Below are 57,671 nucleotides of genomic sequence, written 5' to 3' on the forward strand. Positions count from 1 at the left end.
GGCGGCGTCCAGCAGACTGTCGGGCAGATTGGCCTGGAAGTGCAGGAAGGCGAGGTAGACGCCGAACGGGTAGAAGGACAGCGGCAGGATCACCGACCAGACCGTGCCCGCGAGGTTCAGCGCCGACATCTCCAGGTAGAGGGGCAGGACCAGCGCGGCCGGCGGCAGGATCATCGTCACGATCGACAGCGTGAGCAGGGCCCGTCGTCCCGCGAAGTCGTGCTTGGCGAGCACATAGCCCGCGGGCACGCACAGCAGCAGGGCGAGGGTGACGCTCGCCGCCGCGTAGATGACGGAGTTGCCGATCCACAGGGTGATCTCTCCGTCGTTGTACGACATCAGGTGCGACCAGGCGTCGCCGACCCGGCCGAGGGAGCCGAAACCGAGCGGTGAGCCGGTCGTCAGGTCGTCGGCCGTGCGGGTGGGCGCGAGCAGCAGCCAGAGCAGGGGCAGTCCGAAGAAGGCGGCGGCACCGAGCAGAAAGAGGGCACGTGCCCCGCGGGACAGAGCGGTCATCGCCTCACTCACCTGGTGTCCGTGGCGTACATACGGGTGCGGGTGATCACGACCCACGCGGCCAGCAGCCCGACCGCGAGCATGGCCAGCGACAGCGCGGCGGCCTTGCCGAAGTCGCCGTCCTGGGTGGCGTAGACGTAGGCGAGCTGGTTGACCGACCAGGTGGGGCTGATCTGGCCGGGCGCGCCCGTGGACAGCACGGTGGGCTCGACGAAGACCTGACTGCCGGAGGCGAAGCTGGAGATCAGCACGAAGGCGACGTACGTACGGACCATCGGCAGCTTGACGTGCCACATGGTCCGCCAGGCCGAGGCGCCGTCGACCCGCGCCGCCTCCAGGACGTCTTTCGGGAGCGCGGTGAGCGCCCCGTACAGGACGACGATCCAGCCGCCCGCGTGCACCGCGACACCCATCACGGCGAGGACGGCCACCAGGCTGGAGCCGGAGAGAGCGTCCGTGGCGGTCTTCACGTCCAGCAGCCTCAGCAGCGGTCCGAACGGGCTGCCGTCCGGGCTCACCATGAACAGCCAGAGCAGCGCCGCCGCCGAGCCGGTGACCGCGCCCGGCAGGTAGTAGACGAGCTGCAGCGCGCCGGTCGCCCCGCCCGGTCGTGCGTGCAGGGTGAAGGCGAGCGACAGCACGGTCAGCAGCAGGACCGGCAGCCACAGCAGGAGGTACGTGGTGACGTTCCCGGCCGCTTCCCCGAGCCGGTAGTCGTCGAAGACGGCCGTCCAGTTGCGCAGGCCGGCGAACGAGCCGTCGTGGACGAAGGACGTCCACAGGGCGTAGCCGGCGGGCGCGATGCCGAACACCGCGAGGAACAAGGCGTACGGGCCGACGAGGAGCCACGCGGCGGCGGTGCGCCCCCGGCGCCTCACGCGCCGGGGTGCGGCCGGGGACACGGTCTCCACCGCGGGCGGGCGGGTCGGCGTCAGCGTCCTCATCCGACCGTGTACTCACTGGTCCTGGCCGCCGCGTCCAGCTTGTCCTGCCAACTCGCCAGCGCCTCGCGGAGGTCGCCGCCGGAGTCGGCCGCCTTGCCGACGGTGTCGTTGAAGCTCGCCTGCCAGTCGGCCTCGAAGCGTACGGCGCCGAAGCCGGGGCGCAGGGCGTTCGCCGCGGCCGTCAGGGCGGGCATCGGGTCGGAGGCGTAGTACGGGTCCTTCGCCTTGGCCTCGCCCCACTTCTGGGCCGCCGCCGTGAACGCCGGGTAGGTGGGCTGCTTGGCCTGCAGGGCGACGTCGGTGGTCATCCAGCGCACCAGGTCCACCGCCTCCTCGGTGCGGTCGCCGGCGTGTGCCGAGACGAGGAACGCGCCGCCACCGACCTGTCCCGCGTACGGCTTGGTCTCACCGGGCCAGGTGGGCATGGGGGCCGCGGCCATCCTGCCCTTGGGGATCTTGAAGGCGGGCCCGAACATGAAGTCGCCGAACCAGGCGGGGCCCGGCAGCATCAGGATCTTGTTGTCCTTGCCCAGCTTGGCGAAGGCGGGGTCGGTGGGTACGACGGTGGTCACGGCCTTGGCCCTGGCCATCGGCTGGAGCAGGTCCGCGACCCGGGTGCAGCTCTGCTGGGTGAGGTCGACGCGGACCTCGGTGAGACTCAGCGTGTCCCGGGTGGGGCAGCCGCTGCTGCCGAAGTAGGTCCCGGCGCCGTACTTGCCGTTGATGGCGCCGACGATGGTGCCGGGGTGGTCCTTGGCCGCCTTCAGCCCGGCCCGCTGGTACCCGGCCCAGGTCTTCGGGACCTGGTAGCCGTACTCCTTCATCAGCGAGGCGTCGTACCAGAGCACGGTGGGGGCGATGTCGTTGCGCAGGCAGTACGTCTTCCCGCTGAACGTGCAGGTGTCGAGGGAGCCGGGCGCGAAGCCGTCGCGGACGGACTTCGGGACGAGGTCGTCGAGCGGGGCCGCGTAGCCGAACTTCCCGCTCGCGAGCGTCGCCGCCTCGGCGGGGTTGGTCAGGAAGACGACGTCGGGCCAGCCGCTCTTGGCACGGTTGGCGAGCGAGACCTTGGTGGGGACGTAGCCCGCCTCGGGCGGGATCGTGACGATACGGATCTTCAGGTCCGGGTGTGCCTTCTTGTACTCCTGGGCCGCGGGTGTCCGGGTGTTGTCCACCCAGACCAGCAACTCGCCCTTGCCGTCGCCCGACTGGCCGCTGCTGCCACCGGTCCCTCCGCAGGCGGAGAGCACCAGAGCGGCGACGGCGGCCAGGGAAGTGGCGCGCCATCTCTTCATCGAGACCACCTCTACTCCCGGGAGCTTGGTTGCGATAGTTTTCGCAATTCGCGACCGCCCCGGAAACGTAGGAGATTCATCCGATGACGTCAACGGTTCGGACAGGATCCGGCCCAGGGAGGCGGCGGACTCTGGCCGAAATCGCCGAACAGGCTGGGGTTTCGGTCTCCACCGTCTCCAAGGTGCTGCACGACAGATCCGATGTATCGGCAGAGACGCGGGCGAAGGTGCAGCGCCTGCTCGAACAGCACGGCTATCTGGCGAAACACCGGCCCACGGCCACGGCGGCGCAGCCCGGCGGGCTGATCGACTTCGTCATCAACGAACTGGACAGCCCCTGGGCCGTGGAACTGATCCGCGGTGCGGAGGACGTGCTGCACGACGCGAACATGGGACTGGTCGTCTCGGCCACGCACGGCAGGACCAGGCGGGCCCGGCAGTGGCTGGACTCGCTGGCCACCCGGTCCACACGCGGCGCCATCCTCGTCGTCCCCGAGCTGACGCCGGAACAGCACGAGGAGCTGGGCCGGCTCGGCATCCCGTACGCGCTGGTGGCGCCGATCGACGAGCCCGCGCCCGGCACGCCGTGGGTGGGCGCGACCAACTGGCCCGGTGGGCTGGCCGCCACCCGCCACCTCATCGAGCTGGGCCACCGCCGGATCGCGATCATCAGCGGCCCGGAGCGCCGGCTCACCTCACGGGCCCGGGTCGACGGGTACCGCTCGGCGCTGGCGGAGGCGGGGCTCCCCTTCGACCCGGCGCTGGTGCGCTACGGCGACTTCACGCACAACCCCGCGCACCGGCACGCACTGGAGCTGCTGGCGCTGCCCGAGCGGCCCACCGCGATCTTCGCGGGCAGTGACCACCAGGCGCTGGGCACCTACCGGGCCGCCGCCGAACTCGGGCTGCGGATCCCGGACGACGTGAGCGTGGTCGGGTTCGACGACCTGCCGTTCGCCGACTGGGTGACCCCCCGGCTGACGACCGTCCGCACCCCACTGGCCGACATGACCGCGCTCGCGGCCCGGATGGTGCTGCGGCTGCTGTCCGGGGAGCGGCCGGAGACGACCCGGGTGGAGGTGGCGACGGAGCTGGTGGTGCGGGAGAGCAGTGGACCGCCGAGTCGCGCGCCTGTCATCGGATGAATCTCTGTTTCAGTCAGCCATGTTGACGCATCATTGGTTGCTTTCTACCCTCCCGACTAGCCGTGTCATCGGATCAATGGGACGGGAGATCGGTGATGGGAGTCAGCAGAAGGGGTTTCCTGGGGCGCGTCGCGGCGAGCGCCGCCGGAGCGACGGCCGGACTGGGCGCTGTCGAACCGGCCGCGGCCCAACAGGCCTCCACCACCGGCCCCGTGGCCCTCACCGGCATGCGGACCGATCGTGAGTGGCGGGACTTCCTCGCCGGACAGGACCTCCGCTGGAGGCGACTGCCGCGCGCCTGGTACGAGGGCCCGTTCCTCGGCAACGGACTGCTCGGCTCGCTCGTCTACCGGGAACCCGGCGCGAACGCCCTGCGCTTCACCGTCCACCACAGTGAAGTGCAGGACCACCGGCCGGAGTTCGGCCACAACTGGGGCGCGGCACGCCTCCCGGTGGGCAATCTCCTCCTGCGCCCCGTCGGCGCCATCACGGGTGCCGACCTCCGCCTGGATCTGTGGAACGCCGAGGTCAACGGCACGGTCACCACGGACAAGGGCACCATCGAGCTGCGCGCCCTGGTCCACAACGACCGGACGCTGCTGCTCGTCACCGCGACGGCGAGCGCGGGTGAGCGGGAATTCCGCTGGGAGTTCGTCCCCTCGCCGGCCGTCAGCCCGCGCATCGTCCGGGAGGACCCTCCGGCCGGCCTGAAGCCCAACCCCGATCCGGTGACCACGCGGGAGGCGGACGGCACGGCCGTCGTCGTCCAGTCACTGGTCGCGGGCGGCCAGACCGCCACGGCCTACCGGGAACGCGCGGTCGGCGACGACCGCGTGTACGTCCTGGCCGTCGCCCACTCCCACCCCGGCACCGACGCGGAGGGCCGGGCCAGGACGACCGTGCGCAAGGCGTCCAAGCTGCCCGTCTCCAGCCTGCTGCGCACCCACCGCGACTGGTGGCACCGCTTCTACCGCAAGAGCTTCCTGTCCGTCCCCGACCAGATGCTGCAGAGCTTCTACTGGATCCAGCTCTACAAACTCGCCTCCGCGGCCCGCGAACACGCGCCCGTCATGGCGACCACGGGCCCCTGGCTGGAGCCCACCCCCTGGCCCGCCGTGTGGTGGAACCTCAACGTCCAGCTGGAGTACTGGGCGGTGCACGGCTCCAACCACCTGGAGCTGGACGCCGTCCCGCGCACCCTCGCCGAGAACACCGACACCCTGATCGGCGCCCTGCGCCCCGAGTACCGGTCCGACTCGGCGGGCGTACGACGCGCCACCGACGCCGGCTGCGAGACCAGCGGCACGGTCGCCGTCCCGGGTGTCGGCAGCACCCCGGAGGTCGGCAACCTGCCCTGGGCGCTGCACAACGTGTGGCTGACCTACCGCCACACCATGGACCGGGGCGTCCTCGAAGACGTCCTCTACCCGCTCCTGCGCCGGACCACCACCTACTACCTGCACTTCCTGTACGAGGGCGAGGACGGGCGCCTGCACCTGCCGACGACGTATTCACCCGAGTACGGCAGCGCCCCCGACTGCAACTACGACCTGGCGCTGCTGCGCTGGAGCTGCGCGACCCTCCTGGAGACCGTCGGCCGGCTCGGCGTACGGGACGACCTGGCGCCCAAGTGGCGCGAGGTGCTGGACAAGCTGACCGACTACCCGGTGGACGAGAACGGCTTCATGATCGGAGCCGGGGTCCCCTTCGCCAAGTCCCACCGCCACTACTCGCACATGCTCTCCGTCTACCCCCTCTACCTCGTCAACTGGGAGCAGCCCGAGCACCGCGACCTGATCGAGAAGTCGCTGAACCACTGGATCGGCTTCGAGGGCGCCCTGCGCGGCTACAGCTTCACCGGGGCCGCATCGATCACCGCGCAGATGGGCCGGGGCGACGACTCCCTGACGTATCTGAGGGAGCTGGTCGACCGGTTCGTCCAGCCCAACACCATGTACTACGAGGCCGGTCCCGTCATCGAGACACCCCTGTCCGCCGCGCAGAGCCTCCACGACATGCTGTGCCAGAGCTGGGGCGACACGATCCGCGTCTTCCCGGCCGTCCCCGGCGCCTGGCGCGACGTCACCCTGCACGACTTCCGCACCCAGGGCGCCTTCCTGGTCAGCGCCGTCCGCCGGGGCGGCGCCACCCGCTGGGTCCGGGTGCGCAGCCTCGCCGGGGAGCCGTGCCGGATACGCCACTCCCTGCGCGGGCGGCTCACGGTCACCGGAGTCGGCGGCCCGGCCCCCGCCTGGCGGGATCTGGGCGACGGCGTGATCGAACTGGACCTGCCCCGGGACACGGAGGCGGTGATCCACCCAGCCGGCGCACGCCCCGACCTGCGGATCGCCCCGGTGAAGGTGACCGTGCCCGCCGACCCGTGGGGCCTGCCGGAACCGCCGCAGAGCGGAACCGTCACCCAGGTCGACCTGACGGGCGTCTTCGACAACGACGGCATCACCACCGAGATGTACTACGGCGACGGGGACTTCGACGGCGCCGGCCGCACGTACCCCATGGCCCAGCTCCCGCAGACCGGGGAGACGACGGACAACGGCATCGCCTTCCTCTTCACCAACGGCAGCGAGGGAACCGACAACAACGTCGTGGCGGCCGGGCAGGAGATCACCGTCCCCCAGGGCGCGTACGCGAAGCTGCACGTGCTCGGCGCGGGAGACACGGCGGCCGCGACCGTCCCGGCGGTGGTCCGGTACGCGGACGGAACCAGCGGCACCGCACCGTTCACCCTCACCAACTGGCTCGCGTCCGGCCCGGAGAACGGCGAGAGCGAGGCGGTGACCACCAGCCAGATCCACACCCGGACCGGGCCGGTGGCCACCAAGGCGGCCGTCTTCCACCAGGTGGTCCCACTCGACCCGGGCAAGCAGCTCAGCGCCATCACGCTGACCGCGCCCGAAGGGGCGGCGAGGGCGCATGTGTTCGCTCTCTCGCTGGAGCAGTAGGGAGATCAGCTCCAAGGACCTCACCTGTGTGGCCGTCACCTGCACGGACAGCATCTGGACGAGCAACATGCGGAACTGTGACCTCCGCCATGGTCGGGGAGGGCCGCCGTGCCCTCTCAGGGCCGGGCCGGCGTGTCGGGAAGGCGTACCAGCTGGGCCAGGAGCAGTGCCACGTCGTCCCGTTCTGTCTCCGGTTCGACACGGCTCAGCAGGCCGTCGCAGGCCGCCTCCAACGAGGGGTACGGCTGGGCCAGTTGTGAGCGGAGGCGCTCCAGTCCCTCGCCGATGTCCTCGCCGCGGGCCTCGACGAGGCCGTCGGTGTAGAGGGCGAGCACCGAGCCGTCCGCGACGTCGAACTCCACTTCCTCGAACGTCACGCCGCCGACGCCGAGCGGGGCCCCGGACGGCATGTCGATCAGCCGGACGGTGCGGGCGCCGTCCTCCTCGGGTTCCGGTTCGACGAGCAGTGGCGGCACATGCCCCGCCCGTGCGATGACGCAGCGCCGGAGCGAGGGGTCGTACACGGCGTAGGCGCAGGTGGCGACGAGGGCCTCGTCCGGGTCGTGGCTCAGGTCGGTGGCGATGTCGTCGACGCGCTGCAGGAGCCTGGCCGGCGGGAGGTCGAGGACGGAAAGGGTGCGTACGGCGGTGCGCAGCAGCCCCATCGTGGCGGCGGCGCGCAGCCCGTGGCCGGTGACGTCGCCGATGATCAGGGCCACCCGGCCCCCGGCGAGCCGGGTGACGTCGAACCAGTCGCCGCCGGCCTCGTTGCCCGCGCCGGCGGGGACGTACCGGAACGCGATGCGCACCCCGGGCGGTTCGGGGACGCGCTGGGGCAGCAGGGCGCGCTGCAGCATGAGCGCGCCCTCGCGCTCGCGTGCGTAGAGCCGGGCGTTGTCCAGTGAGGTGCCGGCGCGGTCGGCCAGCCTCATGGCGAAGGCGAGGTCGTCCTCGTCGAACGGCGGGCTGTCGTCGGCCCGGTAGACCATCAGCAGGCCGAGCACGACGCCGCCGGCGCGCAGGGGAAGCAGCATCATCGAGTGCGCGCCCCGGTCCAGGGCGGCCCGGGTCGTCGGATCGCCCGGGCAGGTGGCCGACCGCAACCGCTCCGAGCGGAGGAGTTGGGGGTCGCCGGTGCGCAGGGCCTCGCCGGCGGCCGAGTGCTCCGCGAAGCTCACCGGCTGGCCGGTCCGCAGCACGCGTTCGACCAGGGCGTCGCGCTGTGTGCAGGCGACGCCCAACTGGACCAGGGGGGTGCGCCGGGTGGGCGAGTGGCGGGGGAGCTCGCCCTGGGTGACCACGGATTCGAGCAGGACGACACCGGCGTAGTCGCTGAACGCGGGGACCAGGGTGTCGGCCAGACGCTCGGCGATCCCGGGCATGTCGAGCAGGTCGGCGACGCGCGATCCGAGGTCGTTGAGCAGGGTGAGGCGAGCGCGGACGATCTCGTTCTGCCGGGCGATCCGGCAGCGTTCCGTGACGTCCATGACGGTGCAGCCGATGCCGATCACCCGGTGGTCCGCGTCCTCCAGGCGGCTGCAGGACACGGAGCGGAACCCCTGCCCCTCCGGCCCCGGCAGGGTCATGTCCAGCACGGGCCGACCGGTGACGAGCACCTGCCGCTGCAACTCCACGAGCCTGCGGCCGACGGGCCCGGTGATCACCTCGTCCACGGTACGGCCCAGATGGTTCCGCAGCGGACGGTGGTCGAGCCGGGCGAGTGCCTCGTTGGCCCGGATGCACCTGAGGTCCTTGTCGAAGATGGCGACGCCCAGCGGTGACGACGCGAAGAGCGACTCCAGCGCGGTCGGGCAGAGCTTCCCCGGGCACGGCGGGCTCTCCCCGGCGAGCGACGCGTGGACGAACGCCCCGCCGTCACCGTCGACGAGAAGGGACGCCTGGACGTGCAGGCGGACGGCGTGGCCGTCGCGGTGGAGCAGGGGCAGGGCGCCGAACCAGTTCTCGGAGCCCAGCAGCTTGGCGAGGAGGTCCTCGGGCGCCTCCGCGCCGCTGCCGCCGGTGTCCATGAGACGGTCGAAGCGACGCCCCAGTACGTCCTCGCCCGTCCAGCCCAGCAGGTCCTCGACCGACCGGCTCCACAGAGTGACGTGGCCGGTGCCGTTCAGGACGACGACCATGGCGGTCGATACGGGCACGCGGGGCTCCTGCGCGCCGCGGTGAGGTCGGGGACCGCGCGCAGGTATACCGGAAGCGTGGGGCGGGAAGGTCACCCGTCACCTCCCTGCACCGGGACACGTGAACTCGTATACCTGATTATCAACCCATATGCCGGGTAAGAGTAGAAGATTCAGGTCTGGAGTGCGGTCGAAGCCCTGCCGTCGGCGACCGGCCCGCGACCACATCCTGTTCGCCCTGGCGCACAGGGGCGGTGTGCGTGGCGCCCGGCAGCGTCGGTCACCGCCGTCACTCCGCTCGCCCGGAAGCGCTCGTCCGGGACGCGACCCCGCGCCCTAGGCTGGAAGGCGGCGCTTTCGGACATGAACCGGTTCGTCCGAGGAACACAGTCGCAGGGGCCCTGCGACGAGGTGAGTGACGATGCGTTCGAGCAGTGACACCCCGCGACCGGCGGGCGGAGAAGGGCAGGCCGTCGACCCGGCGGACGCCGTCGCCGCCGTCGACGCGCACGGCCGGGTCACGGCGTGGAACCCGGGCGCCCGGCGGTTGCTCGGCTACGCGCCGGCCGAGATCCTTGGCCGTCCCGCGTCCCGCCTGCTGGCCGCGGGCCCGTCCCCGGCCGCCCTGCGGCGTGCCGCCGCGTCGCAGAGCTGGAGCGGCCGCGTCCCCCTGAGGCACCAGGACGGCCACCGCCTGGACGCGGACCTGCGGGCATGGTCGGCGCCCGCCGCCGGCGGACGGCCGCAGTGGTTCGTCGTCCACTCGCCGTCGCCGACCGCGGGCGCGGACCACGACGCGCGGCTGGTGGAGTGGGCGTTCACACGGTCCCCCCTCACGATGTCGATCTACGACGTCGACGGCCGGATCCTGCGGATGAACGCCGAGACCTGCCGCCTGCTCGGCCTCGACGAGCACCAGGTTCTCGGGCGCCTCGTCGAGGACCTCCACCGTGAGGTCCAGGGGAGGGGAGCGGCCCTCCCCGCGCTGTCCGGGCAGGTGACCGAGACGTTGCGCTCGGTGGCCCGGACGGGCCGGGCGGTCCGCTACGAGGTCTCCGCGCCCACGGCGGCCGGGTCCGGGAAGCCGACCTGGTGGGCGGTCACCCTGTCACCCGTGACGGATCCGGACGGCCGGATCCACGGAGTGTCCACGGCCGGATACGACATCACGGGGCAGTACGAGGCGCGGGAGCGGCTGGCCGTGCTCAACGAGGCCAACGCCCGGATCGGCAGCAGCCTGGACGTGGCGCGGACCGCGGACGAACTCGCCGACATGGCCGTCCCGCGCCTTGCCGACTTCGTCAGCGTCGATCTGCTCGACTCCGTGCTGCACGGCGGAGAACCCCTCTCGGGCCCGGTGGTGGGCACCATCTCCCTGCGCCGGGTCGCCCACCGGTCCGTGACCCGGGGCGCGCCCGAGGCCGTGGTCGAGCTGGGCGCGGTGGACGCCTACCCGGACTTCTCACCCCCTGCCCGCTCGCTGGCCTCCGGCCTGCCCGTGCTGAGCGCGAAGGGAGACGACGACTTCGACCGGTGGACCCGGAGGGACCCCGCAAGGGCCGCCCGGGTACGCGACTACGGGTTCCACTCCGTGATGTCGATCCCGGTGCGGGCCCGCGGCACCACGCTCGGCGTGGCCGTCTTCATCCGCCGGCGCCCGGAGCCCTTCGCGCCGGACGACCTGGTCCTGGCCGGCGAGATGGTGGGCAGGGCGGCCGTCTGCGTCGACAACGCCCGCCGGTACACCCGCGAGCGGGCCACCGTGCTGGGCCTTCAGCGCAGCCTGCTCCCGCGGCAGCTGCCGCAGCAGCCGGCCGTCGAGGTCGCCACGCGCTATCTGCCCGGCAGCACCCAGGCCGGCGTCGGCGGCGACTGGTTCGACGTGATCCCGCTGTCCGGCGCCCGGGTCGCCCTCGTCGTCGGTGACGTCGTCGGGCACGGGATCCAGGCGTCGGCGGCCATGGGACGGCTGCGCATCGCCGTGCGTACCCTCGCCGACGTCGACCTCGCCCCCGATGAGCTGCTCACCCAGCTGGACGACCTGGTCATCCGCCTGGCCGCGGAGAGCGGCGGCACGGTCGGCGACGGCCGGGACGGAGGCGGCGACCGCACGGAGAGGGTCGACACCAACGGGACCGGTCTCACCGGGACCACGGAGGTCCCCGCTGCTGTGGAGGGCCTCGGGAGACCGGAGACCGAGGACACGGCCGCGGACATGGGGGCAACCTGTCTGTACGCGGTGTACGACCCCGTCACCCGGCACTGCACCATCGCCCGGGCGGGCGGTCCCGTTCCCGCTCTCGCCCGGCGGGACGGCACGGTGGAACTGCTCGACGTCCCCGCCGGGCCCCGGCTCGGTGTCGGGGGCCTGCCCTTCGAGGCCACCGAACTGGAACTGCCCGAGGGCAGCCTGCTCGCCCTGTTCACCGACGGCCTGATCAACGCCCGGGCCGGCAACCTCGACGAACTGTGCCATGTTCTGTCCCAGGGCCCCTTGCGGGACTTGGAGGACACCTGCGACACCGTCCTGGAGAGGCTGCTCCCCGCACTGCCCGCGGACGACGTCGCCCTGCTCGTCGCGCGTACGCGCGCCCTCGGCACCGACCGGATCGCCAGCTGGGACCTGTCCCAGGAGCCCTCGGTGGTCGCCGACGCGCGTAAGGCGACCACCGACCAGCTGGCGCACTGGGGGCTGGACGAACTCACGTTCACCACCGAGCTCGTCGTCAGCGAACTGGTCACCAACGCCATCCGGCACGCGGAGGCCCCCATCCGGCTGCGGCTCATCCAGGACCAGTGCCTGATCTGCGAGGTCGCCGACGGGAGCAACTCCGCGCCGCACCCGCGCAGGGCCCGCAGTCTCGACGAGGGCGGCAGGGGCCTGCTGCTCGTCGGCCAGCTCACCGACCGCTGGGGCACCCGTCACACACCCACCGGAAAGATCATCTGGACGGAGCAGTGCCTCCCGGCGGCCTGACCAGTGCCTCCCGGCGGCCTGGATCCGGGTAGTCCACCCCGGCGGTGTCCAGCGGGTTCTGGTCGCCGTACAGCCGACCCGACGCCGACTCCGGCAGTCGCGACGAGCCTCCTGAAGGTTTGTCAGTAAATATCATGCTAGACGTTCCGTGCCGGAGCCGTCCAGCAGGCGCATCGTGGTCAGTGGGAAACCGGCGCCGGTGACCGCCGCCGATGCGTCCAACTGCGCGAGGGCCCGCATGCCGTTGTCCGCGAGCGTGAGGAACGCTCCGATGTCCTCGGCCGAGTCGGGGTGTGCCTCGTACACGGCGACGTCGCACCCGGCCTTGTGCAGGGCCAGCGCCGCTGCCGTACCGGCCGTCCCGCCTCCGACGACGATGATCCGCGCCACTCACTGACTCCCCCCGGGTACCGCGCGGGCCCGGTCGGCCGCGCGGATGTCCAGGTGAACGTACCGGCCTCGGTGGGGAGTTCCGCACCCGCGCGGCACGCCTGACGCGACCCCGGTCACCCCGAGGCCGGTCCTGTCGCCGGGCTCGTCCTCGGCGGACAGGGAGGCGTCGTACGTGCCCGGGCGCGGTTCGAGGACGCGGCTGATGAGGAAGCCGCCGCGCAGGCCGAGGACCAGACTGGTTGCGCGGTGAAGCGGTAGTTGACGAGCAGGTGCAGGTCGAGGCCATCGGCGGCGGGCAGGACGGCGGCCGCCTGCCGCGAGATGGAGGAGACCAGCCGGGTGCTGTCCGGCGTGCGCGAGGTCCGCTCTCGATCACGACGGCCCGCGCTGCGGGTCGACGCCCTCGGGTCCCGGTACCACGAAGGCCACCGGGAACTCGCCGAGCACCTCGTGCGGCCTGCCGACCACCACCGCGTCGGTCACACCGGGACAGTGGAGCAGGGCTTGTTCGACCTCCGCGGGGTGGATGTTCTCGCCACCGCGGATGATCAGTTCACTGACCCGGCCGGTGAGGACGAGATGATCGTGCCCGAGCGGCGGCCGAGGTCCCCGGTGCGGTACCAGCCGTCCTTCAGCGCGGCGTCCGTCGCCTCGGGCCGGCCGTGGTATCCGGCCATGAGGCTCGGCCCGCGCACCCAGATCTCACCCTCGTCGCCGTCCGCGACATCGTTGCCGGAGCCCGGGTCGACGACCCGCACCTCCATGCCCGGGACCGGCGGACCGCAGGAACCGTCGATCCTCGGACCCTCGGGCCGGTTCACCGCGATCATGCCGCAGGTCTCGGTGCTGCCGTACGCGTCGAGCAGGGGCGCTCCCAGCGCCTCCTCCACGGCCAGGCGAAGAGCCGGAGTGCTCGGCGCGCCCGCCACGACACAGATCCGCAGTCCGCCCGCCCCGGCCAACGGTGGCGCCGGGGGGGCGCCGGCCGACGCCAGCAGCCGGTGGCAGGTCGCGGGCACCCCCGCGAGGACCGTGTAGGGGCCGCCGAGGGCCGGGTATGGTTCGCGCGGTTCCCCCAACAGGCCGCCGGGCGGGAGGAGTTCGCCGGTGATCCGGGCGCTCGCGCCGACGGCGGTGACGCCCAGGACCGCGAGGGAGGGACCGAAGCTGTGGAACAGCGGCAGCGGCCAGAGGCCGGTCGTCCGGGGAGAGGCCGAAGAGGGGGGCGTAGCAGGCCGCCACCGACCACAGGGCGGCGCGCTGGGTGGACAACACACCCTTGGGGCGGTGGGTGGTTCCGGAGGTGTAGAGCATCCAGGCCGGCTCGTCGAGCCCGAGGTCGTCCCGGGGCGGTTCGCCGGGCTAGGCCGACTCGACCGCACTCCGCAGGAGGGCCGTGCCGGCGGGGGCGTCCACGGGGACCGGGTCCGTCTCGGTGAGCAGGACGCGGGGGAGGCCGGGCCGGGAACCGAGGGAGCGCAGCCGGGCGAGGTGCGCGGGATCGGTGACGACGAGCGAGGCGCCGCTGTCCTGGAGGAAGTGGGCGAGCTCGACGTCGGAGGACCGCGGATTGAGAGGCACCCCGATCGCCGCCGCCCTGACGACGGCGAGGAGGCTCTCCGCCATCTCCACGCGGTTGCCCAGGCAGATCGCGACCCGGTCACCGCGGCGCAGGCCGGTCCGGGCGACATACGCGGCCAGCCTGCCGGTGCGCCGCTCCAGCTCGGCGTAGCTGACGGCGCGTAAGTCGTCGGCGAACACCACGCGTTCCGGGGCTCGCGCGGCGTGTGCCTTCAGCGCTTCCGGCAGTGGCCGGATCAGCTCGTCATGACTCATGGTTCCCGCCCCTGGTTCCCTCTCCGCCCGTCCCCTTCAGCGCAGTTGTCCGAGCCTACGGGGGTGGCGACCACGTGATCGACATTGCGGCGATCGGCGTTTCGGCCGCTGTCGGGGCGGTGGTGCGGGCCCGCACCACCGCCCCCGCGGTACGCGGTACAGGGCCGGTCGCGGAACCGGCACCCCGGTTCAGGGCAGGCAGCCCACGTGGGCGAGGGCCTGCTTGAGGAGGACGCCCTGCCCGCCCGGCATCTCGTTCTGGACCAAGGGGTCCGCGGCTTCCTGAGGGCTGAACCAGACCAGGTCGAGGGCGTCCTGGCGGGGGCGGCAGTCGCCGGTCACCGGCACGATGTAGGCGAGGGCCACCGCGTGCTGGCGGGGATCGTGGAACGGGGTGATCCCCTGAGTCGGGAAGTACTCGGCGACGGTGAAGGGCTGGAGGGAGGCCGGGACCCGGGGCAGGGCCACCGGGCCGAGGTCCTTCTCCAGGTGGCGGAGCAGGGCGTCACGGACCCGCTCGTGGTGCAGCACCCGGCCCGAGACGAGGGTGCGGCTGACCGTCCCGTCCGGCCCGATGCGCAGCAGCAGCCCGATGCTGGTGACTTCGCCGCTGTCGTCGACTCGTACGGGCACGGCCTCGACGTACAGGATCGGCATCTGGGCGCGTGCCTGTTCGAGATCGTCGGGACTCAGCCAACCCGGCGTGGTTTCGGTCATGTCAGACATTGAATGATCGTACTTACAACGCGTCCTTGTTTTCGCGTATGGCGCTCCAGGTCACACATGACCCGCACCGGCCGTGCTCTCGCTGTTCGACGCGGGTTCGACGAGATCGTTCGGGTGGCGGTCACGTGCGGGTGAGGTCACTTGTGGACGCGGTCGACGAGGATGTCGATCACGAGCGGGGTGCGCGGACCGAAGCCGAGCAGGACCCCGTCCTCCAGGTCGACCACACGGCGGTCCAGGCCGGCCGGGGTCTCGCGGATGCCGGGGACGTCGAGTAGACCGTCGACGCCGCCGACCGACTCCAGGCCCTTGGTCATCATCAGGATCACATCAGGCTGGGCCCTGACGAGGGCCTCGCTGGTGATGGGGGTGAACGGCTTGTCGAGGCCGGAGTCGGTGCCCGCGTCCACCGCGCCCGCGGCCTCGATGAGCGAGTCCGCGCCGGAGCCCCTCCCCCCGATCAGGTAGACGGCCGCGCTGCCGCGCATGTAGAGGAAGGCGACCTTGGGCCGGCTGCCCTCGGGCACGCCCGCGCGGGCCTCGGCGAGGTCCTCGCTGATACGCCGGTTCAGGGCCTTGCCGGCCGCCGGGACGCCGAGTGCCTCGGCGGTCCGGGTCGTGCGGGTGGCGACGTCGGCCAGTTCCGTCGCCGGGTCCAGGACGACCACGGGGACGCCCGCGTCACGGATCTGGTCGATGGCCTCCGCGGGGCCGGTGTCGGTGTCGGCGAGCACCACGGTGGGCTTCAGCGAGAGCACGCTCTCCGCGCTCACGTCGTGGGCCTTGGTGACCAGGGGAAGCTTCCTGGCCTCCTTGAACGTGGCGGTGATGTCACGTCCGACGACACGGTCGCCGAGACCGAGGGTGAACACGATCTCCGCCACACCGCCGTTGAGGGGAAGGATGCGCGAGGCGTCCTCGACGGTGACCTTCCGGCCGTCGGAGGAGTCGACGGTCACCGGCAGCTCCGGCGTGGGCGCCTTGCCGTCGAGCGGCACGACGGAGTTCGTGGCGAGCTGCTTCGTGGCCGCCGCGGCGCGCGCGCTCGCGTCGGCCGGCGCCGCCGTGGTCCCGCTGTCGCCCCCGGTCGCGTCGCCGCCGCCCGCGCACCCGGAGACCGCCATCGCCACGGCGATGGCGAGAACAGCAACCCCTTTGGGGAACAAGGGCAGTTGGGCTCTTCCGTGAGTGCGCATCAGTCAGCCGTTCCCTCTCGCGGTGCGAACACATCGACGGATACCTTAGGTTAGCCTTACCTCAGTTGCCTATGGTGAGGGGGCTGGCACACATGTGTGGAAGAGGCGTACGGGCTCTGCGCGCCGGACCGGCGACGCTCGCCCTCGCTGGCGCCCTGGTGCTCTCGGCTGCGCCCGGCGCGGCGGCCGCCGCCGGCTCGGCGACCGGCCCCGAGGGGCAGGAACTGACCGTCTCGAAGGCGTCCGGTCTCGCCGAGGCGGGCGAGACGGTGACAGTGACCGGGGCGGGCTACAACACCGAGAAGGGCGTCTACGTGGCGTTCTGCGTCGACAACGGCGCGGGGAAGACACCCACGCCCTGTGTCGGCGGCGTCGACATGTCGGGGGAGTCGGGCGCCTCGGTGTGGGTCTCCTCCAACCCTCCCTCGTACGGGGAGGGGCTGGCCACGCCCTACGAGGGGAGCGGGCACAACGGCTCCTTCTCGGTGCGGATCAAGGTGCGCGCCAAGGACGCCAACACCGACTGCACCAGGTCCGGCGTGACCTGCGCCGTGATCACCCGCAACGACCACACCCGGGGCGGCGACCAGAGCCAGACCGTCCGGATCCCGGTGACCTTCGGCGCCGGCGGCGGCACGGGTGAGCCGTCGGCGAACGCGACCGCGGGCACCGGCACGACCTCGGCCGACGGCACCGGAACCGGCACAAGCGCCTCGGACGGCCCGCTCGCCGGCACCGGCAGCGGGGCCGCCCTGCCCGTCGGGCTGGCCGCGGCGGGCCTCGTGACCGCCGGCGGCCTGACCTGGCTGTGGGCGCGCCGACGGCGCGGTGGAGCGACGGCGAACTGAACCCATGCCGGCGAAGTGAACCGGACAAGCGTCATGAACCCGCGTGCCGTGAACCGGTGCGTCATGGACCAGGGGACGAGATGAACAGAAGAGTGGGCGCCGCCGTCCTGGCCGGAGGGGTGCTGATGGCCCTCCTCTGCCAGTCGCCGGCGGCAGCCGAAGAAGGTGTCCAGGCTCCGCGCGAGGTGTCGGGAGGGTACGCGAGCTGGGCGGTCGCCGAGGGTGTCTCGGCGACCGCCGGGAAACCCGCCGTCTCAGGTGCGGGAGGCCGGAGTTGGCTGCCCGTGACCGGCGGCACCGCCGACCCGGCGTCCGGCGGCGCGACCGTGGACCTGGCGGGTGGGCTGGAGCTCTCCGTGAAACGGAGGACGTCCAGCACCCTGACCCTGGACGCCCTGCGGCTGCGCCTGGACGACGGGGCGGGAACACTCCGCGCACGCACGGAACTCGCGGGACGTACTGGCCAACTCGTCCTTGCCGACGTGCGGTTGGGAGAGGCATCACCGGTCGTACGCGGCGCCGGGGCCACCTGGACCGGTCTGCGCGTCGCGCTGACGGCCGAGGGCGCCGAACTGTTCTCCTCCTGGACCGGGGCGCCGTACGAGGAAGGCGGCGAACTCGCCCCGCTCGACGTCACCGTGGGCCTGCCGAGCGGCAAAGGGGAGCCGGCCCCGGCGCCACCGAGCGATCCCGTGCCGGAGCCGGAGCCGGAGCCGGAGCCGGAGCCGGTGCCGGAGCCGGTGCCGGAGTCCGAGCCGAAACCGGACCCCGAGTCACGGCAGCGCGCCGAACCGGCGCCCCTCTCGGCGGCCGTGGCTCACCCGGCGGTCGAGCCGGGCGGCGAACAGCTGGTCACGGGCGCCGGATTCGAACCCGGAGAGGTGGTGCTCGTCGCGATCGACGACGACACCCGTTACGACGTGGTGGCGGACGACTCGGGGCGCGTGTCCCAGGAGTTCCCGGTGTACTCCACGGCGGCCGAGGGTGCCCACGCGGTGGAGCTGCGCACCGTGTCGGGTGGCGGTGCCGCCACGGCGGAGTATGCCGTCCGGCATCCCTAGGTGCGCCAATTTCCGTCACAGGAAGGCGAGTTGGTGACTCGCCTCGCTGTTGACAACCTCACGGACTTCATACTTAGGTTTGCCTTACCTAAGTTTGCGCTCCGCATCGAGAAGGGTGCCCCTCCGACCATGAGACCTCTGCCGCCCGCCCGTACCGCCGCCCGCGCGGGCCTCGCCCTCGCGGCCTCCGCCGCGCTCACGCTGGGCCTGGCCACCTCGGCCTCCGCCGCCACCTCGACCCGCACGGTCACCGACGGGGGCACCACCTACAACCTGTCGCTGACCTCGCCCGGCACGGCCGCCGCGGCGGGCCAGGTCATCACGGTCACGGGCTCCGGCTACAACACCGGTCAGGGCGTCTACGTGGGCCTGTGCGTGGTCGACGGGGCGCAGGGCGCGGCCAAGCCCACCCCCTGCCTCGGCGGTCAGGACGAGTCCGGCTCGACCGGCGCCTCGCACTGGGTCAACAACACCTTCGGCGGCATGTTCGCCAACAGCTCGAAGTTCGGTACGGGCGGCACGTTCAGCGTGCGGATCTACGTGAAGGCCACCCTCGAGGACGGCAGCGTCTGCGGCGAGGACGTCACCTGTGCCGTCGTCACGCGCGCCGACCACTTCGACACAGGCGACCGCAAGTACGACGTCCACGTACCGATCGCCTTCCAGTAACCGCCTCTCAGGCCGGGCCCCGCGTCACCGGGGCCCGGCCCTCGACGTCTCCCCGGGTGCCGGGCGCGCCCGGCAAGTGAGGACCATTCCATGGCAGTTGACACGTCGGCCCCGTCCCGGCCGGGTCGTGCCACCAGCACGCGCACCAGGCGCGGACGCCCGGCCGCGCTCCTCGGTGCCGCCGGGCTCGTGCTCGCCTCCGTCGCCGTGGGCTCCGCCGCGCAGGCCGCCGACACGCCGAGGACGGCGCTCGGCGAGGACGGGCAGAAACTCACGGTGTCCGCGTCCGCGAACCTGGACCCCGACGGCGAGACGCTCCGCGTCACCGGCGAGGGCTACGACCCGGCCAAGGGCATCTACGTCGCCCTCTGCAAGGACAACGGCGACAACCGCATCCCCACCCCCTGCCTCGGCGGCGCCGACCAGACCGGCAGCGGCAGCGCCTCGAAGTGGATCGTCCCCCAGGGCGACCCCAACGAGGGCGAGCTCGCCCTCCCCTTCGGCGACGGCGGTACCTTCGACGTGGAGATCGACGTCGAGGCCAGGGACGGCGGCCTCGACTGCGCGCAGGTCACCTGCTCGGTCGTCACCCGTGTCGACCACCGCGCCGCCGGCGACCGCTCCCAGGACGTCCGCATCCCCGTCACCTTCGAGGGCCAGGACCCCGGCGGCGGGAACGACGGCGGCGACGGCGTCGACGTCCCGGCGGGCACCGTCAGCTACGTCAAGGGGGCCGAGTTCACGTCGGCCGGCAAGCCGCTGGACGTCCTGGTGCACCCCGAGTCGGGGAAGCTCTACGTCGGCGCCGACAACATCGCCGACACCGCGGACGTCAACGAGCAGGGCCTGTACGTCCTCGACGCCGGCGATGGCGCGGTCCGCAGCCACATCTCCCAGGCCCCCGGGGCGGGCGGCACACTCGGCGCCCGCAGGGTCCCGCAGGTCATCGCCCCGCTTCCCGGTGACGGAGTGGTCTTCCACTACCCGCTGCGCGGCATCGGCACCGCCAAGGACGGCGACACGGTGGCGAAGGGGATCTGGCTCGCCGCGCCGGGGGCGGTCACCGCGGCGGGGCCGGGCACCGACTCCTCCACCGTGCTGGTGCAACAGGGCGCGGCCCTCTCCGAGATCGAGACCGCCACCGGTACGGTCGAGCGCGCCCTGACCCTCGACGGCGGCACCCGGCTCGGCGTGGACACGGCCCGCGAGGCGGCCTGGACCGGCTTCCCGGGCGGGCGGCTGAGCCGTGTCGACACCGGCACGTTCACGGTGACCGCCTCGGCCGGGCTCCCGGCCGGAAGCCTCTGGTTCATCGCCCCCGACCCCGCCACCGGCAACGTCTGGGTGGGCAGCGAGAACTCCGTCCTCGTCTACGACAAGGACGCGAAGCTGGTGAAGACCCTCGACGGCGAGGACCGGGCGGCCGACGTCGCCTTCGACACCATCACCGGCCGCGCCTTCGTGGTGTGGCAGGACAGCGGTGACACGAGCACCGGCGGCGACAACAACGGCTCCCTCGCGGTGTACGACACGAAGACCTACGAGCGGGCCGCCGAGCCGGCCCGACTGCCCGGCAACCACGGCCAGACCGGCCAGGCCGCCGTCGCCGTCACCCCGGGCGGGACCGCCGTCCACGTCACCAGCCCGGCCGAGGGCAAGGTCACCAGGCTCGACCGCCGCATGTCCCCGAAGGTCACCCAGGCCCCGACGGACCGGACCGTCGCCCCCGGTGCCGAGGTCACCTTCGTCGCCGCCGCCGAGGGCGCACCGGAGCCCACGGTGAGCTGGCAGGTCAGCGGCGACGGCGGCCAGACCTGGTCCGCGGTCGAGGGGGCGACGAAGAACGCCTACTCCTTCACGGCGAAGGTGGCGCACGACGGCTACGAGTACCGTGCCGTGTTCACCAACACCGCCGGAACCACCCGCACCCCACCGGTCACCCTGACGGTCACGGGGTCCGGCGACGGCGATGGCGGCGGCGGGGGCGACGGAGACGGCGACGAGGAGGCCGCCCCCTCCGGTACGAAGACCGTCACCGGCCCCGAGGGCCAGAAACTCACCGTCACCCCGGTCAACAACCTCGCCACCGAGGACCAGACCCTCAGGATCACCGGCTCCGGCTACGACGAGGACAAGGGCGTCTACGTCGCCCTGTGCGTCGACAACGGCGGCGGAGAACTGCCCACGCCGTGCGTCGGCGGCGTCGACATGACCGGCACCTCGCACTCCTCCGCGTGGATCTCCTCCCACCCGCCCGACTACGGCGAGGAACTGGCGATCCCCTACGGCGACGGCGGCACCTTCGAGGTCGAGCTCACCGTGGACGCGAAGGACGAGTTCACCGACTGCTTCGAGGCGACCTGCGTCCTGGCGACCCGCGCCGACCACACCCTCTCCGGCGACCGCTCGCAGGACGTCAAGGTGCCCGTGAGCTTCGTCGGCCAGGACCCCGTGGACACCGACGAGGGGAGCGGCGGTACGGGCGGCGGGGACACCGCAGGCGCGAGCGGCGGGTCGGGCTCCACGTCCGGTCCGGGTTCCACCTCGGGCACGACCACCACCGGAGGCAGCCTCGCCACCACCGGCGTCACGGTCCTGACCCTGGCCTCCGTGGCCGCGCTGCTCACCGCGGCGGGCTGGTTCGCCTACCGGCGAGGGCGCGCGGGGACGGCAGGGAAGGCGTAGCCCGAAGAGGCTCCCCGCGGCCGGCGGGGAGCCTCTCGCTCGTCGGTGAGGTGATCGCTCCGTAGGTCGCGCGGCGCGCCGCCGCCGGTGCCCGCCGTCCTGTTCAATGGAGCTGTACAGCAGCCGTCTGCCGAGAGGAGTCACCGTGCCCCCTGCGGTCGTGCCGCCCGTCGGGGCGCGCATCCGGCAGGCGCGCGTGGAGCGCGGGATGAGCCTGCGGGCGCTGGCCCGTGAGATCGGGGTGTCCGCGAGCCTCGTCTCCCAGATCGAGACCGGCAAGAGCCAGCCGTCGGTCAGCACCCTGTACGCGATCACCACCGCGCTCTCGATCTCCGTGGAGGCGCTCTTCGACGCGCGGGAGACCGTCCCCACGGCTCCCGTGGCCCCCGCCTCCGCCGCGCCCCCGGCCGTGCTCCACGCCCTGGCCGCCTTCGCCGCGGACCCCGGCCGCCGCATCGGGCCGCTGGTCGGGGCGGGAGAGCGCGAGACGCTGGAGCTGGACTCGGGGGTCGTATGGGAGCGACTCGGTCATGTCCCGGGCACGGACGTGGACTTCCTGCTCGTGACCTACCGCCCCGGCGGCTCCTCGTCCGGCTCCGGCGGGCTGATGCGGCACGCGGGCACCGAGTACGGCTACCTGACCTCCGGCGAGCTGGTCCTCACCCTCGGATTCGAGGACTACACCGTCCGCCCCGGCGACGCGGTGTGCTTCGAGTCGACGACCCCGCACCGCTACCGCAACGACGGCGACGTACCCGCCGTCGGCGTCTGGTTCGTGTTCAGTACCACTTGACACTGCCTCCATGTGGTCGTTGACTCCGGAGTGGGGGTGGTCGCCATGGCGATCCGCACGTTCGGACCCAACGCCGTCGACTGGGAAGAGCGCATCGACCTGGACCGGCTGCGCAAGGAGCGCCTGTCCCGGCTGCACGGCGCACTGAACGACTCCTCCCTCGGAGCCGTGCTCAGCTTCGACTTCGCCAACATCCGCTACATGTCCGCGACCCACATCGGCACCTGGGCCATGGACAAGCTCATCCGCTTCGCGCTCCTCGTGCGCGGCGGCGAACCGATCGTCTGGGACTTCGGCTCCGCCGCACGCCACCACCAGCTCTACAACCCGTGGCTGGACTACAGCGACGGCAAGGAAGGCCCGCCGACCGGCGCCCGTGCGGGCATCTCCACCCTCCGGGGCGCCTTCCACCCGGACGCCGGGATCGCCGGGGACGTCGCCGCCAAGATCGCCACCGTGCTGCGCGAACACGGCCTCGCGAACGAGCCGCTCGGCGTAGACCTCGTCGAGATGCCGGTCCTCATGGCCCTGCGCGCCCAGGGCATCGACGTCGTCGACGGCCAGCAGGTCTTCCTCGCCGCCCGCCGCACCAAGACCCGCGACGAGATCTCCCTGCTCACCCAGGCCTGCGCGATGGTCGACGCCGCCTACGAGGAGCTGTACGGCTTCCTGCGGCCCGGCGTCCGCGAGAACGAGTGCGTCGGGCTCGTCAGCAAGGTCCTCTACGACCTCGGCAGCGAGTACGTCGAAGGGGTCAACGCGATCTCCGGCGAGCGTTGCTCGCCGCACCCCCACGTCTACAGCGACCGCCTGATCCGCCCCGGCGACCCCGCCTTCTTCGACATCCTGCACAGCCACCTCGGCTACCGCACCTGCTACTACCGCACGTTCGCCGTCGGCAGTGCCTCCACCGCACAGCGCGACGCCTACGTCCGCTGCCGCGCGTACATGGACGAGGCCATCGCCCTGGTGCGCCCGGGCGCCACCACCGCCGACATCGTCCAGGTGTGGCCGCGCGCCGAGGAGTTCGGCTTCCCCGACGAGACGGCCGCCTTCGCGCTCCAGTACGGCCACGGGGTCGGCCTGTCGATCTGGGAGAAGCCCATCTTCAGCCGCCTCGTCTCCCTCGACCACCCCGAAGTCCTCGAAGAGGGCATGGTGTTCGCGCTGGAGACGTACTGGCCGGCCGCCGACGGCTGGTCGGCCGCGCGCATCGAGGAGGAAGTCGTCGTCACCGCCGACGGCTGCGAGGTCATCACCAAGTTCCCCGCCGAGGAACTCCTCGTCGCGGGCCGCAAGTACTGGACGGTCGGCGGCGAGCTCAACACCCGCCGCGAGGCCCAGTCCCACCTCAACACCCGCAGGAACGGGAGCGCCTGATGACTACTCAGGTGAGGGACCAGGTGCAGGAGCTGCTCACCCTGTACGAGCGCATGGTCCTCGTGCGCCGTACGGAGAAGGCCGCCCACGACCTGTTCCTGTCCGGACTCGTCAAGGGCACCACCCACCTGGCCGCCGGACAGGAGGCGATCGCCGTCGGGGCGAGCGCCGCCCTGCGCGCCGACGACTACGTGTTCGCCACCTACCGTGGCCACCACCACGCCCTCGCCCGCGGCGCGACGCCCGAGGAGTGCCTCGCCGAGCTCATGAGCAGGGCCACCGGGCTGTGCCGGGCCAAGGGCGGCTCCATGCACCTCACCAAGGCCTCCACCGGCATGCTCGGCTCGTACGCCATCGTCGGCGCCCACCTGCCGATGGCGGTCGGAGCCGCCTGGTCGGCACGGCTGCGGGGAACCGGCCAGGTCGCGGTGGCCTTCTTCGGGGACGGCGCCACGAACATCGGAGCCTTCCACGAGGCCCTCAACCTGGCGGCGGTGTGGCAATTGCCCGTTTTGTTCGTCTGTGAAAACAATCTGTACATGGAGTACACGCCCATCGCCGACGTCACCGCGGTCGCGCGGCCGGCGGCCGACCGGGCGTGCGCCTACGGCATCCCCGGCGAGGTCGTCGACGGCAACGACGTCGTGCTCGTCCGGGACGCGGTGTTCCGGCTGGCGGAGCGGGCCCGGGCTGGAGACGGGCCCGCCCTGCTGGAGGCCGGGACCTACCGCCACTTCGGGCACAGCCGGGCCGACCCGGCGACCTACCGGCCGGCCGAGGAGGTCGAGCGGTGGCTGAAGCACGACCCCCTGGACCTCGCGCGCGGGCGCCTCACCGAGCTGGGGGTGCCGCGGCAGACCCTCGCCGACGCGGACGAGCGCGCACGTGACGTCGTACAGCGGGCCGTGGACGCCGCGAAGGCCGCGCCAGGACCCGATCCGCGCGAGGCGCTGACCGACGTGTGGGCGGACGGAGGTGCGGCATGGCGGACGTGATCGACGGCGGGCCGGCCACCGAGCGGCGGATCACCTACCGGGAGGCGGTCGCCGAGGGCATCGCGCGTGAGATGCGGCGCGACCCGGCGGTGGTGTGCCTCGGCGAGGACATCGGCGCCGCGGGCGGGGTGTTCAAGACGACGGTCGGGCTGCGGGAGGAGTTCGGGCCCGAGCGGGTGTGGGACACGCCCATCTCCGAACAGGCCATCGTGGGCGCCGCGATGGGTGCCGCGATGACCGGGATGCGGCCCGTCGCCGAGATCATGTTCTCCGACTTCCTGGCCTGTTGCTGGGACTACCTCGCCAACGAGATCCCGAAGGTCCGCTATATGACGGGCGGTCAGGTCACGGTGCCGCTCGTGGTGCGCACCGCGAACGGCGGCGGCCTCGGGTTCGGTGCCCAGCACTCGCAGGCCACGGAGAACTGGGCGTTCACGATCCCCGGCCTGAAGATCGCCGCACCGGCCACGCCAGCCGACGTGATCGGCATGATGGCGGCCGCCATCCGCAGCGACGACCCGGTGGTCTTCTTCGAGCACAAGGGACTCCTGGCGTCCAAGGGCGCGCCCCCGCCACCGGACCACTTCGTCGAACTGGGTCGCGCCGCCGTGGTCCGCGAAGGCGGTGACGTCACGCTCGTCGCCCTCGCCTCGATGGTGCCGGTGGCTCTGGAAGCCGCAGGGCGACTGGCGGAGTACGGCATCGAGGCCGAGGTCGTCGACCTGCGCTGCCTGGTCCCCCTGGACATGAGCACCGTCCTCGCCTCACTCGCCCGGACCTCGCGCCTCGTCACCGTCGAGGAGAACCCGTACCAGGGCGGCTGGGGCGGCACACTCGTCTCCATCGTGGCCGACGAGGGGTTCGGCCTGCTGGACGCGCCGGTCAGACGGGTCGCGGGGGAGTGCGTCCCGCTGCCGTTCGCGGACGCGCTGGAGGAGCAGGTGATACCCACCGTCGACAAGGTCGTGGTCACCGTGCGCGCTCTCGCCGCGTACTGAGCCCGGCCCCTGTCCCGAGCCGTACCCCCCCACCCCACCCGTACCGAAGACACCCTGGGAGGAAAGGCGATGACCCACCGGATGCTCCTGCGCTCGGGCCACGTCCTGACGATGGACCCGGCCATCGGGGACCTGCCCCAGGGCGACGTCCTCATCGAGGACGGAAAGATCACGGCCGTCGAGCGCGCGATCGACGCCGACGTGGACGCCGAAGTCCTCGACATGACCGGGAAGATCGTGATCCCCGGCTTCGTCGACACCCACCGCCACACCTGGGAGGCGCCCATCCGCGGCTGCGCCCCCGACGCGACCCTGGACGACTACTTCGTGGACGTCCTCGACACGTTCGCGCCCGTCTACACCCCCGAGGACGTGTACGCGGGCAACCTCGCGGGCACCCTGGAATGCCTCAACGCGGGCATCACCACGCTCGTCGACTGGTCCCACATCAACAACACCCCCGAGCACCCCGACGCCGCGATCCAGGCCCTCACCGAGACCGGCATCCGCGCCCAGTACGCCTACGGCAGCGCCAACACCTCGCTCTCCGACTACTGGTTCGACAGCAAGATCGCCATCCCGGGCGACGACGTACGCCGCATCCGCACCACGTACTTCGCCTCCGACAGCGGCCTGCTGACCATGGCCCTGGCCACCCGCGGACCCGGCTTCTGCACCAACGAGGTCGTCACCTCCGAGTGGGGCCTCGCGCGCGAACTCGGCATCCCCATCACCGTGCACGTCGCGATGGGCCGGCTGGCCGGCCGATTCGGCATGGTCAGACAGCTCCACGACCTCGGCCTGCTCGGCCCCGACACCACCTACGTCCACTGTTGCCACCTCCACGAGGACGAGTGGGGGATGGTCGCCGACAGCGGCGGCACCGTCTCCATCGCCGCCCAGGTCGAGACCCAGATGGGGCACGGCTGGCCCCCCGTGATGCAGGCGATCGAACACGGGCTGCGGCCGTCCCTGAGCATCGACGTCGTCACCACCGTGCCCGGCGACATGTTCACCCAGATCCGCGCCGCCTTCGGCGCCGAACGGGCCCGGGTCAACGCCGACTGCTGGCACGCGAACCTGCCCGTGCCCAGCACCATGCTGACGGCACGTCAGATGCTGGAGATCGCCACGCTCAACGGCGCCCACGTGGCCGGCCTGGAGGACCGCACCGGCTCGCTCACCCCCGGCAAACGCGCCGACGTGGTCGCCCTGGACGCCACCGCGCTCAACATGGTGCCGGTGCACGACGCCGTGGCCGCGGTCACCCTCTGCGCCGACGTGTCCAACGTGGACACGGTCATCGTCGACGGCGTGGTCCACAAACGCGACGGCCGGCTCCTCGCCGACGTCGCCCGCGCCCGCCACCTGGTGGAGGAGTCCCGCGACCGGCTGGTGGCCGCCACGGAGGCGAGGAAGCAGCAGGCATGACCAACCATGTGGTGCGGCGCGCCGCCGAAGCACCCCGACTGCCGCACGACAGCGGTGGCTTCCGGCGGTGGGCCGTCATCGGCGAGGAGGACGGCAGCGTCCACACCGGTTTCGGACTGTGCGAGCTGCGGCCCGACGGCCGGGTGGGCGCGCACGTCCACTCGTACGAGGAGAGCTTCCACATCCTGTCCGGGAGCGTGGTCCTCGACGTGCCCGACGGCTCGTACGTCCTCGAAGAGGGGGACTACGGGCTGCTCCCGACGGGCGTGCCGCACGCCTGGCGCGGCGCCGGGGACACCGCCGCCCGCTGGGCCGACATGCTGGCGCCGGTGCCACGCGCCCGCTACGGGTACGACACCCAGGCCGTGCCCGCGCTGGCGGAGCACGAGCCGGCGCGCATCGACGTCCGCGACCCCCGCACGCGCTCGTTCGGCCACTTCGAGGCCGCGCAGATGGACCCCGGGAAACAGTCCCAGGACCTCCTCGCCGTGTCGGCGAGCATGCGCACCGCGCTGCTCGTCTACAGCGGGATCACGGTGAAGATGATGGTGGACAGCGACCTCGGCGCGGTGGCCTCGACCATGTTCATGGTCCAGTACGCCCCCGACGGCGTCGCGGGCGCACACGACCACCCCTTCGAGGAGACGTATCTGATCCTGGAAGGCGCCGTGAACGCCACCTTCGACGGCGAGACGTACCTGCTCGGGCCCGGCGACACGGCCTGGGCGGGCGCCGGTTGCGTACACGGCTTCTCCAACGCTGGTGACACGCCGGTGCGCTGGCTGGAGACACAGGCCCCGCAGCCGCCGTCACGGCACTCGTACCGGTTCACCAGGGACTGGGAGTACCTGCGTGAGGCGCTGGGCAAGTCACGGGCGCCGCAAGGGTCACAGGAGCCGCAGGGCATGACGGAGGGGACACCGTGAGCAGCGTCGTCGTCATCGGCGGTACGTCCGGGATCGGCCGGGAGTTCGCCCGCCGCCGTGCCGAGCGCGGTGACCAGGTCGTCCTCACCGGGCGCGACGCGGACCGGGCCGCCACCGTCGCCAAGGAGGTCGGCGCGGCCCGCGGCCTCGGCCTCGACCTGTCCAGGCCGCACGACACGGCGGGTGCGCTCGCGGAGGTGGGCCGCGTCGACCACCTGGTCATCGCCGGCGTCTCCCGCGACGACAACCGTGTCACCGCGTACGACATCGACGCGGCCATCCACCTCGTCACCCTCAAACTCGTCGGCTACACGGAGGTCGTGCACGCCCTCCGGTCGCGGCTGCACGACGACAGCGCCATCGTGCTGTTCGGCGGCCAGGCGAAGGAGCGGCCCTATCCGGGCGCCACCACCGTGGCCACGGTCAACGCGGGCGTGACCGGCCTGGTGAACACCCTCGCCACCGAACTCGCCCCCATCCGCGTCAACGCCGTCCACCCGGGCGTCGTCGGAGACAGCCCGTACTGGTCGGACAAGCCCCACGACGCCCTGATCGCCAGGACGCCCACGGGCCGGCTGGCCACCATGGCGGACGTGGTCGACGCGGTGGACTTCCTGCTCGGCAACCGCTCGGTCAACGCGGTGAACCTCAACGTCGACGGGGGCTGGCTGCTGCGGTGACGCAGCGCTCACGCCCCCGCCGGACCGTGCCCGGCGGGGGCGTGAGCGGAGTGCCGTCCGTACCGGGCCCGCGCGGCAGCCGTTCACGCGGCGCGGCGCAGACAGTCCTCGGCCAGCTTCCTGTCCAGCGCCACCCGCACCAACGCGGCCGCCAGGACGGCAGGTTCGGTGCCGCTGGCCTGCCGCACCAGCTTGCCGGGATCGTCGGGGAGGTGGAGCCGGCGGGCGCCCGACAGGGCCTTCTCGTCGAGGTACGGGGCCACCTCCGGCCAGACCCGCTGGACCTCCCGCAGGAAGATGGAGACGCCTGCCGGGCCCATGCCGGGCACCTCCCGCAACAGACGGCCCAGTTCGCCGACGTCCCCGCCGGCCTCCTCCCGCAGGCGCCGCAGGTCGCCTCCCCAGCGCTCCCTCACCAGCTCGGCGCCCTCACCGAGCTGGGTGGCCGTGCGCTCGTCGTACCGGCGGTAGCCGCCGCGGCCGAGCGCGTCGACCCGCTGCTGCCAGGTGGCGTCCGCCATGCGGCGGGGGTCGCGCATCCCGGCGTCGTACAGGGCCCGCGCGGCCTCGACGGCGACGGAGGCGCGGATCCGGGCGCTCAGCAGACAGGCCAGCACGAGCAGGCGGTACAGCGGCTGGGGAGTGTCCCTGAGCCGGATGCCGGCCTCCTCGGCGTATGTGCGTCCCTGAGTGGCGACGAGTTCCTCGACCACGCGGTCACTGCCCATGGTCCCGCTCCTCTCCGCACGGTCGCCGCTCCTACTGCGGCGGCTTGAGCGGGTCGTGGCCCAGGGTCATCAGCCGGTGGCGGCGGGCGGTGTCCTCGGCCTCCGGTTCGTTCTCCTCGTCCTGCTGCGCGGTGACCGTGTCCACCACCTTGTACATCACCCGGATGTCGTCGTCGGTGAGGTCCGTGCGCCGCTTCTGCAGGATCGCCAGGACGTGCTGGCCCGTGGGCGTGCCCGCCTGTTCGGGCAGCGGTTCGTCGGCCTCGCCGGCGTCGCGGACCCGCAGCCACGCCGCCAGTTCCTGGGAGGTCATGTTCACCACGCGGTGGAACTCGTCCCACAGCGCGTCGAGTTCGAGGGCGTCGGTCATGGGGTGCCCCTTTCGTGCTGCGCGCCGGGCGTCGGACTCAGCCCTCGCGCGGGAAGTCCTCGGCCTGGAACATCCAGCGCTGCTTCTCCAGTTCGGCGGTGAGCGAGATCAGCAGGTCCTGGGTGACCCGGTCGGTGTGCTCGGTCGTCTCGATCCGGGTGCGCAGCCGCCCGATCGCCTCCTCCAGCGCCGCGACGAGGAGATGCACGACCTCGTTGTCGCGCAGCCACCCGTCCTTCGGGCCCTGCAGGGCGAACCGCGTCGCGACGGTCTCCGGGCGGCCGTCGGGTGCGATGCCGAGTGCCGCCGCACGTTCGGCCACCGCGTCGGCGTACGAACGGGCCGTGTCCACCACCTCGTCGAGCTGGAGGTGGATCGAGCGGAACCTCGGGCCCACGATGTTCCAGTGGGCCTGCTTTCCGATGAGTGAGAGTCCCAGCAGATCCACGAGGGTGTCCTGCAGGGCCTCCCCGGTGGCCCGGAGGGCGGGCTCGGGGAGCGTACTCGTCACCGCTGTCATCGTGCGTTACTCCTCGTCATCTCGTGCCGGGCCGGGACGTGGGTCCCGGCGGTACGGAGCAGCGCGGCGCGTTCCTCCTCGCACAGGCCGCCCCACACGCCCGTCGTCTGTCCGCTGCTGAGCGCCCAGGACAGGCACTGGCTGATCACCGGACAGCGGGAACAGACGCGCTTGGCGGCGGCGATGTCCCTGACAGCCGGACCCGAGGTACCCACGGGGAAGAACAGATCGGGGTCCTCGCCCACGCAGGCCGCATTCCGCAACCACTCCATGCCGGCGCGGGTGCCCAGGACGGATGGGGGAAAACACGGCGTCCCCCGGGGGGAGCCCGCCACCGTTCCCGGTGTGCCAGGGCATACGCCGGCACGCGCGCTGTCACTTCACAGAACCCACACGCGGCTCCAGGAAAATCTTTAAGTCTCAAGCGTTACGCTCACCGGCAATCGAGTGGACGGCAGCGGCCCGTCCGCGGTGCCACTCGCACCCCCCACAGCACAGGAGAATCGGTGTGTATGACGGCGACGTAGTGGTGATCGGCGGCGGCTACGCGGGCGTCCGGCTCGCGAAACGGCTGGACGGAATGGCACGGGTCACGCTGGTGGACCGCAAGGAGGTCTTCTTCCACCGCATCGCCTCCCTGCGCGCGGGAGTGCACCGGCCCTGGACGGTGACCCCCTTCATTCCGTACGACCGGCTGCTCCGCAACGGCCGCGTGGCCGTGGGCAAGGCGGTCCGTGTCGACACCGCCGAGCGGCAGGTGGTGCTGGCCACGGGCGAGCGGCTCAGTTACGACGTGGTGGTGATCGCCACCGGCGCCGACTACCCCGAACCGGCCCGCTTCGCCGGCTCCACCACGGAGGAGGCGGCCAAGTCGTTCGCCGAACACCAGCGGAACATCGCGGGCGCCGAACACGTCCTCGTCGTCGGCGGCGGGCCCTCCGGCGTCGAGCTCAGCGCCGAGATACGCCTGGCCCGGCCGGACGCCCGGGTCACGCTCGCCCACTCAGGACCGGCGCTGCTCAACCGCACGGGCAGCGCACGGGCCGGCCGCAAGGCGCAGGCCTGGCTGGAGTCCCACGACGTGGAGGTACGGCTCGACTCCTTCATGTCCCCCGGAAACGACTTCGGCACCTACCGCGACGCGCGCGGCACCGTCATCGAGGCCGACCTCTCCTACTGGGCGACCGGCACCACGCCGAACACGCTCTGGCTGCGGCTGGGAGGGCACGGCGGCTGGCTGAACCCGGCCGGGCACGTGAAGGTCGACCGGACACTGCGGGTCGACGGGCATCTGGACGTGTTCGCGGTCGGCGACGTCAACGACGCCACCGAACTCAAGATCACCCCGGCCGCGCTCGCCCAGGCGGACCTCGCCGCCTGGAACATCCGCGCCCACCTCCGCAGTTCGGGCAAGCACCGCAAGGAGCCCCGCCTGTACCGGCCCATCCACCGCACCCCGCTCATCGTGCCGTTCGGCCCGGCGGACGGAGTGACCATGCTGCCCGTGCCGGGCGGCGAGACCGCGGTCCTCGGCAGCCGCACCGCCACCCTCGCCAAGTCGAAGACCCTCATGACCCCCTACATGAGGCGCCAGCTCGGCTACACCGCGGCCTGACGAAGGAGCCGACACGGGGAACATCCCGGTGAGGCGGCCGTGTTGAGAGGTGTGGTATGGAGACCGAGCCGATCACCCTGTCCACGCCGCGGCCCGTGCGGCGGCCGACACTCGTGCAGGGCTGGCACGAGCTCACCTTCCTGCACTGGCCGGTGCATCCCGACGCGGTGGCCGGGCTCCTGCCGCCCGGCACCCGCCCGGACACCCTCGACGGGGTCACCTACGTCGGCCTGGTCCCCTTCCTGATGCGCGGCGTCGGCCTGGGGCCGGGCCCCGGCCTGCCGTACCTCGGCACGTTCTGCGAGACGAACGTCCGGCTGTACTCGGTGGACGACCACGGCAGACGCGGCGTCGTGTTCCGCTCCCTGGACGCCGCCCGGCTCATCCCCGTGCTGGTGGGCCGGGTCGGCGTACGCCTGCCCTACACGTGGTCGAGGATGCGACTGCGCCGCGAGCGCGATGTGATCACCTACACCAGTCGCCGCCGGGGGCCCGCGGGCAGCCCGGGGCCGGCGAACCGCGCCGTGGTGAGGACCGGTGCCCCCATAGAGGAGCCCACACCGCTGGAACAGTTCCTCACCGCCCGCTGGGGCCTGCACGTCACCTGGCACGGCCGCACGGTCCACCTGCCCAACGAGCACGCGCCATGGCCGCTGCACCGGGCGGACCTGCTCGACCTGGACCAGGGCCTGCTCGTGGCCGCCGGCCTGCCGCCCATGACGGAGCCACCGGTCAGCGTGCTCTACTCGCCCGGCGTCACCGTCCGCTTCGGCACGCCCTCCGCGCTGTCCACCCTGTAGCGGCGGCGGGGCGAGGTTCAGCTCAGCAGGACCCGGTCCACGAACCCGGTCACGTCCGCCAGCACCTCGTCCTTGTTGGTCTCGTTGAACACCTCGTGCCGGGCGCCCGGATAGACACGCTCCACCCAGTCGGAGCCCCGCAGCTCCTCGATGCCCGTACGGCTGCCGGACAGCGGCACGATCCTGTCGTCGTCGCCGTGCACCCACAGCAGGGGCAGCCGGCCGACGTCCCCGTTCTTCGAGATCGTCTCCAGCGCGCGGACGATCGCCTCCAACGTCGGCCGCTTGAACGGGCCGTGCCACACCAGCGGATCAGCCGCGTACACCGCACCGACCTCCGGGTCGCGGGACAGCAGGCCCGTGTCGATCGGCACGTCCGGCAGCTCGTCGTACGCGAGGAGCGTGCGCGGCAGCTCCCAGGCGCCGAGCACCGGCCCGGACAGGACGAGCGCGGCGAGCCCGGTACCGTACCGCTGGGCGTACCGCGCCGCGATGAGCCCGCCCATGGAGTGCCCGATCAGCACGACGGGCACCCCGGGACACGCGGCCCGGGCCAGCTCCTCCACCGCGTGCACGTCGGTGACCACGTCCTCGAAGTCCTCGATGAGCACCCGGTCGCCCGCCGACCTGCCGTGCCCCATGTGGTCGGGCCCGAACACGGCGGCACCGTGGGCGGTGAGCACGCCGGCGACGTACTCGTACCGGCCCATGTGCTCGCCGTAGCCGTGGACCAGCAACGCCACGTAGCGCGGCCGTTCGCACGGCCACTCCCGTACGACGACGCTTCCCGCGGTCCCGGCGACGGTGTGCTCGCGTGAGTCGGCCATGTCTCCTCCAGCTGCGTCGGCGAAGGTACCCGGGCGATCTTCCCAGGGAGCCGGGCGGCGGTCCACGGTGCGTCGCCCGGGCGCGGGCAGGGGCCACCTGCCGAGACGGTCCTGTCGCGCCGAGATGGGTGGGCATAGCATCGGTTCCCGCATGAACACGATGACGCTCTGGCACATAACTCCCGCCGCATTCGCCGCGCTCGCCTTCGCGGCCCTGCTCGTCGGCTTCTCCAAGACAGCCGTGAGCGGAGCCAACACGGTCAGCCTCGCGATCTTCGCGGCCGTCCTGCCCGCCCGGGCGTCGACCGGCGTCCTGCTGCCGATCCTGATCGTCGGGGACGTCCTCGCGGTGCTGACCTACCGTCGGCACGCCCACTGGCCCACCCTCTGGCGGCTGTTCCCCGCCGTCGGCGCGGGCGTCGTCCTCGGCACGGTGTTCCTGCTGTGGGCGGACGACGGGATCGTACGGACCTCGATCGGGGCGATCCTGCTGCTGATGGCCGCGGTCACGGTCTGGCGCCGCCGCACCGCCGAGAAGGAGGAGGACCCCGACGAGGTGACCACACGGGCCGGCCGCGTCAGGGCCCGGTCGTACGGTGTCCTCGGCGGCTTCACCACGATGGTCGCGAACGCCGGCGGCCCCGTGATGTCGATGTACCTGCTCTCGGCCGGTTTCCGGAAACTCGGCTTCCTCGGCACGTCCGCCTTCTTCTTCCTCATCGTCAACGTGTCCAAGGTGCCCTTCAGCGCCGGCCTCGGCCTGATCGACGGCCCGTCGCTCCTCCTCGACGCGGCCCTCGCCGTGTTCGTGGTGCCGGGGGCTCTCCTCGGCAAGTGGGCGGTGAACCGCATCAACCAGCGCCTCTTCGAGCAACTCGTCATCGCGGCGACGGTGGTGGGCGCAGTGCAGCTGCTCGTCCACTGACGGGCCCGTACGCTCGACGTCATGCCCCCGCGCTCCCGTCACCCCCTCCGCCCGCCTTCCCGCAGGGGCCTGCACGTCCTCGTCCTGGGCGGTACCACCGAGGCGCGTGAGCTCGCGGCGTCGCTCGCGGCGCACCCCGGTGTGCGGGTGACCACGTCGCTCGCCGGGCGGGTGGCGCGTCCGCAGGCGCAGGCCGGGGACGTCCGCGTCGGGGGGTTCGGCGGAGCGGAGGGCCTGGCGGCCTGGCTGCGCGAGCACGAGGCCGACGCGGTCGTCGACGCCACGCACCCCTTCGCCACCGCCATCACCGCGAACGCGGCGCGCGCCGCCGCGGCCACCGGCGTTCCCGCAGTGGTCCTGCGCCGGCCCGGCTGGCGCCCCGGCCCCGGCGACCGCTGGCACCCGGCGGCCTCCCTCACCGAGGCCGCCGCGCTCCTCCCGTCCCTCGGCCACCGTGTCTTCCTCACCACCGGCCGTCTGGGCCTGGCGGCCTTCGCCGGCCTGACCGCGCTGCACTTCCTCGTACGGTCCGTGGAGGCCCCCGAGCCGCCGCTGCCACCCCACACGGACGTACTGCTGGCACGCGGCCCGTTCACGGCCGACGGCGAGCGGGCGCTGCTGCGCGAGCACCGCATCGACGTCCTCGTCACCAAGGACAGCGGGGGAGAGGCGACGGCGGCGAAGCTGGTGGCCGCCCGCGATCTCGGGTTGCCGGTCGTCGTCGTACGGCGGCCGCCGCTGCCGCCGGGAGTGTCCGCGGTACCGGACGTACCCGGGGCCCTGTCCCGGCTCGGCCTCCGCCCCGGCCCGCCGTGACGGTGGCCGCGCTCGGTCGGCCTGCGTGTGCGGGGCGTGCCTGTCCCGCCGGGGGGCGAAGTCCGGCCGCAGGCGGTGGCCGGAACGCCGGGGGCGCGGTGGATGCCCGGGCGCGCAGCGCGGCCGCGGCGGTGCTGGTCCCGCTGCCCGCGCGGCGTGCCTGCCTGCCCGCCCGCCGGGGTCCCGGCACCGCGCACCGCGGTGTCCGCCGGCCTCCTCCCGGTTTCCCTGGCTTCCCCGGCTTCCCCTCAGCGGCCCCGTTCTCCGGTACCGCCCTGTCCCCGCGGATGCCTGCGGAGCAGGTACGTGTCCATGATCCAGCCCTTGCGCTCACGGGCCTCGGCGCGGAGGCGCTCGATGCGGGGGGCCGTCTGCGCGAGCGGGCCCGAGGCGAGGATCTCGTCCGGGGTGCCTATGTAGGCCCCCCAGTAGATGTCGATGTCCTCGTCGCTGTCCGCGTACTGCCGGAAGGCCTGGTGGGCGTCCAGCATGACCACCACGTCGTCCACCCCCTCGGGAAACCCCTCGGCGAGGCGGCGGCCCGTGGTGATCTGGACGGGCCGGGCCACCCGGTTCAACCCCGTGCGGTGCCGGGCGACGAGGGCCGACACACTGCTGATGCCCGGCACGACGTCGTACTCGAACGCCACCGCGCCCCGGCCGAGGACCTCCTCCAGGATCCCGAGCGTGCTGTCGTACAGCGCGGGATCACCCCACACCAGGAACGCGCCGCTCTCGTCCTCGCCGAGCTCCTCGGCGATGAGCCGCTCGTAGATTCCGGCGCGGGCACTGCGCCAGTCACCGACGGCGGGGGAGTACGCGGAGCCCCCGGCACCGCGGTCCCGCTCCGGGTCACGTGCCTCGACCAGCCGGTACGTCCCCTCCGGTAGGTGCGCGTCGAGGATGTCACGGCGCAGTTGGACGAGGTCCGACTTCACCTCGCCCTTGTCCAGGATGAAGAACACGTCGGTGCTCCTCAGCGCCTTGACCGCCTGCAGGGTCAGCTGGTCGGGATCGCCCGCCCCGATGCCGATGACATGAATCTTTCGCACGCCCCGAGTCTGCCGCACCCCACTGACAGTCCGGCACCAGGCCCCCGGCCCACGACCGGGAGAACGCGCCTACTCCGGCCCACCACCACGCAAACGCGGCGCGCACGCCCCGGCGTCCACCACCGCCCCGTCACGCTCCACCACCCCGGCCAGCTCCCGCGCCCAGTCCCCGAGCCCCCGCACATCGATCCCGTACGGACGCGGCTCCCCGGTCACCGCCGCCCACTCCTCCACGGCCCCGGCGCCCCGCCGCAGCAGGCGCGCCCCGCCCGTCGCGTTCCCCCGGGCGGCGTGCGTGAGGCCCACCGCGAGCTGGGCCAGCCCGCGCCACAGGGCCCGTTCACGGCCGGGCCCCGACTTCCACGCGTCCTCGAAGACCTCGTGCGCGTGGAACGGCTTGCCCGCGTCGAGCAGCGCCTGCGCCTCGGCGACGGTGTCCTCGGGACCGCGTACGACGCCCTCCGGCTGCCGTTCCACCCCGTCCGCGCCGTACGGCAAGGGCCGCCCCAGCCCGTCCCGCGGCCGAGCGTTCCGCGCCCGCCCCTCCGTGTCCCGGTCACGCCCCCCGACGCCCCGGCCCTCCGGGCCCCTGGCCCGCTCCGTCCCGCTCGTACGTCGTGTCCCGCTCATGAGTCGATTGTCCCGCGCCCACGCCCCCGTCGAGACGGCCCCCCACGTGCGGTAAAGTTCTCAGCGCGTGCTCACGCGGGACACCCGCGGTGGTGCATCGGGACGTGGCGCAGCTTGGTAGCGCACTTGACTGGGGGTCAAGGGGTCGCAGGTTCAAATCCTGTCGTCCCGACTGGAGTCCGCTCCGTCGTCGCAGATCAGGGCCTTGGATCACCGTGGGTGAGACCGGGGCCCCTGATCGTTTCTAAGGTCGTTCGGTGGGAACCCTCGACGGGACCGTCGGGAGTACCGTCCGCGTGGGAACTTCGGTGAGACTACGACCGGACCTGGCGATCTCCAGCAGGTCTGGCAGCTCGTACGGTTCCGCGGCGTCCAGATCCACCACGTAACCAAGATCTGCCAAGCTCGCCACAGTCAACCGACTGAGTGGATTGTTCTGCCCGCCGATGTTCGGCGACATCAACTCGTTGTCGAAGACCGTCTCACGCCAGTGACCACCGGCACTGCCCGCACCACCCACGTTCGCGACGGGCACCGGAGCAGGCCGTCCGTTCCCCAGCAGGCTCCCGAACTCGTCCATCGCGTCGTGACCCACGAAGGTCGGATTGACACCGGGAAAGTCCTTGAGGAGACCGAAGGAAGCCCACAGCGTTCCGATACCAAGGACGTGGCCCATCTCATGAGTGATGACATCGACGAGGATGCCGTCCTGATCCATGCGGTCCAGATCCGCGATGTCGAACCGCATGATTCCCTTTGCCGGCAGCCCCGCACCGGTAGCGGCGGTATCGGGACGGAAGCGAGTCGGCCCCGCCTCACCGAGAACACCACTCACACCGTCCATGTGCACGCCTTCGGCGTCGATCAGGAGATCGTCCACAACGACTGTGCCACTGAAGTCCCGCACGATCGCGGTTTCAAGGTCACCGACGATGACCCTGGCCCAGCGATCGGCAGCCTCGGCGAAGGCATTCTTGTGATGGGTGCTCAGCCCCATGACGAATCGGACGTCGATTTGAAACGGCGAAGTAGTGTGCGCGAGAGCCGCAGCGCGATTTCCGTCCGCCACGGCCTTGTACGACGTGTAACCGTTCTCGCTGAACTGGCCCATGACTCCTACCTCAATCTCTTACAGCCCAGACCTGTTTTAAAACCCACCATAAACCGTTCGGTAGTTGTAGACAGAGCAACCAAATACGTTGAATTATCGCCTTACTTTTTGTGAGAATCCGTCACACAAAAACCGAGGTGGGGTGGCACATGCCGTCACCTGCGCGCCGTCCGTTGGAGTGTGAGGCGAGTGTTGGTTCGCCAAGGCGGCGGCGTCGGCGTGAGACGCTCACTCCACTCCGCACGGGCCCCATTAGGAGGGCCGTGTCGCCGGACCGCGACCTGTTCGAGGCGACCCGGCGGCGGACGTGCGAATCCCGAGGTGGGAGGCCCAGTGGATGTCAGCACGTTCTACGCACTCTTCTCGGCCACTTGCTTCACGCTGGTCGGCCTGTGGTGGAACGTGGTCCGGGGACACCAGGAGTGGCTGCGCGACCCGCAGCTGCGCCACATCGTCGGCGGTATCTACATCTCCTTCCTGCTTCCCGCGCTGATGGGCCTGTTCGCGCAGGTCGGCGGTATGGAGACCCCGGAAATCTGGCGGGCCAGCTTCGTGGCGCTCGCCCTGATCGGCTGTGTGTCGATGCTGCGTCTGACCGGGCGTACTCGCCCGGACGGCTCCCCCGTGTTCCTGACCCTCGCGCAGGCGGTGGCGGCTCTGTTCTACGCCTTGATCGCGGTGGTGGGCGTGAGACCCGAGCTCGCGGACATCGTGGACCTGAAGCCGATCCAGGCCGAGGCGGTTCTGCTGATCCTGCTCGTCATGCTGGGGCACGGCCTGGTCTGGAGGTTCATGGCCGGCGAAGGCAGGCCCGCCGACGAGCGCTAGAGCTCGCCTGGCGGGCGACTCGCCGGTGGCCGGCACCTCCGCCGCGCACACGCGTGCGGCGTCGAGCTCAACGCCACCGGTCACCACGCGCACGCGGATGAGGCCTGCGCCGACGGACATCTCGCCGCGTCACGCGCGCCACGTCGGGATCACGGCGCCGGCGGATCACGGCGCTGAGGACATCGGCGAGTGATGCGCCGACCGACCGGAAACAGGGGCTCGGTGTCGGTCTCGGAGGCGCGCTCCGCGGCAGCGGCACGACCCGGCCAGGACAGCCGCATACCGCGGCTGCGCGACTGAGGGCCGTTCGGCCCACGCCGGGGACCTGCGGCCCCTGCACCGGGAAGTCACGCACCGCGAAGCTGGACTCAGATCCCCGGTCAGGAGGCAGACACCATGGTCCACACCGTTGTCGCAGGCTTCGACGGCTCCGCCGAGAGCAGGGCCGCCGCCGAGTGGGCGGCCCGCGAGGCGAAGCTGCGCGGCCTGCCCCTCAAGCTCGTCCACGTCTGGGAGCCCGTGCCCGAGCCCATCGCCCAGGCACCGCTTCTCGGCGCCGAGACGCAGCAGCACTGGAGCGAGCGCATCCCCCGGGAAGCGGCCGAGGGCCTCAGGCTGCGTCATCCCGGGGTGGACGTGACGGTGGAGCAGATCAGCGGCAGGCCCGGCGAGGTGCTGACCCGGGTCGCGAAGGACTCCGACCTGCTGGTCCTCGGCTCGCGCGGTCTGAGCGGCATCGGCGGCTTCCTGGTGGGCTCCGTCGGCCAGATGGTCGTCGCCCGTGCGGAGACGCCCGTGGTGCTGGTCCGCGCGGGGGAGCAGGCCACGGACGAGCACGCGATGGACCCGGCCGGCATCCCCTCCACCGCGGCCCCGTACCGGCCCGTCGTCCTCGGCCTCGACACCGACCACCCGCACCACGCGGTGATCGAGTTCGCCTTCGAGGCCGCGCTGCGGCGCGAGACGTCCCTGGTCGTCGTGCACGGCTGGAACCCACCGCCGTACTACGCGTACGCCCTCTCGGTGGAGGTGGAACTGCACAACGACCTGACCAAGCAGGACGCGGCCGCCCTGAGCGATGTCCTGCGCCCCTGGCGGGAGAGGTTCCCGGCGGTCGAGGTCGTCGAGCAGTCCCACTGGGGGAGCCCCGCCAACCACCTGGTCGACGCCTCCCGTGAGGCCTCCCTGGTGGTCGTGGGCCGTCGCATCCGCCGCTCGCCCCTCGGCGCCCACATCGGGCCCGTCACGCACGCCGTCCTGCACCACGCCACCGCCCCCGTCGCCGTCATCGCGCACGGCTGACCCGTCAAGCGCGTCCCGAGGAGGGAACGATCATGAAGGCAGCGGACGTACGAGCATCCGGGGAGCCCCTCGAACTCCCCGTGGTCGTGGGCGTCGACGGCTCCGAAGAGAGCCTGCGGGCCGTCGAGTGGGCTGCCGACGAGGCCGTGCTGCGCGGGGTGCCGCTGCGGCTGGTGCACGCCTCACTGTGGCAGTGGTACGAAGGCGCCGCGCTGGCCGAGGACCTCGGCAGGCCGTCCGAGACGGTGCTGGCCGACGGCATCGTCGACGGCGCCGCCCGGCGGGCGCGCACCCGGCAGCCGGACCTGCGGGTGTCCACCGAGGTACTGGCCGAGGAACCGGAGTACGCGCTGGTACGGGAGGGACGACGCGCCTGCGCGCTGGTGCTGGGCAGCCGGGGGCGCGGCGGCATCGCCGAGTTCCTGCTCGGTTCCGTCAGCCTGACCGTGGCCGCCCACGCCACCTGCCCGGTGATCGTGCTGCGCGGTCGTCACGACGAGCGGGTTCCGGCCGGGAAGCACGGGCGCGTCCTGCTCGGTGTCGGCGAGGAGTCCCATGGCTCGGCGGCCGCGAGGTTCGCCTTCGAGGAGGCGGGGCGACGGGGAGCCGTACTGGAAGCCGTGCGGGCCTGGCGGTGCCCCGCGCACGAGACGACCGACCACCCCCTGCTCTCCGGTGAGCCCGCCCGCCTGCACGAACAGCGGGCCGCCGAGACGCTGGAGGCCGCGCTGAACGAGGTGGCCGCGGAGCACCCGTCCGTGAAGGTGCACCGCCGCACCGCCGAGGGCTCCGCCCGCAGGACACTGCTCGACGCCTCGGCCACCGCGGACCTGCTCGTCGTCGGCGCCCGGCGCCAGAAGGGGCACTTCGGACTCCAGCTGGGTCGCGTCGCCCACACGATGCTGCACCACTCCGCCTGCCCCGTCGCCGTCGTACCGCAGCCGACCTGACACGCCGACCCGATCCCGGACCGGAGGCCTGACCGTCCCGGCCGGACGGGACGACGGGCACAACGGCTCCCGTGGCCGACTGCCGCCGGTGTGGCCCGACCGGCCCTGTCGGTGGTGTGTGGGACGGGCGCAGGGTGGAAGAAGCACGGACCGGCACGTGACTTCCAACCGGAAGGGAACCCCCCCCATGCCCGACGTCCGATCGCAGCAGACGGCCACCCCGGTGACAGACGAGGAACTGCAGGCCCTGGACGCGCACTGGCGTGCCGCGAACTATCTGGCCGTCGGCCAGATCTACCTCATGTCGAACCCGCTGCTGACCGAGCCTCTACGCCCGGAACACGTCAAACCGCGGCTTCTCGGCCACTGGGGCACCTCGCCGGGCCTGAACCTGGTCCACACCCACCTCAACCGCGTCATCAAGGACCGCGGCCAGGACACCCTGTGCGTCTGGGGCCCCGGCCACGGCGGGCCCGCAGTGCTCGCCAACTCCTGGCTGGAGGGCAGCTACAGCGAGACGTACCCCGATGTGAGCCGGGACGCGGAGGGGATGGCGCGGCTCTTCCGGCAGTTCTCGTTCCCCGGCGGGGTGCCCAGCCACGTCGCGCCCGAGACACCCGGCTCCATCCACGAGGGCGGCGAACTCGGATACGCGCTCTCGCACGCGTACGGGGCCGCCCTCGACAACCCGGACCTGCTGGTCGCCTGCGTGATCGGCGACGGCGAGGCGGAGACCGGACCGCTGGCCGCGTCCTGGCACTCCAACAAGTTCCTCGACCCCGTCCACGACGGCGCCGTCCTCCCGGTCCTGCATCTGAACGGCTACAAGATCGCCAACCCCACGGTGCTCGCCCGGCTCCCCGAGCCCGAACTCGACGCACTGCTGCAGGGGTACGGACACGACCCGATCCACGTCACCGGCGACGACCCGATGACCGTGCACCGGACGATGGCCGCCGCGATGGACGAGGCCCTTGACCGTATCGCCGCGATCCAGCGCGCCGCACGCGAGGAGGGCGTCACCGAACGGCCCCGGTGGCCGGTGATCGTGCTGCGGACGCCCAAGGGCTGGACCGGTCCGGGCGAGGTCGACGGTCTGCCGGTGGAGGGCACCTGGCGTTCCCACCAGGTCCCGCTGGCGGCGGTCCGTGACAACCCGGAGCACCTGCGCCAACTGGAGGCGTGGCTGCGTTCGTACCGGCCCGAGGAGCTCTTCGACGAGCAGGGACGGCCTCGCGCGCGGGTCCTTGCCTGCGTTCCCGAGGGCACCCGGCGCCTCGGCGCCACCCCGCACGCCAACGGCGGACTGCTGGTGCGCGAGCTGCCGCTGCCGCCGCTGAAGCGCTACGCCGTGCCCGTCGACAAGCCCGGCGCGACCCTGCACGAACCGACACGCGTCCTCGGTGACCTGCTGGAGGACGTCATGCGGGCCACCGGCGAGCGGCGCGACTTCCGCATCGTCGGCCCGGACGAGACCGCCTCCAACCGCCTCCAGGCCGTCTACGCGGCCAGCGGCAAGGCCTGGCAGGCCGGCACGCTGGACGTGGACGAACACCTCGACCGCCACGGCCGGGTCATGGAGATCCTGTCCGAGCACACCTGCCAGGGCTGGCTGGAGGGATACCTGCTGACCGGCCGGCACGGGCTGTTCTCCTGCTACGAGGCGTTCGTGCACATCGTCGACTCGATGGTCAACCAGCACATCAAGTGGCTGCGCGTGACCCGCCGCCTGCCCTGGCGTGCGCCCATCGCCTCGCTCAACTACCTGCTGACCTCACACGTGTGGCGTCAGGACCACAACGGCTTCTCCCACCAGGACCCCGGCTTCGTAGACCACATCCTCAACAAGAGCCCCGAGGCGGTACGGGTCTACCTGCCGCCGGACGCCAACACCCTGCTCTCCGTGGCCGACCACGTGCTGCGCAGCCGGAACTACGTCAACGTCGTCGTCGCCGGCAAACAGCCCTGCTTCGACTGGCTCACCATGGACCAGGCCGAGCTGCACTGCGCGCGCGGCGCGGGTGTCTGGGAGTGGGCCGGCACCGAGGACGGCACGCGCGAACCCGACGTGGTGCTCGCCTGCGCCGGCGACGTGCCCACCCAGGAGGTCCTGGCCGCCGCGCAACTGCTGCGCGGGCACCTGCCGGAGCTGGCCGTCCGCGTGGTCAACGTCGTCGACCTGGCCCGGCTGCTGCCCCGGGAGGAGCACCCGCACGGCATGCCCGCATCCGAGTACGACGCCCTGTTCACTCCGGACAAGCCGGTCATCTTCGCCTACCACGGCTACCCGTGGCTGATCCACCGCCTCGCCTACCGCCGCACCGGCCACCCGCACCTGCACGTGCGCGGCTACAAGGAGATCGGCACCACGACGACTCCGTTCGACATGGTGGTCGGCAACGACCTCGACCGCTACCGCCTCGTCATGGACGTCATCGACCGCGTTCCCGGCCTTGCGGTCCGTGCCGCCGGCGTACGGCAGTTGATGGAGGACACACGGGTGCGCCACCACGCCTGGATCCGCGAACACGGCACCGATCTCCCCGAGGTCGCCGACTGGACCTGGGGCAGCTGACCGGACACGTGGCCCCGTGGGCAGGGACGTTCGGCCCCGGGGCCGGGCCCTGCAGCCCCTGCGAACTCCCTTTCCGGAGGGCGACATTGGAGGTGCGGCGAAGTCACCGAGGCTTCGTACACGACCCTCTGGAAAGGGATGAGTGACATGGCGGTTCACGAGCACCCCCACCGGCACGCAGGATTCCACCTCCCGTCGCGGCGCGGGATCCGTGCCGCTCAGGCCGGCGACGCCGCGACCGCCTCGGCCACGGCGGCCGGCTCGTACGCCTTCGCCGGTCTGCGTCTGCTGACCGGGTTCGTCTTCCTCTGGGCGTTCCTGGACAAGACGTTCGGCTTCGGCTACGCCACCCCGTCCGGCAAGGGCTGGATCGACGGCGGTTCGCCGACCAGGGGCTTCCTCGGCGGTGTGGCCGTCGGGCCGATGGAGTCCACCTTCCACGACTGGGCGGGCGCCGCCTGGGCCGACTGGCTGTTCATGCTCGGCCTGCTGGGTGTCGGTCTGGCCGTCACCGCCGGTATCGGTCTGCGGCTCGCCGCCGTCGCGGGGACCGCGATGATGGCGTTGATGTGGATCGCGGAGTGGCCACCCGCCCGGCACCTGTCCGACGGGTCGGCGAGCATGTCGACCAACCCGTTCGCCGACTACCACCTCGTCTATGCCGTCGTCCTCGTCGCGCTGGCGGCCGCGGGCGCCGGGGCGACCTGGGGCCTCGGCCGGGCCTGGGCGCGGCTGCCGTTCGTCGGCCGCAACCGCTGGCTGCTCTGACCGCGGGTCCCGACCGGGGCGCCACCGCTTCGTCGCGGTGGCGCCCCGGTCTCGTTGTATGCGCGGTGGCTGCCCCGCGGTGACCGGGGAGCCTGCGGTGACCGCGTCCGGGACGGCATGCTGAGGACATGCGCACCCTGGGCGTCGACCTCTCCGCGAGCCCTCCCCGGACCGCCGCGGCCGTCATCGAGTGGCCGGCGGACGGGGCCGTGGCCCATGCCCCTCTCCTCGGATGCACCGACGAGCAACTGCTGGACCTGCTCGCGCACCTGGGGGAGGAGGACCAGGCCGGAGTGGACTGCCCCTTCGGCTGGCCCGCCGCCTTCGTCACCGCGATGTCCGCCCACGCCGCGGCCCGGCCCACCTGGCCGGGCCGTGACGCCCAGGGTGCCGATGACCTGCGAGCGCTCCGCTATCGGCACACCGACCTGATCGTCGCGGAGCACGCGCCGAGACAGCCGCTGTCGGTGTCCTTCGACAAGCTCGGGGCGGTCGCGGCCCGCTGGGCGCGCCTGCAGGCGCGCCTGGGCGGCCTCGGCCACGTGGTCGACCGTACGGGGGTCGGCCGGGTGGCGGAGGTGTATCCCGCCGCGGCCCGGCACCAGTGGGGCCTGACGCTCGGCACTGTGGACGAGCTCCAGGCCGCCGCCCCGTGGCTGCGCATCCCCGAGGAGGTACGGCGGGCGTATGCCGCCAGCCGTGACGCCTATGACGCGCTCATCGCCGCCCTCGTCGCCAGGGCCATCAGGTGCCGGCTCACCACCTGGCCCGCGACCGAGGAGACGGAACTCGCCCGGACCGAGGGGTGGATCCACTTTCCCGGCCGCGGCACGCTGGGCCGCCTCCTCGATCCCCCGCTGACGCGGACGGTCCGCTGACGCAGATGGTCCGCTGACCGCGGCCTTGTGCCGGTATCCCTCCCGGGACACCAGATGGGCGTAGGCCGGGACCACCGCGCCCTGGCAGCACCCGGTGCCCGTGGTCAGCGCTCGGGCAGCCAGTAGTGCCCGATCCTGTGGGACGGGTGCTTCTCGGACGGGCGGGTGTCGTCGACGCGGAACGTCAGGCTGTTGACGACGCCGACCACTCCGTCGACCCGCCACGTGTGCCGGATGGCCCGGGGGATGTCACTGCGGAGCTCCAGGCGTCCTTCCAGCGCGGCCATGCCGTCCCGGACCGAGACGATCACGGTGTGGGGCGGCAGGCCCAGGGTGCGGGTCAGCACGTCGAGCACCTCCCGGCGGATCTCCTCGTCCGTGCGGAGGAAGACACGCAGCAGGTCGCGGCGCGTGGCGATGCCGATCAGCCGGTCCTCCTCGTCCACCACGGGAAGGCGTTCGACGTGGTGGCGCTCCATGACACGGGCGGCGTCCGCGACGGGCTGTTCCGGGTGCACGGTGATCGCGGGCGTCGACATCAGCTCCCCCGCGGTGGTGCCACGGGCGGCGACCGCCGCGTGACGGGCGGAGCGCCGCAGTGCCGGCATGCGGAACCGCCGCCCCCGGCCGGGAGCGGAACGGGCCGCATGGCCGTGCACCAGATCGGTCTCGGAGATCACGCCGAGGACCTTGCCGTCGTGGTCGACCACGGGCAGTCCGCTGATCCGGTGCTGGTCCAGCAGCCGGGCCACGTCCTTGAACGATGTCTCCCGGCGTGCGTCGACGACCTCCCGGGTCATCACCTCGCCGACGATGCGGGTCATCACGCCCACTTCCTTCCTCGTCCAGCGTCCACGAAGGGGGCGCGACGGAGAGTTGTGCTGCGGAGCGGCGGTTCGTCGTCTCCCCGGGCCGTTCCGGAAAGACGCCCTCCGGCGCATCCTCATGCTCCCTCCGGGCGCCCGCCGGAGGCAGGGGCCGAGCGTCCTCGCACCGGGGGCCGAACTGCCCCAGCGGCCTGTCGGCACAGGGCCGGAGAGGGAGCACCCCGGTACCGAACGGGCGCGGTGGAACCTCACTTCGGGTGGGGCGCTGGCCGATCGCGCTGCCGCTCGCCGCGTTCACGCCGATCTCCACCGGGTACGGTGCGAAATGAGACCTTCGAGAGCACCGGGAAGGCCGGCAGGTCCGGGAGGCCGGGAGGCCCGGTAAGAGGGGGCCGACCGGCCCTGGCCGTCCGGCCCGGGATCGAGCAGGATCTTCGACAAACGAGGACCGGTGACAGACCGGCGATGCCCACCGGGAGGAGAATCCCGGTGACGGACAGACGACGCAGGACAGGAGCCGTCGATGGCGGACAGTGAGCAGCACACCCCCGAGACCCCGATCCGGGTCTTCCTGCTGGACGACCACGAAGTGGTACGGCGCGGGGTGCGCGACCTGCTGAACGACGAACCGGACATCACCGTGATCGGCGAGGCCGGCACTGTCGAGCAGGCCCTGGTCCGCGTTCCCGCGCTGCGCCCCCAGGTGGCGGTCCTCGACGTGCGCCTGCCGGACGGCGACGGCGTGAGCGTGTGCCGGGAGCTGCGCTCGCGCATGCCGGAGCTGGCCTGCCTGATGCTGACCTCGTTCGACGACGAGGAGGCCCTGCTGGACTCGATCATGGCGGGGGCGTCCGGCTACGTGCTGAAGCAGATCCAGGGCTCGGACCTGGTGTCGGCCGTCCGTACCGTGGCCAGGGGCCAGTCCCTGCTCGACCCCAGCGCCACCACCAAGCTCATGGCCCGGCTGCGAGGGGAACAGACGAAGGAGCCGGAACCCGACGACGGCCTGCCGAACCTGACCGACCGGGAGCGGGAGATCCTGGCCCTCATCGGTGAGGGCCTGACCAACCGCCAGATCGGCCAGCGGCTCTACCTCGCGGAGAAGACCGTCAAGAACCACATCTCCCGCCTGCTGGCCAAACTCGGGGTGGAGCGGCGCATCCAGGCCGCCGTCATCGCGAGCCAGGCCCAGGACCGGTTGAGGCAGGACGGCCACTGATCCTCGGGGGCCGAACGCCCGTCACCCGGCCCAGCCCTGTTCCCCTGCCGAGGCTGCCGACCGTCATCGAGCGACCGGCCTGCTCGCGCACCCGCGAGCAGGCCGGACCGCATCCGGCCACCCGCCCCGGCATCGGGGCGCCGCGTCACTCCTCGTCGCGCAGCCGGGCGACCAAGGAGGTCAGCGGCTCGGCCTCCTCGGTGTGGCCCAGGGCCGTCAGGTGGGAGACCGCCGCCTCCAGGCGGGCGAGGGCGGGGGCGGGGCGTTCCAGGTAGACGCCCTCCACGACACCCGCCAGGCGGACGCACTCGGCCCACTCGCCGGCGCGGTCGTCCTCCTGTCCCGGCTCGCCGAGCAGGGCGAGAGCCTTCTCCAGAGAGGCCAGGGCGTCCTCGTACTCGCCGGCGTAGGCGTTGATCCGCCCGTGCTCGTAGGCCAGGGCGGTGTCCAGGGAGCGGCCGTGGGCCTCGTATGCGGCGGTGCGGGCCTCGTCGGCGATCCGGCCGGCGTCGGCGAGGAAGGCGCGCGCGTCCGCCAGTCCGTCGGGGCCCTGCTGCTGGGCCTGCAGGCGGGCGAGTTCGCGCAGACAGTTGCTGAGCTGCTCGTAGCGCGGGGCCCGGGCGTGGGCGGCGAGCGCCTGGTCCGCGGCCTCGCGGGCCCGGCCGAACTCGCCTGACTCGCCGAGGAGCACAGCTGTCTCCGCGGCGATCATGGCGTGGCTGCCCGGGTCGTCGTCCCAGCCGGCCGACTCGGCCGCGAGGGCGACGAACTCCGCGGTGGCGGCCTTGAGGTCCTCACCCGCGTGCAGCGCGCGGGCGCGGGTCAGGCGCAGCTGTGCGACGAGCCGGTCGTCCAGCTCCCCGGCGGCGACGTCCGGTTCGGCCAGCAAGGAGTCGAGCAGAGCGATGCAGTCCTCCACGCGGCCCAGGTCGAGGCTGAGCTGGGCCGCGTTGCTGTAGGCGCAGAACGCGTCGATCCGGCTGCCGCGGCGCAGCTCCACCTCCGCCGAGCGCGTCAGGTGCCGCAGAGCCTCGTCGGGCCGCCCCAGGTGCATGCAGGCCTCGGCCAGATCACTGTGGAGCCGGGTGGTGTCGACCGCGTCGGCAGGCCAGTCCGCGGCCTGTCGCAGGCCCTCGGTGAGGTCCGCGTACGCGGCCTGCGCGTCCCGCAGGCCGAGCTGGAGCCGGCCCCGCAGTCCCAGCGTGCGGGGCAGGTGCCAGGCGGGGCCGTGCGCCTTCAGCCGGTCGAGGAGGGCGTCGATCTCGGTGACCGCGGCGGGCAGGTCCCCGGAGATGGCGTGGGTGCTGGCCCGCAGCAGCAGGGCGCCGGAGACCTGCCCGGCGACGTCGTGGCGGGTGGCGAACGCGTGCAGCAGGTCCACCTCGGCGAAGACCGGCGCGACGTGCTCCTCGCTCCTCGACGCCTGCAGGCGCAGGCCGAGCGCGGTCGCCCGCAGCCGCAGCAGACGGGCCTCCTGGTACGGGGCGAGGCCGGGCGTCTCCTCGTGCAGGCGGACGAGGGACGCGTGGACGGCGGTCAGCGCGGCGGCCTTCGCCTCGGCTCCGTCATCGCCCTCCGCGGGAATCTCGGCGGTGGCGAGCAGAGCGGAGGCACGGCAGAGCGCCGCGTCACCCGGTGACCCGGCATCGTCGTACAGGGCCGCGGCCTCCTCGTGGAGCTCGGCGGCCACGGCGTACTCGTCCTTGTTGCCGGCCCGATTCGCCTCGTCGGCCAGCAGGTCCGCGCGCAGCCGTACGAGCGGGCCCACGGCCGGGTCGTCGGGGTGGGCGTAGTCGCGGGCGGCGACGAGCGTGCGCAGCCGCGCCCAGCAGGCCTGTGCGTCCGGGTGCCCCTCCTCGTCCACCGTCCGTGCCTGGAGGATGAGTTCGGGCAGCGAGTCCGGGACGGCGGCGGTCGTACGGGCGGCGGGCGCGGCGGCCGGGGCGGCCGGGGCCACGTCGTCGAGGCTGCGGGGGCGCAGGGTGAGTTCGAGCGCGTCCAGGAGGGGGGCACGGTCGAGGCGGGCCCTCCTGCGGTCGGCGTGGGCCGTGGTTCCGTTGCGGGCGTCGAAGCGGGCGGCGAGGTCGTCGGCCCGGCCCCTCACCTCGGCGCGCAGGCCGGCCACCGTCCAGGTGCGGCCCGCGTATCCGGCGGCGGGCAGTTCGCCGTGGCCGAGCAGCTCGACGCGCTGGAGGAGGACCTCCACGCCGGTGAGGAAGTCGAGGAGGTCCAGCGGCGACTCCACCTCGTCGAACAGGTTCCGGTTCTCGGCGAGCAGTTCCAGGCCGCGGGCCTCGTTGCCGGTCAGCGCGCAGAACTCCAGGTGCCGGCCAACCTCCCCGGACATCGAGGGGTTGCGGCGGCAGCCGCGGTAGCCGGCGAGATGCAGTTCCCGGGCCCGGTCGGTGCCGCCGGTGCGCAGCAGCGGCAGCAGCGCGTACGAGACGGAGCGGGCCGGCTCCTCCTGGCAGGACTCCTTCCCGGCCAGGACGGGCTCCCAGGCGCGCAGCGCCCGCTTGTCGTCGTCCGCCGCGAGGTGGTGCAGGGCGCGCTCGCAGGTCTCGCAGGCCTCGCAGTCGCTGAGCCGGGTGCGGGTACGGCCCGCCCACAACTCGTAGGCGAGGCCGGTGTCCTCGCCGACGTGGGCGGCGAGCTGGTACGCCTGTCCGTAGTAGGGCTGCAGGCCGAGGCCCGCCTTCTCGTACCGGTCACGCATCTCCGTCAGCCACTGGCGCAGGCTGGCCAGCGGTATCTCGGGCACGTGGCGCAGGGCGTTGGCCACCCACTTGAACCGCCAGAAGAGCTGGTGGCGCAGGCGCTCGTCGAAGACGTCGGGCTGCTCGTCGAAGAGGGTGAGCAGACGGGCGAAGACGACGGGCGACTTCCGGGGTTCGGAGCCGTAGGTGTACGCCTCCTGGAGTTCGAGGAGCGCGTGGATGAGGGGGAGGGGCTCGTCGAACCGCTCGGCCGCGTCGACGAGTTCCTCGGCCGTGACGGTGCGGGTGCGGCCGTAGGGGCGCCCGTCGTTCTCCTGGAGCGCCTGGTACAGCTCATCGGTGGTCTGGGGTGCGATCGGCATCGTCAGCTGTCCTTGCGGAGGGCGTGGGCGAGAAGGTCGAGGAAGGAGCGGTTGATCAGGCTCGACTCGGCGGGCCTGAGCGGGCGCCGGGACAGCATCGCGGCCTGCCCGTAGAGGGCTTCGGCGCTGGTGCGGGCCAGCTCCGGCTCGGCGATGGCGACGGCGGTGCGGACCAGCGGGTTCAGCTGGTTGAGGATCAGCTGGGCCCGCGGCGCCTCCTGGCGCAGGGCGCCCAGGATGTCGCCCCACAGGCCGCCCTCCTGCTCACGCGCCAGCTGGGAGCGGGTGCGCTCGTGCCGGGCCTCACGGCTGTCGATGAGGAGGGCGGGAGCGGAGGCCGGCTGGAAGGTGCGCAGCGCGACGTCGCAGTCGAAGACGGCCAGCGCGTCGCGGGCCTGGGCCAGGTAGGCCGCGGCGGCCAGTTCCGTCTCCCGGTCGACGGGATCGAGGTGGGCGGTGAGGGTCGCCGGGTCGAGGTCGGCGACGCTGACCTCGGGCCTGATCTCGGGCAGCCGGTGGACCAGTTCACGGTCGTAGGTGTAGCCGCCGTTGACGACGCCGAGCCCGGCGGCCGAGGCGATCGCCGCGACCTGCCGGAACTCCTCCACGCTCGACGTCACGAGCACGGTGCGGTGGGTGCGCGCGAACTCGTCGAGAGTGCAGTGCCCGTCGGTGGTCTCGAACGGCAGCCAGGGCAGCAGCATCCGCAGGATCTCGTCGTCGTGCACCGCGAGCGACTTCACGGCCAGGTGGTGGGTCTGGAGGAAGCGGCCGAGCAGGTCCGGATCGCTGGCGGCGGCCCGGGCGATCCAGGCGCGCAGCCGCTCGGCGAGGGCGTCACGGACGGCGGCGAGGGTGTCGTCCTCGTACAGGGACTCGCGGGACGCCGTCGGGCGCAGACTCTCGGCGTCGACGACACAGCGGACGAAGAACGCCCACTCGGGCAGGATCTCCTCGGCCTGCTCGGACAGCAGCATGCCCTTGACGTGCACGCGATGGCCGTGACGGCGCCCGGCCGGCACCGCCTCGGGCAGCACGCACGCGATGCCCTTCAGACCGACGGCAGGCAGGTCCAGCTCGATGGTGTCGAGCGGCGTGAACCCGAAGACCTCCTCGCCGTACGCGGCCAGCGCACGGGAACGGGCCCCCGGAGTGGGGTACGTACGCGACCAGGGCGCGGGCTCGGGGTTGACGGACGCACCCGCTCCGCCCGTGCCGTCGTCGAAGGTCACCGGGTGGCGCAGCAGGGAGCCGAAGTGCCGGGCCAGCGCGTGCACCTGCGCCGGGCGGGTCCACTCACCCGCGTCGGCCCGCGGCGTCAGCGTCACCGTGGTGCCCGGCCGGGTGCGGGCGGAAGCGGGCAGGGTACGGACGGTGTAGCTGCCGTCGCCGCGTCCCCGCCACTCCACGGCGGGTGCGTCGGAGGTACGGGCCGAGCGGCTGAGGACGTGGATCTCGTCCGCGACCAGGAAGCAGGAGAGCAGGCCGATGCCGAACTGGCCGATGAAGTCGCCGCGTTGCTCGGCGATCTGGTCGGCACGCTTGCTGCTGCGGCCGATCGTGGCGAGGAAGCGGTGCACGTCGGCCTCGGTGAGACCGACGCCGTCGTCCTCGACGCGCACCACCGAACCGTCGGCGTACAGGCGGACGCCGAAGGCGTCGGCGGGGGCGGACGGTTCGAGGCCGTGGCGGGCGGTCAGCGCGTCCACCGCGTTCTGCATCAGTTCGCGCAGATAGACGCGGGGGCTGGAGTACAGGTGGTGGGAGAGGAGATCGACGAGCCCGCGCAGATCCACCTGGAAGGTGCGGTCGGCGCCGGCCGGGTTCGCGGCGGTGTCGGGCAGAGTCATCGGGCAGTCCGGAAGGGGAGGGGAGACGGGGTCGGGCAGGCGGCACCGGGGCCGGCGGGGTGCGGGCAGACGGGCACGGGGGCCGGCGGGTGGTCAGGCACGGCGGTGTCCGCGGGCGAACTGCTTCTCCGGCTCAGCGAAGTAGGTCCAGGGCCACTTGGTGTAGGCGCCGTCCAGCGTCTGGAAGACGCGCCGGACCGTGTGGCGCTCACCGGCCAGCGACAGGGCCATGGCGAACATGTTGAAGTCCTGCTGCCAGCCAGGGCGCCACACGTAGGCGGGGTGGAGGATGCTGTGGTCCGCCGCCGCCCGCAACTGCGCCCGGATCTCCTCGGTTTCGAGATAGTCCCCACGCTCGGACTCGACCCACTCCTCGATGTACGCCATGGCGATCACACATCCCAGGCGGTGCCCCTGCGGGGCGCGAGCCAGCGCCTCCTGGGCGAAGGCCAGGGACTGCCCCGGCTCGCCACCCCAACGGGGCTGCAACTGCGACACCCACTCGATGTGGGTCTCCAGGTCCAGCGGGTCGCGGCGCAGGGCGGCGTCACGCCGGGTCTCGTTGATCGCGGAGCCCAGCGACATGCCACGACCCGAGGTGAGGAGATGGCACCACGGCGTGACCCACTCCGGCCGCAACTCGGCGGCCTCCAGCAGCTGTTCCTCGGCGACGCGGAGCCGCTCGTGGAAGACCCGCCACTGTTCCTGCGTGACGTTCACGGCGCGCTCGGCGGTGCGCGCCTCCCAGCCCCAGCTGATGTGGCGGGCCCCGGATATCAGCAGGGCCGTGGCCCGGTGCTCCTTGTCCTCCTCGGCGGCCCGGCCGATCCACTCCTGCACACCGTCCAAGTCGGCGAGCTCACCCAGGACATGGTGGTCGCGGCCGAGATCGAAGGGGGCCAGCGCCGCCTTGACCGCCTCCCAGTCCCCGGCGTCGGCCGCCTCCACCAGCGCGAGCACCCGCGCGTCCCCGAGCGCGCGCAGCGTGTACATCCCGTTCTTCTGCCGACGCGGGACGGGAAGGGCGTGCGGATCCGCCGCCGGTCTCTCCGCACTCCTGCCGAACAGCCTGCCGAACATGCCGCGCCCTCCCTTGGTCCCGCGTGATCGTCCGGTGCAGCATAAGCGGCCCCACCGACACCGCTTCCACAGGGTTTTCACCGGCGCTTCACCGGCACGCCTCAAGGCCGAGGGCAGATCTGACCGCCGCGCTCACCCGACCCGGATGCCCACGATGCACGTGTCGTCGTCGGTGTCGGACCTGCTGTAGGTGAGCAGTCGGTCCAGCTGCTGGTCGAGGGTGCTGGGCGCCGTACGGGCGGTGGTCAGCAGGTGGGACAGGGATTCCTCCACGGACCGGTCGCGGCGCTCGATCAGGCCGTCCGTGTACATCAACAGGGTGTCCCCGGCGGCCAGTTGCATCTCGGCTTCCTCGTACACCGCCTCGGGAACGGCTCCGAGGAGCAACCCCTTGACCAGGGGCAGGGGAGCCGCCTCGCCGTCCCGGACCAGCACGGGCGGCAAGTGGCCCGCCCTGGCCCAGCGCAGCGTCCGCCGGACCGGGTCGTACAGACCGCACACCGCCGTCGCGGTGACGGCGCCCGTCAGATGGTGCGCCACGATGTTGAGCCACGACAGCAGCTGGCCCGGCCCGGCGCCGGTCACCGCCAGTCCCCGCAGCGCGTTGCGCAGGACGACCATGCTGGTCGCGGCCTCGATGCCGTGGCCGGCCACGTCTCCCACGCACAGCAGCACCCGCCGGGACGGCAGCACGACGGCGTCGTACCAGTCGCCGCCCACCAGCTGTTCGGTCTCCGCGGGCCGGTAGCGGACGGCCACCTGCAGGCCGGGCACCCGCAACGGTGCCTGGGTGGGGGGCATGATGGCGTGCTGCAACTGCAGGGTCAGCCGGTTGCGTTCACTGGCCTGCTGCTCGGTGTGCGCCAGCTGGTCGCGGGTGGCGGCGAGCGCCACCTCGGTCCAGTGCTGGGCCGAGATGTCCTGGCAGGCGCCGCGGACCACGAGCAGCCGGCCGTCGGTGTCGAGCACGGGTTCGGCGACGATCCGGATGTGGCGGGTCACCCCCTCCGGCCGCTGCAGCCGGAAGGCCGCTGCAGCCGGACGGCAGTGGTGCAACAGCGTGCGCAGGAAGCGGCGGATGGAGACCCCGTCGTCCGGGTGCGCGTGCGCCGGCAGTTCTTCCAGGGGCACCGGGGTGCTCGACCGCGGGCGCCCGTAGAGGTCGAACAGCTGCCCGTTCCAGGTGATCTCGCCGGTCAGTACGTTCTCCTCGAAGCCGCCGATACGGCCGAGGCGCTGGGCGTGCTGGAGCAGGCTCGCCAGCCGCGCCGTCTCGTCCTCGATGCGCCAGATCAGGAGGACGGCGCTGCCGTGCCGGCTGATGCTGATGTCCGCGACCGCCGAGAGCGGAACCTGGTCGACGAGTGCGGTGAGGTTCATCCGGCGGGCCCTGAACGGCTCGCCCGTGGCGTACACCCGCTCGACCCGCTGGAACAACTCGCTCTCCCCAACGGCCATCGGATAGGCCTCCAGGAGCAGCGCCCCGCCCACGACCGCCCGCGGCCGGCCGGCCGGATCCAGGAAACGACTGTTGACGTGCTGGATGCGGAAGTCCACCAGGTGCCCGTCACCGTCCAGGTGCGGCACCAGGACCAGGGCCGGATCGTGCAGCCCGTCCGCGAGATCCATCAGCTCCGCCGCGTCCGGCAGGACGCGCGGTTCACGGGACGCGCCGTGCGGCGGCGTGTACGTCTCCAGCGTGTGGGCGCACAGCTCGGCCAGGGCCTCCACCTGACGGACGATCTGTGGGGGCTGCGGCGCCAGGGGGGTGGGCCAGGCGATCTCCAGCACGCCGTGGATGCGCCCTCCGGTGCCGGCGGGCAGGGCGGCCCTGCCGCCGTCCGCATGGTGGTGCAGGCCGATGCTGGGCAGCCCGGTCTCCCGGAGCGAGGTGATCCACCGCCCCTCGCGCTCGGTGAGGCAGCGCCGCGCCACCGTCACCACGTCCGGTGGGACGTAACGCCAGCGCACGGCCTCAGCCGGTGAGAACCCGGCGCTGCCCGCGAGGCTGAGTGAGCCGTCGGCCCCCGCCGCCCATATGGCGACGGCCACCGCGCCGAGAGGGCCCAGCGCCTGCGCCAGCAGGGCGTCGGCGACGGCCTGCGTGTCGTCCGCGGCCAGCACCCCGCTCTCCGCCGCGCGCAGACGTACGGCGGCCGACTCGGCCTCCACCGCGTCGGCGGCCCTGGTGGCGGCGACGAACGCGTCCGTCACCTCGGACATCCGGTCCCGGGCGGCCTGGTTGATGACGTCGACCGCGAGTTCCAGGGGGGTGACCTGGGCCTGCTCGGCCAGCTCGGCGAGCTGCCGGGCGGCCTGGGCGGGCCCGTACTTCAGCCGTTCGACCAGGATGCCCTTGGCGAGCTCGACGAGGGCACGCCCCTCGGCCTCCGCCTGGGCGGCCCGCACCTCCCGGCTGAGCCGCTCCACGGTGGCCGCCAGCCTGCCCACCGGAGTCGCGGACGCCGGGGCGGTGACGGATTCGGGCTGCGGCTCACGGCCCTGCCCCGGTTCGGGCGGATGCTCGGACGTGCTCACGGTGTGGATGCTCCTCGGCTCGAGAGCCCTGGGACGCGGAACGGCGGGCGCTGCGGGACGGGCACCGGCCCGCTCATGCGGGCAGCCAGCGCCGGACGCAGGCGATGAGTTCGCGTGTGTCGACGGGCTTGGTGACGTAGTCGCTGGCGCCCGAGGCGAGGCTTTTCTCCCGGTCGCCGGGCATCGCCTTCGCCGTCACGGCGATGATGGGCAGCTCGGCGTACTGCGGCATCCTGCGGATCTCCGCCGTCGCCGTGTAGCCGTCCATCTCCGGCATCATCACGTCCATCAGCACGAGCGCGACGTCAGGGCTGTTCACCAGCGTCTCGATGCCCTTGCGCCCGTTCTCGGCGTGCAGCACCCGGAAGCCGTGGACCTCCAGCATCCCGCTGAGCGCGAACAGGTTGCGCGCGTCGTCGTCGACGACGAGGACGGTGCTGCCCGTCGCCACGTCGGCGGGAGGCGGCGTCAGGTGCTGCGGCTCCTCCGGCCGGACCAGGGACAGCACGTCCCCGGGTTCCTCGGCCGACAGGTGCAGGGCGATGCGTTCGCGCAGGTCGTCGAGACTGGACAGGAACTCCAGTGCCCCGCCCGCCGAGCGGGACCGCAGCGTCTCCTCCAGGGCCGCGTCCGTGCGGTGACCGCGGTGCACCAGCACCGGCACACTCGCCAGCGCCGAGTCGCCCTCCAGTGCCTGAAGGAAACGGGACGCCTCGCCCTCCCGCATGCCCAGCTCCAGGACGACGCAGTGGCACGGTTCGGCCGCGAGGGCGCCGGCCGCCTCCTGCGCACCGACGGCGGTGATGATGTCGACCGCGGGCCGCTGCCCGCCGTCGTCGCGGCCGTGCGTCAGATCGGCGACCACGCTCTCCGCGACGAGGGTCAGCAGACCGCGCGGCCGCTCCTCCACGACGAGCAGGCGCCGGGGCCGCGGTCCGGGCCCGGACCGCGGCCCCGGCACCGGGCGGGACGACCCCTCGGGCAGGGGCGCGGCCGAAGCCCGCTCCGACGTCGCGCCGTGGCTGACCACGTCCTCGAAGTCGGGACGGGCCACGGGCAGGAACAGTGTGAACGTGCTGCCCTGCCCCGGCGCGCTGTCCACCGTCACGGCGCCCCCGAGCAGTTGGGCGATCTCCCGCGTGATGGACAGACCGAGGCCGGTGCCGCCGTACTTCCGGCTCGTCGTGCCGTCCGCCTGCTGAAAGGCGCCGAAGATCGTCTCCAGCTGCTGTTCCGGGATGCCGATGCCGGTGTCCTTCACGCGGAAGGCCACGACGGCGCTGCCCCGGATCACGTCCGCGGGCACCTCGTGGTCCGCCGCGGGCTCGATGTTCAGCTCCACGCCGCCCTGCTCGGTGAACTTCACGGCGTTCGACAGGAGGTTGCGCAGCACCTGGCGCAGCCGGGAGTCGTCCGTGAGCAGGTCCGCGGGGGCACCGGGGGCGGTCGTCACCGTGAAGTCCAGGCTCTTCTGGGTCGTCATGGGCCGGAAGGTGGCCTCGACGTACTCGATGAGGTGCCGCAGTGCCACCCGCTCGGGCGTGACGTCCATCTTCCCGGCCTCGACCTTCGACAGGTCGAGGATGTCGTTGATGAGCTGGAGCAGGTCCGATCCGGCGGAGTGGATGATCTGCGCGTACTCGACCTGCTTGGGCGTGAGGTTGCGGGAGGGGTTCTGGGCCAGCAACTGGGCGAGGATGAGCAGGCTGTTGAGCGGGGTGCGCAGCTCGTGGCTCATGTTCGCCAGGAACTCCGACTTGTACTTGGAGGCCAGCGACAACTGCTGGGCAC

Annotated in this window: 46 protein-coding genes, 1 tRNA gene and 2 pseudogenes (2 of these 49 only partly in view); 26 read left to right on the plus strand and 23 right to left on the minus strand. The window is 72.4% G+C overall.

Annotated elements, in window-relative coordinates; translation table 11 throughout:
- The 3 genes in view from ACZ49J_RS13700 to ACZ49J_RS13710 are tightly spaced (at most 8 nt apart) and all read right to left on the minus strand, a layout consistent with a single transcriptional unit that may run on beyond the window.
- A protein-coding gene (locus ACZ49J_RS13700; protein WP_467447825.1) for a carbohydrate ABC transporter permease crosses the window boundary here: on the minus strand, nt 1-516 show its 5' portion. 351 nt of this gene lie to the left of the window's left edge; 516 of the gene's 867 nt are visible here — the first part of the coding sequence; its start codon is at nt 514-516; its stop codon lies off the left edge, out of view.
- A gap of 8 nt (nt 517-524) precedes the next feature.
- Entirely contained in the window at nt 525-1,460 is a 936-nt protein-coding gene (locus ACZ49J_RS13705; RefSeq protein ID WP_467447827.1) for a carbohydrate ABC transporter permease, read from the minus strand.
- Nucleotides 1,457-2,755, minus strand: a complete 1,299-nt coding sequence (locus ACZ49J_RS13710; protein WP_467447828.1) for an extracellular solute-binding protein — start codon at nt 2,753-2,755, stop codon at nt 1,457-1,459. Before ACZ49J_RS13710 ends, ACZ49J_RS13705 begins: the two co-directional genes overlap by 4 nt.
- Nucleotides 2,756-2,838: 83 nt before the next feature.
- Between ACZ49J_RS13710 and ACZ49J_RS13715 the strand changes: the two genes are divergently transcribed.
- Nucleotides 2,839-3,900, plus strand: coding sequence for a LacI family DNA-binding transcriptional regulator (locus tag ACZ49J_RS13715; protein WP_467447829.1), 1,062 nt, complete (start codon nt 2,839-2,841; stop codon nt 3,898-3,900).
- A 95-nt stretch (nt 3,901-3,995) separates the two neighbouring features.
- Nucleotides 3,996-6,863, plus strand: a complete 2,868-nt coding sequence (locus tag ACZ49J_RS13720; RefSeq protein ID WP_467447831.1) for a glycosyl hydrolase family 95 catalytic domain-containing protein — start codon at nt 3,996-3,998, stop codon at nt 6,861-6,863.
- A 116-nt stretch (nt 6,864-6,979) separates the two neighbouring features.
- On the opposite strand, the gene ACZ49J_RS13725 is transcribed toward ACZ49J_RS13720, so the two are convergent.
- Nucleotides 6,980-9,019, minus strand: a complete 2,040-nt coding sequence (locus tag ACZ49J_RS13725; RefSeq protein ID WP_467447833.1) for a SpoIIE family protein phosphatase — start codon at nt 9,017-9,019, stop codon at nt 6,980-6,982.
- Between the two features lie 400 nt (nt 9,020-9,419).
- On the opposite strand from ACZ49J_RS13725, the gene ACZ49J_RS13730 reads away from it, so the two are divergent.
- The gene (locus ACZ49J_RS13730; RefSeq protein WP_467447834.1) at nt 9,420-11,975 is read left to right on the plus strand and encodes a SpoIIE family protein phosphatase; all 2,556 of its coding nucleotides are present in this window, start codon (nt 9,420-9,422) and stop codon (nt 11,973-11,975) included.
- Between the two features lie 144 nt (nt 11,976-12,119).
- On the opposite strand, the pseudogene ACZ49J_RS13735 reads toward ACZ49J_RS13730, so the two are convergent.
- From ACZ49J_RS13735 to ACZ49J_RS13755, 5 genes and pseudogenes are all read right to left on the minus strand, one after another.
- Nucleotides 12,120-12,365: pseudogene (locus ACZ49J_RS13735) on the minus strand (FAD-dependent oxidoreductase); the annotation flags it as partial.
- 375 nt (nt 12,366-12,740) lie between these two features.
- Nucleotides 12,741-12,851 carry an AMP-binding enzyme gene (locus ACZ49J_RS13740; protein WP_467447836.1) on the minus strand — a complete coding sequence of 37 codons (111 nt, stop codon included), beginning with the start codon at nt 12,849-12,851 and terminating at the stop codon, nt 12,741-12,743.
- Nucleotides 12,852-12,916: 65 nt separating this feature from the next.
- A pseudogene (locus tag ACZ49J_RS13745) lies at nt 12,917-14,204 on the minus strand (long-chain fatty acid--CoA ligase).
- Nucleotides 14,205-14,393: 189 nt separating this feature from the next.
- The gene (locus ACZ49J_RS13750) at nt 14,394-14,921 is read right to left on the minus strand and encodes an NUDIX hydrolase family protein (protein ID WP_467447837.1); all 528 of its coding nucleotides are present in this window, start codon (nt 14,919-14,921) and stop codon (nt 14,394-14,396) included.
- 146 nt (nt 14,922-15,067) lie between these two features.
- On the minus strand, nt 15,068-16,126 hold the full coding sequence (locus ACZ49J_RS13755) for a heme/hemin ABC transporter substrate-binding protein (RefSeq protein ID WP_467447838.1): 1,059 nt from the start codon (nt 16,124-16,126) through the stop codon (nt 15,068-15,070).
- 92 nt (nt 16,127-16,218) lie between these two features.
- On the opposite strand from ACZ49J_RS13755, the gene ACZ49J_RS13760 reads away from it, so the two are divergent.
- The 11 genes from ACZ49J_RS13760 (at nt 16,219) to ACZ49J_RS13810 (ending at nt 28,592) form a co-directional block, all read left to right on the plus strand.
- The gene (locus tag ACZ49J_RS13760; RefSeq protein WP_467447840.1) at nt 16,219-16,974 is read left to right on the plus strand and encodes a hypothetical protein; all 756 of its coding nucleotides are present in this window, start codon (nt 16,219-16,221) and stop codon (nt 16,972-16,974) included.
- An 80-nt stretch (nt 16,975-17,054) separates the two neighbouring features.
- Entirely contained in the window at nt 17,055-18,035 is a 981-nt protein-coding gene (locus tag ACZ49J_RS13765) for an HtaA domain-containing protein (RefSeq protein ID WP_467447842.1), read from the plus strand.
- 129 nt (nt 18,036-18,164) lie between these two features.
- Entirely contained in the window at nt 18,165-18,704 is a 540-nt protein-coding gene (locus ACZ49J_RS13770; RefSeq protein ID WP_467447843.1) for a hypothetical protein, read from the plus strand.
- A 90-nt stretch (nt 18,705-18,794) separates the two neighbouring features.
- Nucleotides 18,795-21,389 carry an immunoglobulin I-set domain protein gene (locus ACZ49J_RS13775; protein WP_467447844.1) on the plus strand — a complete coding sequence of 865 codons (2,595 nt, stop codon included), beginning with the start codon at nt 18,795-18,797 and terminating at the stop codon, nt 21,387-21,389.
- Between the two features lie 145 nt (nt 21,390-21,534).
- On the plus strand, nt 21,535-22,182 hold the full coding sequence (locus ACZ49J_RS13780; RefSeq protein WP_467447846.1) for a helix-turn-helix domain-containing protein: 648 nt from the start codon (nt 21,535-21,537) through the stop codon (nt 22,180-22,182).
- A 45-nt stretch (nt 22,183-22,227) separates the two neighbouring features.
- Nucleotides 22,228-23,562, plus strand: coding sequence for a M24 family metallopeptidase (locus ACZ49J_RS13785; RefSeq protein WP_467447848.1), 1,335 nt, complete (start codon nt 22,228-22,230; stop codon nt 23,560-23,562).
- Nucleotides 23,562-24,557 carry a thiamine pyrophosphate-dependent dehydrogenase E1 component subunit alpha gene (locus ACZ49J_RS13790; protein WP_467447849.1) on the plus strand — a complete coding sequence of 332 codons (996 nt, stop codon included), beginning with the start codon at nt 23,562-23,564 and terminating at the stop codon, nt 24,555-24,557. The genes ACZ49J_RS13785 and ACZ49J_RS13790 overlap by 1 nt, the downstream gene beginning before the upstream one ends.
- Nucleotides 24,545-25,555, plus strand: coding sequence for an alpha-ketoacid dehydrogenase subunit beta (locus ACZ49J_RS13795; protein WP_467447850.1), 1,011 nt, complete (start codon nt 24,545-24,547; stop codon nt 25,553-25,555). The genes ACZ49J_RS13790 and ACZ49J_RS13795 overlap by 13 nt, the downstream gene beginning before the upstream one ends.
- 69 nt (nt 25,556-25,624) lie before the next feature.
- Complete coding sequence (locus ACZ49J_RS13800; RefSeq protein ID WP_467447851.1) at nt 25,625-26,986, plus strand: amidohydrolase family protein; 1,362 nt, start codon at nt 25,625-25,627, stop codon at nt 26,984-26,986.
- A complete protein-coding gene (locus tag ACZ49J_RS13805; RefSeq protein WP_467447852.1) occupies nt 26,983-27,912 on the plus strand; it encodes a cupin domain-containing protein in 930 nt (309 codons plus the stop codon). Before ACZ49J_RS13800 ends, ACZ49J_RS13805 begins: the two co-directional genes overlap by 4 nt.
- The gene (locus tag ACZ49J_RS13810; protein ID WP_467447853.1) at nt 27,909-28,592 is read left to right on the plus strand and encodes an SDR family oxidoreductase; all 684 of its coding nucleotides are present in this window, start codon (nt 27,909-27,911) and stop codon (nt 28,590-28,592) included. The genes ACZ49J_RS13805 and ACZ49J_RS13810 overlap by 4 nt, the downstream gene beginning before the upstream one ends.
- A gap of 83 nt (nt 28,593-28,675) precedes the next feature.
- On the opposite strand, the gene ACZ49J_RS13815 is transcribed toward ACZ49J_RS13810, so the two are convergent.
- The 4 genes from ACZ49J_RS13815 to ACZ49J_RS13830 are packed head-to-tail and all read right to left on the minus strand — an operon-like array spanning nt 28,676 to nt 30,482.
- Nucleotides 28,676-29,320 (minus strand): endonuclease, encoded by a 645-nt coding sequence (locus tag ACZ49J_RS13815; protein ID WP_467447854.1) that lies wholly within the window; start codon nt 29,318-29,320, stop codon nt 28,676-28,678.
- Between the two features lie 31 nt (nt 29,321-29,351).
- On the minus strand, nt 29,352-29,690 hold the full coding sequence (locus ACZ49J_RS13820; protein WP_467447855.1) for a DUF3140 domain-containing protein: 339 nt from the start codon (nt 29,688-29,690) through the stop codon (nt 29,352-29,354).
- 37 nt (nt 29,691-29,727) lie between these two features.
- Complete coding sequence (locus ACZ49J_RS13825) at nt 29,728-30,210, minus strand: Dps family protein (RefSeq protein ID WP_467447857.1); 483 nt, start codon at nt 30,208-30,210, stop codon at nt 29,728-29,730.
- Nucleotides 30,207-30,482 (minus strand): WhiB family transcriptional regulator, encoded by a 276-nt coding sequence (locus ACZ49J_RS13830; protein WP_467447858.1) that lies wholly within the window; start codon nt 30,480-30,482, stop codon nt 30,207-30,209. Before ACZ49J_RS13830 ends, ACZ49J_RS13825 begins: the two co-directional genes overlap by 4 nt.
- Nucleotides 30,483-30,718: 236 nt before the next feature.
- Here ACZ49J_RS13830 and ACZ49J_RS13835 point away from each other — a divergent pair, with 236 nt between their 5' ends.
- Together ACZ49J_RS13835 and ACZ49J_RS13840 are read left to right on the plus strand one after the other, a co-directional pair.
- Nucleotides 30,719-31,825, plus strand: a complete 1,107-nt coding sequence (locus ACZ49J_RS13835; RefSeq protein ID WP_467447859.1) for an NAD(P)/FAD-dependent oxidoreductase — start codon at nt 30,719-30,721, stop codon at nt 31,823-31,825.
- 56 nt (nt 31,826-31,881) lie between these two features.
- On the plus strand, nt 31,882-32,625 hold the full coding sequence (locus ACZ49J_RS13840) for a YqjF family protein (RefSeq protein WP_467447860.1): 744 nt from the start codon (nt 31,882-31,884) through the stop codon (nt 32,623-32,625).
- Nucleotides 32,626-32,642: 17 nt separating this feature from the next.
- Here ACZ49J_RS13840 and ACZ49J_RS13845 read toward each other — a convergent pair whose 3' ends face one another.
- A complete protein-coding gene (locus tag ACZ49J_RS13845; protein WP_467447861.1) occupies nt 32,643-33,452 on the minus strand; it encodes an alpha/beta hydrolase in 810 nt (269 codons plus the stop codon).
- Between the two features lie 151 nt (nt 33,453-33,603).
- Here ACZ49J_RS13845 and ACZ49J_RS13850 point away from each other — a divergent pair, with 151 nt between their 5' ends.
- Together ACZ49J_RS13850 and ACZ49J_RS13855 are read left to right on the plus strand one after the other, a co-directional pair.
- Nucleotides 33,604-34,377, plus strand: a complete 774-nt coding sequence (locus ACZ49J_RS13850) for a sulfite exporter TauE/SafE family protein (RefSeq protein WP_467447862.1) — start codon at nt 33,604-33,606, stop codon at nt 34,375-34,377.
- A 21-nt stretch (nt 34,378-34,398) separates the two neighbouring features.
- Nucleotides 34,399-35,193 (plus strand): cobalt-precorrin-6A reductase, encoded by a 795-nt coding sequence (locus ACZ49J_RS13855; protein ID WP_467447863.1) that lies wholly within the window; start codon nt 34,399-34,401, stop codon nt 35,191-35,193.
- Between the two features lie 248 nt (nt 35,194-35,441).
- On the opposite strand, the gene cobF is transcribed toward ACZ49J_RS13855, so the two are convergent.
- Nucleotides 35,442-36,245, minus strand: coding sequence for a precorrin-6A synthase (deacetylating) (cobF, locus tag ACZ49J_RS13860; RefSeq protein ID WP_467447864.1), 804 nt, complete (start codon nt 36,243-36,245; stop codon nt 35,442-35,444).
- Between the two features lie 69 nt (nt 36,246-36,314).
- Entirely contained in the window at nt 36,315-36,875 is a 561-nt protein-coding gene (locus ACZ49J_RS13865) for a DUF309 domain-containing protein (RefSeq protein ID WP_467447865.1), read from the minus strand.
- Nucleotides 36,876-36,973: 98 nt separating this feature from the next.
- On the opposite strand from ACZ49J_RS13865, the gene ACZ49J_RS13870 reads away from it, so the two are divergent.
- Nucleotides 36,974-37,047 (plus strand) — tRNA-Pro (locus ACZ49J_RS13870).
- A gap of 72 nt (nt 37,048-37,119) precedes the next feature.
- Here ACZ49J_RS13870 and ACZ49J_RS13875 read toward each other — a convergent pair.
- Entirely contained in the window at nt 37,120-37,986 is an 867-nt protein-coding gene (locus ACZ49J_RS13875) for a leishmanolysin-related zinc metalloendopeptidase (protein ID WP_467447866.1), read from the minus strand.
- A gap of 333 nt (nt 37,987-38,319) precedes the next feature.
- On the opposite strand from ACZ49J_RS13875, the gene ACZ49J_RS13880 reads away from it, so the two are divergent.
- The 6 genes from ACZ49J_RS13880 to ACZ49J_RS13905 all read left to right on the plus strand — a co-directional run bounded on the left by ACZ49J_RS13880 (nt 38,320) and on the right by ACZ49J_RS13905 (nt 45,287).
- On the plus strand, nt 38,320-38,814 hold the full coding sequence (locus ACZ49J_RS13880; protein ID WP_467447868.1) for a hypothetical protein: 495 nt from the start codon (nt 38,320-38,322) through the stop codon (nt 38,812-38,814).
- Nucleotides 38,815-39,210: 396 nt separating this feature from the next.
- Nucleotides 39,211-40,116 (plus strand): universal stress protein, encoded by a 906-nt coding sequence (locus tag ACZ49J_RS13885; protein WP_467447869.1) that lies wholly within the window; start codon nt 39,211-39,213, stop codon nt 40,114-40,116.
- A 32-nt stretch (nt 40,117-40,148) separates the two neighbouring features.
- On the plus strand, nt 40,149-41,066 hold the full coding sequence (locus tag ACZ49J_RS13890) for a universal stress protein (RefSeq protein WP_467447870.1): 918 nt from the start codon (nt 40,149-40,151) through the stop codon (nt 41,064-41,066).
- Between the two features lie 187 nt (nt 41,067-41,253).
- Entirely contained in the window at nt 41,254-43,641 is a 2,388-nt protein-coding gene (locus ACZ49J_RS13895; protein ID WP_467447872.1) for a phosphoketolase family protein, read from the plus strand.
- Between the two features lie 147 nt (nt 43,642-43,788).
- Nucleotides 43,789-44,409, plus strand: a complete 621-nt coding sequence (locus ACZ49J_RS13900; protein WP_467447873.1) for a hypothetical protein — start codon at nt 43,789-43,791, stop codon at nt 44,407-44,409.
- Between the two features lie 128 nt (nt 44,410-44,537).
- Nucleotides 44,538-45,287 carry a DUF429 domain-containing protein gene (locus tag ACZ49J_RS13905; protein WP_467447874.1) on the plus strand — a complete coding sequence of 250 codons (750 nt, stop codon included), beginning with the start codon at nt 44,538-44,540 and terminating at the stop codon, nt 45,285-45,287.
- 104 nt (nt 45,288-45,391) lie between these two features.
- On the opposite strand, the gene ACZ49J_RS13910 is transcribed toward ACZ49J_RS13905, so the two are convergent.
- Entirely contained in the window at nt 45,392-46,111 is a 720-nt protein-coding gene (locus ACZ49J_RS13910) for a CBS domain-containing protein (RefSeq protein ID WP_467447876.1), read from the minus strand.
- A 526-nt stretch (nt 46,112-46,637) separates the two neighbouring features.
- Here ACZ49J_RS13910 and ACZ49J_RS13915 point away from each other — a divergent pair.
- Nucleotides 46,638-47,333, plus strand: coding sequence for a response regulator (locus ACZ49J_RS13915; protein WP_467447877.1), 696 nt, complete (start codon nt 46,638-46,640; stop codon nt 47,331-47,333).
- Nucleotides 47,334-47,478: 145 nt separating this feature from the next.
- On the opposite strand, the gene ACZ49J_RS13920 is transcribed toward ACZ49J_RS13915, so the two are convergent.
- The 5 genes from ACZ49J_RS13920 to ACZ49J_RS13940 form a co-directional block, all read right to left on the minus strand.
- Complete coding sequence (locus ACZ49J_RS13920; RefSeq protein ID WP_467447878.1) at nt 47,479-50,412, minus strand: hypothetical protein; 2,934 nt, start codon at nt 50,410-50,412, stop codon at nt 47,479-47,481.
- Between the two features lie 2 nt (nt 50,413-50,414).
- Nucleotides 50,415-52,262: an HSP90 family protein gene (locus tag ACZ49J_RS13925; protein ID WP_467447879.1), complete on the minus strand. Its 1,848-nt coding sequence runs from the start codon at nt 52,260-52,262 to the stop codon at nt 50,415-50,417.
- 93 nt (nt 52,263-52,355) lie between these two features.
- Nucleotides 52,356-53,342 carry a hypothetical protein gene (locus ACZ49J_RS13930; protein WP_467447881.1) on the minus strand — a complete coding sequence of 329 codons (987 nt, stop codon included), beginning with the start codon at nt 53,340-53,342 and terminating at the stop codon, nt 52,356-52,358.
- A 132-nt stretch (nt 53,343-53,474) separates the two neighbouring features.
- Nucleotides 53,475-55,880, minus strand: coding sequence for a SpoIIE family protein phosphatase (locus ACZ49J_RS13935; protein WP_467447883.1), 2,406 nt, complete (start codon nt 55,878-55,880; stop codon nt 53,475-53,477).
- 73 nt (nt 55,881-55,953) lie between these two features.
- Nucleotides 55,954-57,671, minus strand: part of the annotated coding region (locus ACZ49J_RS13940; RefSeq protein ID WP_467447884.1) for a HAMP domain-containing protein (this coding region is incomplete at its 5' end). Its footprint extends 1,847 nt past the window's final position; 1,718 of its 3,565 annotated nt are in view.

The organism is Streptomyces sp. NPDC030840 (assembly GCF_055572015.1).

Bases quoted from the DNA above. Each gene is read 5' to 3' on its own strand.
- ACZ49J_RS13715 (WP_467447829.1), top strand. From the start codon at position 2,839: ATGACGTCAACGGTTCGGACAGGATCCGGCCCAGGGAGGCGGCGGACT.
- ACZ49J_RS13885 (WP_467447869.1), top strand. From the start codon at position 39,211: ATGGTCCACACCGTTGTCGCAGGCTTCGACGGCTCCGCCGAGAGCAGG.
- ACZ49J_RS13710 (WP_467447828.1), bottom strand. From the start codon at position 2,755: ATGAAGAGATGGCGCGCCACTTCCCTGGCCGCCGTCGCCGCTCTGGTG.
- ACZ49J_RS13855 (WP_467447863.1), top strand. From the start codon at position 34,399: ATGCCCCCGCGCTCCCGTCACCCCCTCCGCCCGCCTTCCCGCAGGGGC.
- ACZ49J_RS13755 (WP_467447838.1), bottom strand. From the start codon at position 16,126: ATGCGCACTCACGGAAGAGCCCAACTGCCCTTGTTCCCCAAAGGGGTT.
- ACZ49J_RS13905 (WP_467447874.1), top strand. From the start codon at position 44,538: ATGCGCACCCTGGGCGTCGACCTCTCCGCGAGCCCTCCCCGGACCGCC.
- ACZ49J_RS13775 (WP_467447844.1), top strand. From the start codon at position 18,795: ATGGCAGTTGACACGTCGGCCCCGTCCCGGCCGGGTCGTGCCACCAGC.
- ACZ49J_RS13770 (WP_467447843.1), top strand. From the start codon at position 18,165: ATGAGACCTCTGCCGCCCGCCCGTACCGCCGCCCGCGCGGGCCTCGCC.
- ACZ49J_RS13795 (WP_467447850.1), top strand. From the start codon at position 24,545: ATGGCGGACGTGATCGACGGCGGGCCGGCCACCGAGCGGCGGATCACC.
- ACZ49J_RS13760 (WP_467447840.1), top strand. From the start codon at position 16,219: ATGTGTGGAAGAGGCGTACGGGCTCTGCGCGCCGGACCGGCGACGCTC.
- ACZ49J_RS13900 (WP_467447873.1), top strand. From the start codon at position 43,789: ATGGCGGTTCACGAGCACCCCCACCGGCACGCAGGATTCCACCTCCCG.
- ACZ49J_RS13830 (WP_467447858.1), bottom strand. From the start codon at position 30,482: ATGGAGTGGTTGCGGAATGCGGCCTGCGTGGGCGAGGACCCCGATCTG.
- ACZ49J_RS13750 (WP_467447837.1), bottom strand. From the start codon at position 14,921: ATGACCGAAACCACGCCGGGTTGGCTGAGTCCCGACGATCTCGAACAG.
- ACZ49J_RS13910 (WP_467447876.1), bottom strand. From the start codon at position 46,111: ATGACCCGCATCGTCGGCGAGGTGATGACCCGGGAGGTCGTCGACGCA.
- ACZ49J_RS13895 (WP_467447872.1), top strand. From the start codon at position 41,254: ATGCCCGACGTCCGATCGCAGCAGACGGCCACCCCGGTGACAGACGAG.
- ACZ49J_RS13705 (WP_467447827.1), bottom strand. From the start codon at position 1,460: ATGAGGACGCTGACGCCGACCCGCCCGCCCGCGGTGGAGACCGTGTCC.
- ACZ49J_RS13930 (WP_467447881.1), bottom strand. From the start codon at position 53,342: ATGTTCGGCAGGCTGTTCGGCAGGAGTGCGGAGAGACCGGCGGCGGAT.
- ACZ49J_RS13825 (WP_467447857.1), bottom strand. From the start codon at position 30,210: ATGACAGCGGTGACGAGTACGCTCCCCGAGCCCGCCCTCCGGGCCACC.
- ACZ49J_RS13730 (WP_467447834.1), top strand. From the start codon at position 9,420: ATGCGTTCGAGCAGTGACACCCCGCGACCGGCGGGCGGAGAAGGGCAG.
- ACZ49J_RS13915 (WP_467447877.1), top strand. From the start codon at position 46,638: ATGGCGGACAGTGAGCAGCACACCCCCGAGACCCCGATCCGGGTCTTC.
- ACZ49J_RS13845 (WP_467447861.1), bottom strand. From the start codon at position 33,452: ATGGCCGACTCACGCGAGCACACCGTCGCCGGGACCGCGGGAAGCGTC.
- ACZ49J_RS13785 (WP_467447848.1), top strand. From the start codon at position 22,228: ATGGCGATCCGCACGTTCGGACCCAACGCCGTCGACTGGGAAGAGCGC.
- ACZ49J_RS13875 (WP_467447866.1), bottom strand. From the start codon at position 37,986: ATGGGCCAGTTCAGCGAGAACGGTTACACGTCGTACAAGGCCGTGGCG.
- ACZ49J_RS13765 (WP_467447842.1), top strand. From the start codon at position 17,055: ATGAACAGAAGAGTGGGCGCCGCCGTCCTGGCCGGAGGGGTGCTGATG.
- ACZ49J_RS13920 (WP_467447878.1), bottom strand. From the start codon at position 50,412: ATGCCGATCGCACCCCAGACCACCGATGAGCTGTACCAGGCGCTCCAG.
- ACZ49J_RS13925 (WP_467447879.1), bottom strand. From the start codon at position 52,262: ATGACTCTGCCCGACACCGCCGCGAACCCGGCCGGCGCCGACCGCACC.
- ACZ49J_RS13790 (WP_467447849.1), top strand. From the start codon at position 23,562: ATGACTACTCAGGTGAGGGACCAGGTGCAGGAGCTGCTCACCCTGTAC.
- ACZ49J_RS13800 (WP_467447851.1), top strand. From the start codon at position 25,625: ATGACCCACCGGATGCTCCTGCGCTCGGGCCACGTCCTGACGATGGAC.
- ACZ49J_RS13890 (WP_467447870.1), top strand. From the start codon at position 40,149: ATGAAGGCAGCGGACGTACGAGCATCCGGGGAGCCCCTCGAACTCCCC.
- ACZ49J_RS13815 (WP_467447854.1), bottom strand. From the start codon at position 29,320: ATGGGCAGTGACCGCGTGGTCGAGGAACTCGTCGCCACTCAGGGACGC.
- ACZ49J_RS13820 (WP_467447855.1), bottom strand. From the start codon at position 29,690: ATGACCGACGCCCTCGAACTCGACGCGCTGTGGGACGAGTTCCACCGC.
- ACZ49J_RS13720 (WP_467447831.1), top strand. From the start codon at position 3,996: ATGGGAGTCAGCAGAAGGGGTTTCCTGGGGCGCGTCGCGGCGAGCGCC.
- ACZ49J_RS13865 (WP_467447865.1), bottom strand. From the start codon at position 36,875: ATGAGCGGGACACGACGTACGAGCGGGACGGAGCGGGCCAGGGGCCCG.
- ACZ49J_RS13840 (WP_467447860.1), top strand. From the start codon at position 31,882: ATGGAGACCGAGCCGATCACCCTGTCCACGCCGCGGCCCGTGCGGCGG.
- ACZ49J_RS13805 (WP_467447852.1), top strand. From the start codon at position 26,983: ATGACCAACCATGTGGTGCGGCGCGCCGCCGAAGCACCCCGACTGCCG.
- ACZ49J_RS13850 (WP_467447862.1), top strand. From the start codon at position 33,604: ATGAACACGATGACGCTCTGGCACATAACTCCCGCCGCATTCGCCGCG.